This window comes from Mesorhizobium sp. CA4 (assembly GCF_020165075.1).
GTDB lineage: Bacteria > Pseudomonadota > Alphaproteobacteria > Rhizobiales > Rhizobiaceae > Mesorhizobium.
On the sequence record NZ_JAIUHK010000012.1, the window covers coordinates 1 to 55,057 of the forward strand.

The 55,057-nt window shown below is 64.9% G+C and carries 58 protein-coding genes and 1 pseudogene (1 of these 59 cut by a window edge); 42 read left to right on the forward strand and 17 right to left on the reverse strand.

The window, feature by feature from the left end:
* Nucleotides 1-113 precede the first annotated feature (113 nt).
* Nucleotides 114-578, reverse strand: coding sequence for a GNAT family N-acetyltransferase (locus tag LB528_RS12080; RefSeq protein WP_224715043.1), 465 nt, complete (start codon nt 576-578; stop codon nt 114-116).
* A 211-nt stretch (nt 579-789) separates the two neighbouring features.
* Here LB528_RS12080 and mdh point away from each other — a divergent pair, with 211 nt between their 5' ends.
* The 10 genes and pseudogenes from mdh (at nt 790) to lpdA (ending at nt 11,989) form a co-directional block, all read left to right on the forward strand.
* Nucleotides 790-1,758, forward strand: a complete 969-nt coding sequence (gene mdh / locus LB528_RS12085) for a malate dehydrogenase (protein WP_224584888.1) — start codon at nt 790-792, stop codon at nt 1,756-1,758.
* 36 nt (nt 1,759-1,794) lie between these two features.
* A complete protein-coding gene (gene sucC, locus LB528_RS12090; protein WP_224715044.1) occupies nt 1,795-2,988 on the forward strand; it encodes an ADP-forming succinate--CoA ligase subunit beta in 1,194 nt (397 codons plus the stop codon).
* Between the two features lie 5 nt (nt 2,989-2,993).
* The gene (locus LB528_RS12095; protein ID WP_224715045.1) at nt 2,994-3,365 is read left to right on the forward strand and encodes a cupin domain-containing protein; all 372 of its coding nucleotides are present in this window, start codon (nt 2,994-2,996) and stop codon (nt 3,363-3,365) included.
* A 3-nt stretch (nt 3,366-3,368) separates the two neighbouring features.
* Nucleotides 3,369-3,866, forward strand: coding sequence for a DUF1579 family protein (locus LB528_RS12100; RefSeq protein ID WP_224715046.1), 498 nt, complete (start codon nt 3,369-3,371; stop codon nt 3,864-3,866).
* A 12-nt stretch (nt 3,867-3,878) separates the two neighbouring features.
* Nucleotides 3,879-4,781, forward strand: a complete 903-nt coding sequence (gene sucD, locus LB528_RS12105; protein WP_224715047.1) for a succinate--CoA ligase subunit alpha — start codon at nt 3,879-3,881, stop codon at nt 4,779-4,781.
* Nucleotides 4,782-4,924: 143 nt separating this feature from the next.
* Nucleotides 4,925-7,912: a 2-oxoglutarate dehydrogenase E1 component gene (locus LB528_RS12110; protein ID WP_224715048.1), complete on the forward strand. Its 2,988-nt coding sequence runs from the start codon at nt 4,925-4,927 to the stop codon at nt 7,910-7,912.
* 62 nt (nt 7,913-7,974) lie between these two features.
* Nucleotides 7,975-9,261 carry a 2-oxoglutarate dehydrogenase complex dihydrolipoyllysine-residue succinyltransferase gene (odhB, locus tag LB528_RS12115; RefSeq protein WP_224715049.1) on the forward strand — a complete coding sequence of 429 codons (1,287 nt, stop codon included), beginning with the start codon at nt 7,975-7,977 and terminating at the stop codon, nt 9,259-9,261.
* Nucleotides 9,262-9,295: 34 nt separating this feature from the next.
* Complete coding sequence (locus LB528_RS12120; protein ID WP_224715050.1) at nt 9,296-9,808, forward strand: hypothetical protein; 513 nt, start codon at nt 9,296-9,298, stop codon at nt 9,806-9,808.
* Nucleotides 9,805-10,559, forward strand: a pseudogene (locus LB528_RS12125) (SDR family oxidoreductase). The gene LB528_RS12120 and the pseudogene LB528_RS12125 overlap by 4 nt, the downstream one beginning before the upstream one ends.
* Nucleotides 10,560-10,582: 23 nt before the next feature.
* Nucleotides 10,583-11,989, forward strand: coding sequence for a dihydrolipoyl dehydrogenase (gene lpdA / locus LB528_RS12130; protein WP_224715051.1), 1,407 nt, complete (start codon nt 10,583-10,585; stop codon nt 11,987-11,989).
* A gap of 713 nt (nt 11,990-12,702) precedes the next feature.
* On the opposite strand, the gene LB528_RS12135 is transcribed toward lpdA, so the two are convergent.
* A complete protein-coding gene (locus LB528_RS12135) occupies nt 12,703-13,767 on the reverse strand; it encodes a TraB/GumN family protein (protein WP_224715052.1) in 1,065 nt (354 codons plus the stop codon).
* Between the two features lie 101 nt (nt 13,768-13,868).
* The gene (locus tag LB528_RS12140; RefSeq protein ID WP_224715053.1) at nt 13,869-14,807 is read right to left on the reverse strand and encodes a tyrosine recombinase XerC; all 939 of its coding nucleotides are present in this window, start codon (nt 14,805-14,807) and stop codon (nt 13,869-13,871) included.
* 112 nt (nt 14,808-14,919) lie between these two features.
* On the opposite strand from LB528_RS12140, the gene rimM reads away from it, so the two are divergent.
* Nucleotides 14,920-15,519: a ribosome maturation factor RimM gene (gene rimM / locus LB528_RS12145; protein WP_224715054.1), complete on the forward strand. Its 600-nt coding sequence runs from the start codon at nt 14,920-14,922 to the stop codon at nt 15,517-15,519.
* A complete protein-coding gene (trmD, locus tag LB528_RS12150) occupies nt 15,516-16,214 on the forward strand; it encodes a tRNA (guanosine(37)-N1)-methyltransferase TrmD (protein ID WP_224715055.1) in 699 nt (232 codons plus the stop codon). Before rimM ends, trmD begins: the two co-directional genes overlap by 4 nt.
* Here trmD and LB528_RS12155 read toward each other — a convergent pair.
* Entirely contained in the window at nt 16,196-16,948 is a 753-nt protein-coding gene (locus LB528_RS12155) for a sulfite exporter TauE/SafE family protein (protein WP_224715056.1), read from the reverse strand. The genes trmD and LB528_RS12155 overlap by 19 nt on opposite strands.
* 343 nt (nt 16,949-17,291) lie before the next feature.
* Here LB528_RS12155 and rplS point away from each other — a divergent pair, with 343 nt between their 5' ends.
* The 7 genes from rplS to leuC all read left to right on the forward strand — a co-directional run bounded on the left by rplS (nt 17,292) and on the right by leuC (nt 23,575).
* Nucleotides 17,292-17,813 (forward strand): 50S ribosomal protein L19, encoded by a 522-nt coding sequence (rplS, locus tag LB528_RS12160; RefSeq protein WP_095769549.1) that lies wholly within the window; start codon nt 17,292-17,294, stop codon nt 17,811-17,813.
* 156 nt (nt 17,814-17,969) lie between these two features.
* Nucleotides 17,970-18,389 carry an organic hydroperoxide resistance protein gene (locus LB528_RS12165; RefSeq protein ID WP_224715057.1) on the forward strand — a complete coding sequence of 140 codons (420 nt, stop codon included), beginning with the start codon at nt 17,970-17,972 and terminating at the stop codon, nt 18,387-18,389.
* A complete protein-coding gene (locus LB528_RS12170) occupies nt 18,386-18,886 on the forward strand; it encodes a MarR family winged helix-turn-helix transcriptional regulator (RefSeq protein WP_224715058.1) in 501 nt (166 codons plus the stop codon). The genes LB528_RS12165 and LB528_RS12170 overlap by 4 nt, the downstream gene beginning before the upstream one ends.
* Before the next feature lie 171 nt (nt 18,887-19,057).
* Nucleotides 19,058-19,855, forward strand: a complete 798-nt coding sequence (locus LB528_RS12175; protein WP_224715059.1) for a transporter substrate-binding domain-containing protein — start codon at nt 19,058-19,060, stop codon at nt 19,853-19,855.
* 266 nt (nt 19,856-20,121) lie between these two features.
* Complete coding sequence (locus LB528_RS12180; protein WP_224715060.1) at nt 20,122-20,931, forward strand: amino acid ABC transporter permease; 810 nt, start codon at nt 20,122-20,124, stop codon at nt 20,929-20,931.
* Nucleotides 20,932-21,052: 121 nt separating this feature from the next.
* Nucleotides 21,053-21,703: a class I SAM-dependent DNA methyltransferase gene (locus LB528_RS12185; protein ID WP_224715061.1), complete on the forward strand. Its 651-nt coding sequence runs from the start codon at nt 21,053-21,055 to the stop codon at nt 21,701-21,703.
* 462 nt (nt 21,704-22,165) lie between these two features.
* Complete coding sequence (leuC, locus tag LB528_RS12190) at nt 22,166-23,575, forward strand: 3-isopropylmalate dehydratase large subunit (protein WP_224715062.1); 1,410 nt, start codon at nt 22,166-22,168, stop codon at nt 23,573-23,575.
* 63 nt (nt 23,576-23,638) lie between these two features.
* On the opposite strand, the gene LB528_RS12195 is transcribed toward leuC, so the two are convergent.
* Nucleotides 23,639-23,944 carry a hypothetical protein gene (locus LB528_RS12195; RefSeq protein WP_095769553.1) on the reverse strand — a complete coding sequence of 102 codons (306 nt, stop codon included), beginning with the start codon at nt 23,942-23,944 and terminating at the stop codon, nt 23,639-23,641.
* A gap of 160 nt (nt 23,945-24,104) precedes the next feature.
* Here LB528_RS12195 and LB528_RS12200 point away from each other — a divergent pair, with 160 nt between their 5' ends.
* Nucleotides 24,105-25,295: a GGDEF domain-containing protein gene (locus LB528_RS12200; RefSeq protein ID WP_224715063.1), complete on the forward strand. Its 1,191-nt coding sequence runs from the start codon at nt 24,105-24,107 to the stop codon at nt 25,293-25,295.
* 166 nt (nt 25,296-25,461) lie between these two features.
* On the opposite strand, the gene LB528_RS12205 is transcribed toward LB528_RS12200, so the two are convergent.
* Nucleotides 25,462-25,815, reverse strand: a complete 354-nt coding sequence (locus tag LB528_RS12205) for a hypothetical protein (RefSeq protein WP_224715064.1) — start codon at nt 25,813-25,815, stop codon at nt 25,462-25,464.
* 359 nt (nt 25,816-26,174) lie between these two features.
* On the opposite strand from LB528_RS12205, the gene LB528_RS12210 reads away from it, so the two are divergent.
* From LB528_RS12210 to LB528_RS12240, 7 genes are all read left to right on the forward strand, one after another.
* Nucleotides 26,175-26,696, forward strand: a complete 522-nt coding sequence (locus LB528_RS12210) for a hypothetical protein (protein ID WP_224715065.1) — start codon at nt 26,175-26,177, stop codon at nt 26,694-26,696.
* Nucleotides 26,697-27,063: 367 nt separating this feature from the next.
* A complete protein-coding gene (gene sdhC / locus LB528_RS12215) occupies nt 27,064-27,486 on the forward strand; it encodes a succinate dehydrogenase, cytochrome b556 subunit (RefSeq protein ID WP_224518043.1) in 423 nt (140 codons plus the stop codon).
* Nucleotides 27,486-27,881 carry a succinate dehydrogenase, hydrophobic membrane anchor protein gene (gene sdhD, locus LB528_RS12220; RefSeq protein WP_224518041.1) on the forward strand — a complete coding sequence of 132 codons (396 nt, stop codon included), beginning with the start codon at nt 27,486-27,488 and terminating at the stop codon, nt 27,879-27,881. The genes sdhC and sdhD overlap by 1 nt, the downstream gene beginning before the upstream one ends.
* Before the next feature lie 4 nt (nt 27,882-27,885).
* On the forward strand, nt 27,886-29,721 hold the full coding sequence (gene sdhA, locus LB528_RS12225) for a succinate dehydrogenase flavoprotein subunit (protein WP_224715066.1): 1,836 nt from the start codon (nt 27,886-27,888) through the stop codon (nt 29,719-29,721).
* A gap of 2 nt (nt 29,722-29,723) precedes the next feature.
* Nucleotides 29,724-30,158, forward strand: coding sequence for a DUF3052 domain-containing protein (locus LB528_RS12230; RefSeq protein ID WP_224715067.1), 435 nt, complete (start codon nt 29,724-29,726; stop codon nt 30,156-30,158).
* A complete protein-coding gene (locus LB528_RS12235; protein ID WP_224715068.1) occupies nt 30,158-30,937 on the forward strand; it encodes a succinate dehydrogenase iron-sulfur subunit in 780 nt (259 codons plus the stop codon). Before LB528_RS12230 ends, LB528_RS12235 begins: the two co-directional genes overlap by 1 nt.
* A gap of 113 nt (nt 30,938-31,050) precedes the next feature.
* Nucleotides 31,051-31,683 carry a YceH family protein gene (locus LB528_RS12240; protein WP_224715069.1) on the forward strand — a complete coding sequence of 211 codons (633 nt, stop codon included), beginning with the start codon at nt 31,051-31,053 and terminating at the stop codon, nt 31,681-31,683.
* 214 nt (nt 31,684-31,897) lie between these two features.
* Here the strand turns inward: LB528_RS12240 and LB528_RS12245 are convergent, their stop codons facing one another.
* Nucleotides 31,898-32,323, reverse strand: a complete 426-nt coding sequence (locus LB528_RS12245) for an OsmC family protein (protein WP_224715070.1) — start codon at nt 32,321-32,323, stop codon at nt 31,898-31,900.
* Nucleotides 32,324-32,757: 434 nt separating this feature from the next.
* Between LB528_RS12245 and LB528_RS12250 the strand changes: the two genes are divergently transcribed.
* Together LB528_RS12250 and LB528_RS12255 are read left to right on the forward strand one after the other, a co-directional pair.
* Nucleotides 32,758-33,114: a YciI family protein gene (locus tag LB528_RS12250; RefSeq protein ID WP_224715071.1), complete on the forward strand. Its 357-nt coding sequence runs from the start codon at nt 32,758-32,760 to the stop codon at nt 33,112-33,114.
* A gap of 138 nt (nt 33,115-33,252) precedes the next feature.
* Entirely contained in the window at nt 33,253-33,783 is a 531-nt protein-coding gene (locus tag LB528_RS12255; protein ID WP_224715072.1) for a hypothetical protein, read from the forward strand.
* Between the two features lie 165 nt (nt 33,784-33,948).
* On the opposite strand, the gene LB528_RS12260 is transcribed toward LB528_RS12255, so the two are convergent.
* Nucleotides 33,949-35,226: a ubiquinone biosynthesis hydroxylase gene (locus LB528_RS12260; protein ID WP_224715073.1), complete on the reverse strand. Its 1,278-nt coding sequence runs from the start codon at nt 35,224-35,226 to the stop codon at nt 33,949-33,951.
* A 103-nt stretch (nt 35,227-35,329) separates the two neighbouring features.
* Here LB528_RS12260 and tesB point away from each other — a divergent pair, with 103 nt between their 5' ends.
* The 7 genes from tesB (at nt 35,330) to xth (ending at nt 43,673) form a co-directional block, all read left to right on the forward strand.
* Nucleotides 35,330-36,193 carry an acyl-CoA thioesterase II gene (gene tesB / locus LB528_RS12265; RefSeq protein ID WP_224715074.1) on the forward strand — a complete coding sequence of 288 codons (864 nt, stop codon included), beginning with the start codon at nt 35,330-35,332 and terminating at the stop codon, nt 36,191-36,193.
* A 247-nt stretch (nt 36,194-36,440) separates the two neighbouring features.
* Entirely contained in the window at nt 36,441-36,779 is a 339-nt protein-coding gene (locus LB528_RS12270; RefSeq protein ID WP_127280023.1) for a P-II family nitrogen regulator, read from the forward strand.
* 49 nt (nt 36,780-36,828) lie between these two features.
* A complete protein-coding gene (locus tag LB528_RS12275) occupies nt 36,829-38,157 on the forward strand; it encodes an ammonium transporter (RefSeq protein ID WP_411962154.1) in 1,329 nt (442 codons plus the stop codon).
* 313 nt (nt 38,158-38,470) lie between these two features.
* Nucleotides 38,471-38,746 (forward strand): hypothetical protein, encoded by a 276-nt coding sequence (locus tag LB528_RS12280; RefSeq protein ID WP_224518019.1) that lies wholly within the window; start codon nt 38,471-38,473, stop codon nt 38,744-38,746.
* 208 nt (nt 38,747-38,954) lie between these two features.
* Nucleotides 38,955-41,630 (forward strand): DNA translocase FtsK, encoded by a 2,676-nt coding sequence (locus LB528_RS12285; protein WP_224715075.1) that lies wholly within the window; start codon nt 38,955-38,957, stop codon nt 41,628-41,630.
* 285 nt (nt 41,631-41,915) lie between these two features.
* On the forward strand, nt 41,916-42,584 hold the full coding sequence (locus LB528_RS12290) for an outer membrane lipoprotein carrier protein LolA (protein ID WP_224518017.1): 669 nt from the start codon (nt 41,916-41,918) through the stop codon (nt 42,582-42,584).
* A 282-nt stretch (nt 42,585-42,866) separates the two neighbouring features.
* The gene (gene xth / locus LB528_RS12295; RefSeq protein ID WP_224518016.1) at nt 42,867-43,673 is read left to right on the forward strand and encodes an exodeoxyribonuclease III; all 807 of its coding nucleotides are present in this window, start codon (nt 42,867-42,869) and stop codon (nt 43,671-43,673) included.
* Between the two features lie 34 nt (nt 43,674-43,707).
* On the opposite strand, the gene LB528_RS12300 is transcribed toward xth, so the two are convergent.
* The gene (locus tag LB528_RS12300) at nt 43,708-44,163 is read right to left on the reverse strand and encodes a Crp/Fnr family transcriptional regulator (protein ID WP_224518015.1); all 456 of its coding nucleotides are present in this window, start codon (nt 44,161-44,163) and stop codon (nt 43,708-43,710) included.
* 263 nt (nt 44,164-44,426) lie between these two features.
* Nucleotides 44,427-45,110: a response regulator transcription factor gene (locus LB528_RS12305; RefSeq protein WP_112128661.1), complete on the reverse strand. Its 684-nt coding sequence runs from the start codon at nt 45,108-45,110 to the stop codon at nt 44,427-44,429.
* An 84-nt stretch (nt 45,111-45,194) separates the two neighbouring features.
* On the opposite strand from LB528_RS12305, the gene LB528_RS12310 reads away from it, so the two are divergent.
* On the forward strand, nt 45,195-45,791 hold the full coding sequence (locus LB528_RS12310) for a L,D-transpeptidase (RefSeq protein WP_224715158.1): 597 nt from the start codon (nt 45,195-45,197) through the stop codon (nt 45,789-45,791).
* Between the two features lie 123 nt (nt 45,792-45,914).
* Here LB528_RS12310 and LB528_RS12320 read toward each other — a convergent pair whose 3' ends face one another.
* Nucleotides 45,915-46,175, reverse strand: a complete 261-nt coding sequence (locus tag LB528_RS12320; protein WP_224715076.1) for a hypothetical protein — start codon at nt 46,173-46,175, stop codon at nt 45,915-45,917.
* 130 nt (nt 46,176-46,305) lie between these two features.
* Here LB528_RS12320 and gcvA point away from each other — a divergent pair, with 130 nt between their 5' ends.
* The gene (gene gcvA / locus LB528_RS12325) at nt 46,306-47,226 is read left to right on the forward strand and encodes a transcriptional regulator GcvA (protein WP_224715077.1); all 921 of its coding nucleotides are present in this window, start codon (nt 46,306-46,308) and stop codon (nt 47,224-47,226) included.
* 6 nt (nt 47,227-47,232) lie between these two features.
* Here the strand turns inward: gcvA and LB528_RS12330 are convergent, their stop codons facing one another.
* From LB528_RS12330 to tsaD, 6 genes are all read right to left on the reverse strand, one after another.
* The gene (locus LB528_RS12330; protein ID WP_224715078.1) at nt 47,233-47,658 is read right to left on the reverse strand and encodes a DUF1761 domain-containing protein; all 426 of its coding nucleotides are present in this window, start codon (nt 47,656-47,658) and stop codon (nt 47,233-47,235) included.
* A gap of 49 nt (nt 47,659-47,707) precedes the next feature.
* Complete coding sequence (locus LB528_RS12335; protein ID WP_224518436.1) at nt 47,708-48,406, reverse strand: class I SAM-dependent methyltransferase; 699 nt, start codon at nt 48,404-48,406, stop codon at nt 47,708-47,710.
* Nucleotides 48,361-48,786, reverse strand: coding sequence for an EVE domain-containing protein (locus LB528_RS12340; RefSeq protein ID WP_224715079.1), 426 nt, complete (start codon nt 48,784-48,786; stop codon nt 48,361-48,363). Before LB528_RS12340 ends, LB528_RS12335 begins: the two co-directional genes overlap by 46 nt.
* 89 nt (nt 48,787-48,875) lie before the next feature.
* Entirely contained in the window at nt 48,876-49,172 is a 297-nt protein-coding gene (locus LB528_RS12345) for a YciI-like protein (RefSeq protein ID WP_040996441.1), read from the reverse strand.
* 16 nt (nt 49,173-49,188) lie between these two features.
* Nucleotides 49,189-50,190, reverse strand: coding sequence for an NAD(P)H-dependent glycerol-3-phosphate dehydrogenase (locus LB528_RS12350; RefSeq protein WP_224715080.1), 1,002 nt, complete (start codon nt 50,188-50,190; stop codon nt 49,189-49,191).
* On the reverse strand, nt 50,187-51,272 hold the full coding sequence (gene tsaD, locus LB528_RS12355) for a tRNA (adenosine(37)-N6)-threonylcarbamoyltransferase complex transferase subunit TsaD (protein WP_224715160.1): 1,086 nt from the start codon (nt 51,270-51,272) through the stop codon (nt 50,187-50,189). Before tsaD ends, LB528_RS12350 begins: the two co-directional genes overlap by 4 nt.
* A gap of 227 nt (nt 51,273-51,499) precedes the next feature.
* Between tsaD and hemC the strand changes: the two genes are divergently transcribed.
* The 4 genes from hemC to LB528_RS12375 all read left to right on the forward strand — a co-directional run.
* Nucleotides 51,500-52,423 (forward strand): hydroxymethylbilane synthase, encoded by a 924-nt coding sequence (gene hemC, locus LB528_RS12360; protein WP_224715081.1) that lies wholly within the window; start codon nt 51,500-51,502, stop codon nt 52,421-52,423.
* Nucleotide 52,424: 1 nt separating this feature from the next.
* Complete coding sequence (locus tag LB528_RS12365) at nt 52,425-53,138, forward strand: uroporphyrinogen-III synthase (RefSeq protein ID WP_224715082.1); 714 nt, start codon at nt 52,425-52,427, stop codon at nt 53,136-53,138.
* A gap of 106 nt (nt 53,139-53,244) precedes the next feature.
* Entirely contained in the window at nt 53,245-54,714 is a 1,470-nt protein-coding gene (locus tag LB528_RS12370) for a COG4223 family protein (protein WP_224715083.1), read from the forward strand.
* Between the two features lie 9 nt (nt 54,715-54,723).
* Nucleotides 54,724-55,057, forward strand: the 5' end (the start) of a protein-coding gene (locus LB528_RS12375) for a heme biosynthesis protein HemY (RefSeq protein WP_224715084.1). Its footprint extends 1,244 nt past the window's final position; the window shows 334 of its 1,578 coding nt (coding positions 1-334); its start codon is at nt 54,724-54,726; its stop codon lies beyond the right edge, outside the window.

Consider the following 55,057-nt stretch of genomic DNA (forward strand, 5'->3'; position numbering starts at 1 on the left):
TGTCCGAAAGGACGACCAGGATCCACTCGGCCTCCTTCCCACTTCAACCATACACCAGAACCAACACACAGGATCCTAGGGTCTGCGCGCGTCGCTTCGCTCTTTGCTTCGCCCTAGGATGACGGGGGCGGGGGCGTTTCGGCCAACTTCGAAAGCCGATACACATACATTACAAAATCCTCCGCCTTCCCGTGCGGCTCCTTTCGCGTCTCATAAAGCGCCCGCGCCGGCTCGTTATCGGGCTCGGTGCCGACCCAGGCTTCCTCGCAGCCGTGCTCCCGCCCGACCTCGAACATGGCATCGAGCATCCTTCGGGCGATGCCTTGCCGCTGGAAAGGCGGCGCCACGCCGACCTCGTCGAGGTAAAGCTCGCTCACCTTGTCGGGATGGCGATGAATGACAGCGGCGCATTGGCCTACGACAATGCCGTCGACCATGGCCACGATCATGAAATGGCCTGGCGAGTTGAGATAGGCAGCGAGACGGTCCGGTTGCACCGTCTCGTCGAACACCTCTTCGGCAACGCGCATCACAACCGCGTCATCGCCGGGATGAAGCCTTCGGATTTCGACGTTCATTGTGTAAATTCTCCCCAGTCGGCCCATCAATTTTGACGTTTACGTAATTCCCAAAGTATCTAACCGATTGAAAACACTGAGGTCGAAATAATCGTTTGAATTTTTCTTTGGCCGGCGCTATTCGGTGCGGCCAAATCTCGCGGTTTCCCGCATCCTTTCGGCCTCCCCGGCCCGTCACGACTTCGTCACAGACAAAGGAAAACATCCTCACATGGCACGCAACAAGATAGCGCTCATCGGCTCGGGCATGATCGGCGGCACGCTCGCCCATATGATCGGCCTCAAGGATCTCGGCGACGTGGTGCTGTTCGACATCGCCGAGGGTATTCCGCAGGGCAAGGGTCTCGACATCGCGCAGTCTTCGCCGGTCGACGGCTTCGATTCCCGGCTGACCGGCGTCAACGACTATGCCGGCATCGAGGGCGCGGATGTGTGCATCGTCACCGCCGGCGTGCCGCGCAAGCCCGGCATGAGCCGCGACGACCTTCTCGGCATCAACCTCAAGGTGATGGAACAGGTCGGCGCCGGGCTGAAGAAATATGCGCCGAAGGCCTTCGTCATCTGCATCACCAACCCGCTCGACGCGATGGTGTGGGCGCTGCAGAAGTTCTCCGGCCTGCCGACCAGCCATGTCGTCGGCATGGCCGGCGTGCTCGACAGCGCCCGCTTCCGCTATTTCCTGGCCGACGAGTTCAAGGTCTCGGTCGAGGACGTCACCGCCTTCGTGCTCGGCGGCCACGGCGATTCGATGGTGCCGATGATCCGCTATTCGACTGTGGCCGGCATCCCGCTGCCCGACCTCGTCAAGATGGGCTGGACCTCGAAGGAGAAGCTCGACCAGATCGTGCAGCGCACCCGCGACGGCGGCGCCGAGATCGTCGGCCTGTTGAAGACCGGTTCGGCCTATTACGCGCCGGCGGCTTCCGCGATCGCGATGGCCGAATCCTACCTCAAGGACAAGAAGCGCGTGCTTCCGTGTGCTGCGCATCTCTCGGGCCAGTATGGCGTGAAGAACACCTATGTCGGCGTTCCGGTGGTGATCGGCGCCGGTGGCGTCGAGCGCGTCATTGAGATCGATCTTTCCAAGGCCGAGCAGAAGATGTTCGACAATTCGGTCGCTGCGGTCCAGGGCCTGACCGAGGCCTGCACCAAGATCGCCCCGCATCTCGCCGGCAAGTAATCTCGCGGCAAGCAACCCTCCCCGGAGACCAAGCGCATGAACATCCATGAGTATCAGGCCAAGGCGCTGCTGAAGACGTTCGGCGCGCCGGTCGCAAGCGGCGTTCCGGTGTTCAAGGCCAGCGAGGCGGAAGCCGCCGCCAAGGCGCTGCCTGGCCCGCTCTATGTCGTGAAGAGCCAGATCCATGCCGGCGGCCGCGGCAAGGGCAAGTTCAAGGAACTCGGCCCCGACGCCAAGGGCGGCGTGCGGCTGGCGAAGTCGGCGGCGGAAGTCGTCGCCAATGCCAACGAGATGCTCGGCCACACGCTGGTCACCAAGCAGACCGGTCCGGCCGGCAAGCAGGTCAACCGCCTCTATATCGAGGACGGCGCCGACATTGCCCGCGAGCTCTATCTGTCGATCCTGGTCGACCGCTCGGTCGGCCGTATCGCCTTCGTTGTCTCCACCGAGGGCGGCATGGACATCGAGACGGTCGCGCATGACACGCCCGAAAAGATCGTCACCGTCGCCATCGACCCGGAAAAAGGCGTGACGGCGGATGACGTCAAGAAGCTCAACGCCGCGCTGAAGCTCGACGGCGATGCGGCCGAGGACGGCGCTTCGCTGTTCCCGATCCTCTATAAGGCCTTCGTCGAGAAGGACATGAGCCTGCTCGAGGTCAATCCGCTCATCGTCATGAAGGACGGGCATCTGCGCGTGCTCGATGCAAAGGTGTCGTTTGACAACAATGCGCTGTTCCGCCACCCGGACGTGATGGAATTGCGCGACACGACCGAGGAGGACGAGAAGGAGATCGAGGCGTCGAAATACGACCTCGCCTATGTCACGCTCGACGGCAATATCGGCTGCATGGTCAACGGCGCCGGCCTTGCCATGGCGACGATGGACATCATCAAGCTCTACGGTGCTGAGCCGGCTAACTTCCTCGACGTCGGCGGCGGCGCCTCCAAGGAAAAAGTCACGGCGGCGTTCAAGATCATCACCAAGGATCCGGCGGTCGAAGGCATCCTGATCAACATCTTCGGCGGCATCATGAAATGCGATGTCATCGCCGAAGGCGTGATCGCGGCGGTCAAGGAAGTGGGCCTGAAAGTGCCGCTGGTCGTGCGGCTGGAAGGCACCAATGCCGAGCTCGGCAAGAAGATCATCAACGACAGCGGCCTCAACGTCGTCTCGGCCGACGATCTCGACGATGCGGCCAAGAAGATCGTCAAGGCGGTGAAGGGCTAAAGCGGATGCCTCCGCGCAAGATAAACCTGGTCGAGGCGGCGGATCGAACGATCACCAAGGTCTTCGATCCGCATGTCGCCGGCGACGTCAACGATGCCCAAGCCAAGGTCGCCAAGTTCGGCGAGGTCTTTGACTGGCATGCGCATGACAATGAGGACGAGGCCTTCCTGGTGTTGCGCGGCCGGATCGCCATCGATTTCCGCGACGGGCCGGTCGAGCTCGGCGAGGGCGACTTCATCGTCGTGCCGTGCGGCGTCGAGCACCGGCCGCGCTCGCTAACCCCGGAACCGGTGGTGTTGATGTTCGAGCCGGCGACGACCTTGAACACCGGCAATGCCCGGAGCGATCTCACCGTCACCGACCTGAAGCGGCTGTGAGCCATGAACGCGTCGCCCTTCTCTTCCCTCTCGGACGGTCACCAACGCTTGCAGGGGCTGGTCGGCGCGTGGCGCGGCGAGGAAGAGGTTGCGGCAACGCAATGGACCGATGCCGGCGCGGCGACTTCGGAAGTGCAGGCGGAGGCCGAGTTCGGCGGCCTGTTCGTGGTGCAGCGCTATCGCCAGCGCCGGGACGGCACAGTTTCGTTCGGAGCGCATAATGTGTTCGGTTTCGACCAGCAGACCAGACTCGTCACCATGCATCAGTTCGACTCGATGGGATTCGTGCCGATGTCGCCGGCTACCGGCACGTGGAACGGCAGCGAGCTGATGCTGGAACGGTCGTCGCCGCGCGGCGCCGCGCGCGCGGTGTACAGCTTTGACGGCGCTGACGCCTACCGCATGAAACTTCAGTTCAAGCCCGCCGGCAGCGATGCATGGCAAGACATGGTGAGCGGCCTTTACCGGCGCGTTCCGCCTTCCTCGATCAACGGTTTTTAGAAAAGGGCCACGATGTCCATTCTCGTCGACAAGAATACCAAGGTGCTGGTCCAGGGTCTGACCGGCAAGACCGGCACGTTCCACACCGAGCAGGCGCTGGCCTATCACGACACCAAGATGGTGGGCGGCATAAACCCGAAGAAGGGGGGCGAGACCTGGACCGGTTCCAAGGGCGAAAGCCTGCCGATCTTCGCCACCGTGGCCGAGGGCAAGGCAAAGACCGGCGCCAACGCCTCCGTCATCTATGTGCCGCCGGCGGGCGCGGGCGAGGCCATCATCGAGGCGATCGAGGCCGAGATCCCGCTGATCGTCTGCATCACCGAAGGCATCCCGGTGATGGACATGGTCAAGGTCAAGGCGCGGCTCGACCGCTCCACCTCGCGGCTGATCGGCCCGAACTGCCCGGGCGTGCTGACGCCCGACGAATGCAAGATCGGCATCATGCCCGGCAACATCTTCCGCAAAGGCTCGGTGGGCGTTGTTTCGCGCTCGGGAACGCTTACCTATGAGGCAGTCTTCCAGACCACCAATGTTGGCCTCGGCCAGACCACGGCGGTCGGTATCGGCGGCGACCCGGTCAAGGGCACCGAATTCATCGACGTGCTGGAGATGTTCCTCGCCGACGACGAGACCAAGTCGATCATCATGATCGGCGAGATCGGCGGCTCGGCCGAGGAAGACGCCGCGCAGTTCCTCAAGGATGAAGCCAAGCGCGGCCGCAAGAAACCGATGGCGGGTTTCATCGCCGGGCGCACGGCGCCGGCCGGCCGCACCATGGGCCATGCGGGCGCGGTAATCTCGGGCGGCAAGGGCGGCGCGGAAGACAAGATCGCGGCGATGGAATCGGCCGGCATCAAGGTTTCGCCGTCGCCGGCGCGGCTCGGCACGACGCTGGTCGAGGCGATCAAGGGTTAAGGCAGTAGTGAGTAGGCAGTAGTCAGTAGTGAAAAAGGGACGAACGGGCGAGCAGCAGCTGAGCGGGGATTTTCATCTTTCTACTCACTACTGCCTACTCACTACTCCCTAAAAAGGAGACGGAGCCAGGCTCCGCAGACAAAATGGCAAGACAAGATCAGGCCAACGACCAATTCTCGCTCACCTCATTCCTCTATGGCGGCAATGCCGGCTATATCGACGCGCTCTATGCCGCCTATGAGGACGATCCGGCCTCCGTCAACCCGGAGTGGCAGGATTTCTTCGCCGCGCTGAAGGACGACGCGGGCGACGTGCGCAAGAACGCCAAGGGTGCCTCCTGGGCGAAGCCTTCCTGGCCGCTCACGGCCAATGGCGAGCTGGTCTCGGCGCTCGACGGCAATTGGGGCCTGGTCGAAAAGGCGGTCGAAAAGAAGGTCAAGGAAAAGGCGGTCGTCAACGGCGCCGTGCTTTCCGACGCCGACGTGCACCAGGCGACGCGCGATTCCGTGCGCGCCATCATGATGATCCGCGCCTACCGCATGCGCGGCCACCTGCACGCCAATCTCGACCCGCTCGGCATCGCCAAGCCGCTCGAGGATTATAACGAGCTGTCGCCGGAGAATTACGGCTTCACCGAAGCCGATTACGACCGGCCGATCTTCCTCGACAATGTGCTGGGGCTCGAATTCGGCACCATCCGGCAGATGCTGGACATCCTGACCCGCACCTATTGCTCGACGCTCGGCGTCGAGTTCATGCACATCTCCGATCCGGAAGAGAAGGCCTGGATCCAGGCGCGCATCGAAGGCGCCGACAAGGAGATCACCTTCACCGCCACCGGCAAGAAGGCGATCCTGTCGAAGCTGATCGAGGCCGAGGGCTTCGAGCAATATATCGACGTCAAGTACAAGGGCACCAAGCGTTTCGGCCTCGACGGCGGCGAGTCGCTGATCCCGGCGCTTGAGCAGATCGTCAAGCGCGGCGGCCAGCTCGGCCTCAAGGAAATCGTGCTCGGCATGGCGCATCGCGGCCGCCTCAACGTGCTTTCCCAAGTGATGGCCAAGCCGCACCGCGCCATCTTCCACGAATTCAAGGGCGGCTCGGCGGCTCCCGACGAGGTCGAGGGCTCGGGCGACGTGAAGTACCATCTCGGCGCCTCGTCGGACCGCGAGTTCGACGGCAACAAGGTGCATCTGTCGCTGACGGCCAATCCCTCGCATCTGGAAATCGTCGACCCCGTCGTAATGGGCAAGGCGCGCGCCAAGCAGGATCAGTTGTCCGGCCGCGAGCGCGGCGAGATCGTGCCGCTGTCGGAACGCGCCAAGGTCATGCCGCTCTTGCTGCATGGCGACGCCGCCTTCGCCGGCCAGGGCGTGATCGCCGAGATCCTCGGCCTGTCGGGGCTGCGCGGCCATCGCGTCGCAGGCACGCTGCATTTCATCATCAACAACCAGATCGGCTTCACCACCAATCCGCGCTTCTCGCGCTCTTCGCCCTATCCGTCGGATGTGGCCAAGATGATCGAGGCGCCGATCTTCCATGTCAATGGTGACGACCCGGAAGCGGTGGTGCATGCCGCGAAGGTCGCGACCGAGTTCCGCATGAAGTTCCACAAGCCGGTGGTGGTGGACATGTTCTGCTACCGCCGCTTCGGCCACAATGAGGGCGACGAGCCGTCCTTCACCCAGCCGATCATGTACCGCAATATCCGCAACCATAAGACGGTGGTGCAGATCTATGCCGACCGGCTGATCGCCGAAGGCCACGTCACCCAGGCCGAGGTCGACAAGATGCGGGCCGACTGGCGGGCGCACCTCGAGGCCGAATGGGAAGTCGGCCAGCAGTATAAGCCCAACAAGGCCGACTGGCTGGACGGCGCCTGGTCGGGCCTGCGGACCGCCGACAACCAGGACGAACAGCGGCGCGGCAAGACCGCCGTGCCGGTGCGCACGCTGAAGGAGATCGGCAAGAAGCTGACCGAGGTGCCGAAGGATTTCGAGGCGCACAAGACCATCCTGCGCTTCCTCGAAAACCGCCGCCAGGCGATCGAGTCGGGCGAAGGCATCGACTGGTCGACGGCCGAGGCGCTGGCCTTCGGCGCCATCCTGCTCGATGGCAATCCGGTCCGGCTTTCCGGCCAAGATTCGGAACGCGGCACCTTCTCGCAGCGCCATTCGGTGCTTTACGACCAGCGCGACGAGACCCGCTATATCCCGCTGAACAATCTCTCGGCGGCGCAGGCCGGCTATGAGGTCATCAACTCGATGCTCTCGGAAGAGGCGGTGCTCGGCTTCGAATACGGCTACAGCCTGGCCGAGCCCAAGGCGCTGACGCTGTGGGAAGCGCAGTTCGGCGACTTCGCCAATGGCGCCCAGGTGGTGTTTGACCAGTTCATCTCATCGGGCGAGCGCAAGTGGCTCCGCATGTCGGGTCTCGTCTGCCTGCTGCCGCATGGCTATGAGGGCCAGGGGCCGGAGCACTCGTCGGCGCGGCTGGAGCGCTTTCTGCAGCTCTGCGCGGAAGACAACATGCAGGTCGCCAACGTCACCACGCCGGCCAATTATTTCCATATCCTGCGCCGACAGCTGAAGCGCGACTTCCGCAAGCCGCTGATCCTGATGACGCCGAAGTCGCTGCTGCGCCACAAGCGCGCGGTGTCGACGCTGTCGGAGATGTCGGGCGAAAGCTCGTTCCACCGACTGCTTTGGGACGATGCGCAGCTCTTGGCCGACCAGCCGATCAAGCTGGTGAAGGACTCCAAGATCCGCCGCGTCGTGCTGTGCTCGGGCAAGGTCTATTACGACCTCTATGAGGAGCGCGAGAAGCGCGGCATCAACGACATCTACCTGCTGCGCGTCGAACAGCTCTATCCGTTCCCTGCCAAGGCGCTGATCACCGAGCTGTCGCGTTTCCGCAATGCCGAGATGGTGTGGTGCCAGGAGGAGCCCAAGAACATGGGCGCCTGGTCGTTCATCGATCCGTATCTCGAATGGGTGCTGGCGCATATCGACGCCAAGCATCAGCGGGTGCGCTACACCGGACGGCCGGCCTCGGCCTCGCCGGCGACTGGGTTGATGTCGAAGCATCTCAGCCAGCTGGCCGCGCTGCTCGACGACGCGCTCGGCGAATAAGGGCGCTGGGCGGGTAAGCAGACCGGACGAAACAGACCTCAAGAAGACAACGGACAGGCACAATGGCTACCGAAATCCGCGTCCCCACTCTCGGCGAATCCGTCACCGAGGCGACTGTCGGCAAGTGGTTCAAGAAGGTCGGCGACGCGATCGCCGCCGACGAGCCCCTGGTCGAGCTCGAAACCGACAAGGTGACGGTGGAAGTGCCCGCCGCGGGCGCCGGAACGCTGGCCGAGATCGCGGTCAAGGAAGGCGAGACCGTCAATGTCGGCGCGCTGCTCGGCTCGATTGCGGCGGGCGGCGCAGCTGCCGCTCCGGCCCCCAAGCCGCAGGCGGTGGCGCAGGCTTCCAGCCCGGACGCCGCGTCCACCACCAAGCAGGCCGCGGCCGAAACCGCCAAGATGGCCGGCGACGCTGGTCCGGTCGAGCCGCGCACCATGCCGCCAGCGCCGGCCGCGGCCAAACTGATCGCGGAACACAATCTCTCGGTCGACCAGCTGTCCGGTTCCGGCAAGCGCGGCCAGGTGCTGAAGGGCGATGTGCTCGACGCCATCGCCAAGGGCGCTCCTTCCCAGCCGGCCGAGACGCCGAAGGCTGCTCCGGCTCCGGCACCCGTCGCGGCCCGCGCGCCGTCCACGGCCGAGGATGCGCCGCGCGAGGAGCGCGTGCGCATGACCAAGCTGCGCCAGACCATCGCGCGCCGCCTGAAGGAAGCGCAATCGACCGCCGCCATGCTCACCACCTTCAACGAGGTGGATATGAGCGCGGTGATGGCGCTGAGGGCCAAATACAAGGACGTGTTCGAGAAGAAGCATGGCGTGAAGCTCGGCTTCATGGGCTTTTTCACCAAGGCGGTGACGCATGCGCTGAAGGAGATCCCGGCGGTCAATGCCGAGATCGACGGCACCGACATCATCTACAAGAATTTTGCCCATGTCGGCGTCGCCGTTGGCACCGACAAGGGCCTGGTGGTGCCGGTGGTGCGCGATGCCGACCAGATGTCCATCGCCGAGATCGAGAAGGAGATCGGCCGGCTGGGCCTCGCCGCGCGCGACGGCAAGCTGTCGGTGGCGGATATGCAAGGCGGGACGTTCACGATTTCCAACGGTGGTGTTTACGGGTCGCTGATGTCGACGCCGATCCTGAACGCGCCGCAGTCGGGCATCCTCGGCATGCACAAGATCCAGGAGCGGCCGGTGGTCGTCGGCGGCCAGATCGTCATCCGGCCGATGATGTATCTGGCGCTCAGCTACGACCACCGCATCGTCGACGGCAAGGAAGCCGTGACCTTCCTGGTGCGTGTCAAGGAAAGCTTGGAGGATCCCGAGCGGCTGGTGCTCGATCTGTAAGGTGACCCATGGCGGCTCGCGGCTGGAACGGCGAATGAAGGCCCGTCTGCTTGCTGCCGCGAAACCCGTCGCACTTGCGGCCGGAGTGGCTCTCGTGGCAGCCAACGCCAACGCCGCCTGCCCGATCCAGCTTGCCGTCTATGGCGAGGCGAAAAGCGGCGCCGAGATCGACTTCACGCCGGCCGGCAGCTCGGCGACGATCACCAATAATTTCCGCATGATCCTCGACAGCAACGTCGTGCTCGACGGCATCGCTATGTGGACCGAGGGATCGTCCGCGCGGCCGCATGGCTCGCTGATGTACAAATGCCCGACCGGCGACGTCACCGGCGAGGAACTCGCCGCCTGCACGGTCTGGGAAGGCGTGATCTACAGCGCCGACGAGAAAGGGATTGTCGGCCTGTTGCCGGCCGAGGGCGCCGACGCGCCGAAAAGCCTGATCTTTCCCGATCTCGGGCCGTCGCTCGAAATGTCGGCGGCCTATGGTCCCGCCGGCTTCTCCAAAGTGCCGTGGGACATCTTCGTGCTGAAAGGCTGCCAGGAATGAGCGCCGAGAAAAAGACGCTGCTGGTCACCGGCGGCAGCCGCGGCATCGGCGCGGCTATCTGCCGGCAGGCGAACCGCGCAGGCTACCGCGTGGCGGTCAATTACGTCTCCAATCAGTCGGCGGCGGACGCGCTGGTGGCCGAGCTCAAGGCGGCAGGCGGCGATGCCTTCGCGGTCAAGGGCGATGTCGGCAGCGAGGCCGATATCATGGCGATGTTCGAAGTCGTCGACCGCGCCTTCGGCCGGCTGGACGCCTTCGTCAACAATGCCGGCATCGTCGACGTCAAGGCGCGGGTCGACGAGATGAGCATGGCGCGGCTGGAGCGCATGATGCGCATCAATGTTGTCGGCTCGTTCCTGTGCGCGCGTGAGGCGGTGAAGCGCATGTCGATGCGGCATGGCGGCAGGGGCGGCGCCATCGTCAACCTGTCCTCGGCGGCGGCCAGGCTGGGATCGCCCGGCGAATATGTCGATTATGCCGCCTCCAAGGGCGCGATCGACACCATGACCATCGGCTCGCGCGCGAAGTCGTGCTGGAGGGCATCCGCGTCAACGCGGTCAGCCCCGGCATCACCGAGACCGAAATCCACGCCTCGGGCGGCCAGCCCGACCGGGTGGCGCGGATGCAGGATTTGCTGCCGATGAAGCGCGCGGGAACGGCCGACGAAGTCGCCAGCGCGGTTCTCTATCTAATGTCGGATGCGGCCTCCTATATAACGGGCGCGATCCTGAATGTGAGCGGCGGCCGCTAAGGGCCAGACCAGAAGGAACCATCATGGCTTATGACGTCGTAATCATCGGATCGGGACCTGGCGGCTACGTCTGCGCCATCAAGGCTGCGCAGCTCGGGCTGAAGACGGCGGTGGTCGAGAAGAACGCCACCTTCGGCGGCACCTGCCTCAACATCGGCTGCATTCCCTCGAAGGCATTGCTCCACGCTTCCGAGATGTTCGCCGAGGCCGGCCATGCTTTCGATACGCTGGGTATCGAGCTGCCGGCGCCGAAGCTCAATCTGAAGAAGATGCTGGCGCATAAGGACGCGACGGTTGCGTCCAACGTCAACGGCGTTGCCTTCCTGTTCAAGAAGAACAAGATCGATTCCTTTCGTGGCACCGGCAAGGTGATTTCCGCCGGCAAGGTTTCGGTAACCGGCGAGGACGGCAAGGTCGAGGAGATCGAGACCAAGAACATCGTCATCGCCACCGGTTCCGATGTCGCCGGCATTCCCGGCGTCAAGGTCGATTTCGACGAGAAGGTGATCGTCTCCTCCACCGGCGCGCTGTCGCTGGCCAAGGTGCCGGCCACCCTCGTGGTGGTCGGTGGCGGCGTCATCGGGCTGGAGCTCGGCTCGGTGTGGGCCCGGCTCGGCGCCAAGGTGACGGTGGTCGAGTTCCTCGACAACATCCTCGGCGGCATGGACGGCGAGGTGTCTAAGCAGTTTCAGCGGCTCCTGTCCAAGCAGGGTTTCGAGTTCAAGCTCGGCGCCAAGGTCACCGGCGTCGCCAAGGCCAAGAAGGGCGCTGCCGTCACCTTCGAACCGGTCAAGGGCGGCGCGGCGGAAACCATCGAGGCTGATGTGGTGCTGGTTGCCACCGGGCGGCGGCCCTATGCCGACAGCCTGGGGCTGAAGGAAGCGGGCGTCGAGACGGACGAGCGCGGCCGCGTCAAGACCGACGGGCATCTCAGGACCAATGTTCCCGGCATCTATGCCATCGGCGACGTCATCGCGGGGCCGATGCTGGCGCACAAGGCCGAGGACGAAGGCGTGGCGGTGGCCGAGACGATCGCCGGCCAGGCCGGCCATGTGAACTACGACGTCATCCCGAGCGTCGTCTACACCAGCCCGGAGATCGCTTCGGTCGGCAAGACCGAGGAAGAGCTGAAGAAGGCCGGCATCGACTACAAGGCCGGGAAATTCCCGTTCAGCGCCAATGGCCGCGCGCGCGCCATGCTGCACACCGACGGCTTCGTGAAGATCCTGGCCGACAAGGCGAGCGACCGCGTGCTCGGCGTCCATATCGTCGGCTTCGGCGCCGGCGAGATGATCCACGAGGCGGCGGTGCTGATGGAATTCGGCGGTTCGTCCGAAGACCTGGCGCGGACCTGCCACGCGCATCCGACGATGTCGGAAGCGGTGAAGGAAGCGGCGCTGGCGACGTTCTTCAAGCCGATTCATATCTGACGTAGGTCAGGCGCCGAACGCATACGAGTTCGTCACCCTATGGCTAAGAGCGGAGCGACGCAGCGCAGACCATAGGATCCTGCCGTCACGCCAAGGCGTTGCGGCGGCTCATAATTCTGCTCCGGTTGCACTCGATGGCAACGGTCACGGCATGGATACCCGGGTCAAGCCCGGGTATGACGAAGGCGTAGTTGCTCCAACCAAAACGGCCCGCCTTTCGGCGGGCCGTTTGTCGTGAAGCTGTAGCCGATTACTGGGCCGGCGCAGGTGCCGGAGCCGGGGTCGGCGTAGGCGCCGGAGCTGGCGTGGGAGCTGGGGCTGGCGCCGGAGTGGGCGTAGGCGCAGGAGCCGGAGTTGCCGGCGCTGGTTCAGGCGTTGCAGGCGCCGGAGCGGGCGTGCTGGCTGCAGGCGGCTCGGAAGTCGCCGGGGCGTGCTCGCCGCCGCTTCTGCCGAAGACATAATACGCAACAATGGCCAGGATAATGACAACAAGGGCGATCAGCCACCCGCTGCCGCCACCACCGCCACGCGATGGGGGAGGCGTGCTCGAAGGGGTGTAGGGATCGTTAGGGTTCGCCATGAAACGTGTCCTCCTTGGATGAAAGTCATCAAAATAACAGCCATCAACGCGCTGAGCCCGCATCGGGTTTCACGCGAACGGACGGAAAGCGCTGAAAAACCGGCGTTTTCAGGTCCGCCAGCCGCCAGACGACTCAGTTGACGGCGGTAACACTATACCCTGCCTTGCGAAAATCCTCGACCAGTCCTTCCGGGCCGGGCAGATGCATGGCGCCGACGGCCATGAAGACGTTGCCCTTGGCCAAAATCGGCCCGGCATGCGCGGCCATCACCTTGTTGCGGCTGGTGACCATGGTCTGCTCGAAGGCGGCATAGCCGGCCTTGTCGTCCGCCGTCTCCGGGAATATGGCGCGGAACAGCGGCCAGAACATGCCGACCTCGCCGCGCTGGTAGAGCACGATCATCGTTTCGTTGACGTCGTTCACCTTGTCGCCGAGCTTCATCGTCTCGACCAGGCTCTTCATGTGGAATTCGAGCGGCAGCGAGGCCATGGCGCGCAGCTGATCGACGGCGGTTTCGAGCCCTTCGACATTCTTTCCCGAAGCCTTGGCGTCCGAGGCAAGCTTGACGTCCAGCACGGGTTCGCCGGCGCTCTGGCGCGCCACCTCGCAGGCCGGCAACGCCATCATCGCCGAGAGGATCCACGGCTTCATCTTGGCGACTGTCGCCGGCGGAATGCCGCGCGCGTCGAGCCCCTTGTTCAGCGCCGCCGCATCGTCCGGCGACAAGAGCGACGACAGGGTGGTGTTGTCGGTGAACATCATCAGGCCAGGTTCGCTCGCCATCGCGGCCATCATCTTGGCCTTGTCCATCGCGTCGGTCGTCTCGATGACGACGGTGCCGGCGCCGTCATAGGCCTCTTGCGCGGCGGCCGGCAACGTGGTGACGCGGGTATCGGTCATGTGCATGGTGCCGAACAGGTAAGACGGCTTTTCGCCCGGCTTCTCCAGTTTCCACAGCAGCCCTTTGCCGTTGGGTATGGCCGCGGCCTCGGTCTCGACCTTTTTGAAGGCGGCGGGATCGTTCTTTTCCAGCGTGGTCAAAAGATCGGTGCCGGCGCAAGTAGGCGCCTCGGCATGGGCCCCGCCAGCGAGCAGCAAAACGACAAGGAAAGACAGGAAAAACAGCAGGTTGAGCGCTGCAAGCAGCTTCAACGAGATAAGGGCCGCGCGGTCGGCAATGGCGATGACGCGTTTCATGAAGAAGCGTCTTAGCACTGAAAAGCGGCAAAACGGTTAACCGGGAGGATGAAATTGTTTCTGGTCCGGTGAGCCGCGGGCTTCGCGCCACCCCAGTGGTTTCACGCCCTTGGATGCGCCTTTTCATAGATATCGAGCAGCCTTGCGGTGTCGACGCCGGTGTAGATTTGGGTGGTCGAAAGGCTGGCGTGGCCGAGCAGTTCCTGGATGGTGCGGAGGTCGCCGCCGCGGCCGAGCAGATGGGTGGCGAAGGAATGCCGCAGGGCGTGCGGCGTCGCGGTGTCGGGCAGGTTGAGTGCCGAGCGGAGCTTCGCCATCTCGCGCTGGACGATGGCCGGATTGAGCGGGCCGCCACGGGCGCCCCGGAACAGCAGGCCCTCGGGACCGATATGGAAGGGGCATAGCCGGCGGTATTCGGCGACCGCCCTGCGGGCCACCGGCAGCACCGGCACCAGCCGCGTCTTGCCACCCTTGCCGGTGACGCGCAATACGGTGTCGGCTTCCGTTGCCAGATCGGCGCCGGTCAGGCCGAGCGCTTCGGAGATGCGCAGGCCAGAGCCATAGAGCAGCGTCAGCACGGCGGCATTGCGGGCGGCAATCCATGGCTCTTCCGCGAGCTGGCCCTCCACGGCCACGACCTGCTTGGCGTCGGTTGCCGTCAGCGGCTTGGGCAATGACTTCGGCTGACGCGGCGCGCGCAGTGCCGCCGCGCCCGCCGCGTTGACCATCCCGCGTTTTTCGAGAAAGCGCAGCAGCGAGCGGATGCCGGCGAGGCCGCGTCCCAGCGTGCGGGCGCCGGCGCCTTCATTGCGCCGCGCGGCGAGGAAGCCGCGCAAATCGGCCGGCCGCAGGTCGGCGATGTCGGAAATGCCAGGCGCGCCGCCGCAATGGCCGGTCAGGAAATGCAGGAACTGGCGGGTGTCGCGCTCATAGGCCTCGACCGTCTCCGGCGACAGCCGGCGCTCATGCGCCAGCGTCTTCAGCCAGGTCTCGCGCGCCGCCTGAAGGTCGGGTTTGGCCGGGATGAGGAATTCCTGCATGGGCTTTTTCCGTTTTTGGCAGTTTCGGACGTGCGGGTTAGGAAGCGGTGAAGAGGCCGTCATTGAAATGATGGCTTGAGGGGATTAGAGCAGGGCAAAGGAAGCGCCGCCGATGTCGAAGCTCGAAAACCCCGTACAGATGGCTGTGATCGGTGCCGCGCACGGCATCAAGGGCGAATTGCGGGTGAAGACCTTCACCGGCGATCCGCTGGCGCTGGCCGATTACGGTCCGCTTTATGCCAGGGACGGCCGCGCCTTCCAGATCACCGACATCAGGCCAGCTGGCACCGTCGTGGTGGTGCGCTTCAAGGGCGTCGGTGACCGCAACGCCGCCGAGGCTTTGGCCGGCACCGAGCTTTTCGTCGACCGCTCGGTGCTGCCCGATGAAGGCGAGGAAGACGAGTTCTATCACGCCGATCTCATCGGCCTCGACGTCAGGGACGATACTGGTGTCATCGGCAAGGTCGTCGCCGTGCACAATTTCGGCGGCGGCGACATACTCGATGTCACCCTTGCCGGCCGCAAAGGCGTGCTGATCCCGTTCACGCAGGCCGCGGTGCCGCATGTCTCGATCGCCGACGGATTTGTGGAGGTCAATCCGCTGGCGGCTGGCCTTGTTGAGGATGAGGAAGATGGGGCGGCACCTGGCCATTCCGGCTTCGACCCGAAGGGCAGGCCGCGCGGACCGAAGGATGCCGGGGGCAACCGTTGAGCTTTGCCGCTTCGGTGTTGACGCTCTATCCGGAGATGTTTCCGGGCCCGCTTGGGCTGTCGCTCGCCGGCCGGGCGCTGGAGGCCGGCACGTGGTCGCTCGAAGCGATCCAGATCCGCGATTTCGCCACTGACAGGCATCGCACCGTCGACGACACGCCGGCCGGCGGCGGCGCCGGCATGGTGATGCGCGCCGACGTGCTGGCCAAAGCCATCGACCACGCCGCGCCGCCAGGTGATCCGCGCCCGCGCCTGTTGATGAGCCCGCGCGGCAAACCGCTGACGCAGGTGCGCGTGCGCGAATTGGCCGCCGGCCCGGGCGCGGTCATCCTGTGCGGCCGCTTCGAGGGTGTCGACCAGCGGCTGATCGAGGCGCGAGAACTGGAGGAGGTCTCGGTCGGCGATTTCATCCTGTCGGGCGGCGAGCCGGCAGCACTTGTGCTGCTCGATGCCGTGGTGCGGCTATTGCCCGGCGTCATGGGCAATGCCGTCTCGGGCGAGGAAGAAAGTTTCGAGAACGGCCTGCTCGAACATCCGCACTACACGCGGCCGCAGGAGTTCGAAGGCAGGCCGATCCCGGACGTGCTGATTTCCGGCAACCACAAGAAGATTGCCGAATGGCGGCGCGCCGAGGCCGAGAAACTGACACGGGAGCGGCGGCCGGATTTGCTGCGCGCTCAGCCCTTGGTGAAATAGTAAAAGGCCAAGAGCAGGCCGACGGCGACGACGAAGCCGCGCACAAGGCCTTGCGGCACGCGCTTGGCCATCCAGACGCCGGCATAGCCGCCGAGCGCCCCGCCCGGGATCATGACGATCGCCTGCGGCCAGGCGACGACGCCGCCCGAAACGAAAACCAGGATGGCGATGGCGGCGATGACCACGGCCAGCATGTTTTTCAGCGCGTTGAGCCGGTGGTAGTCGCCGGCCTGCGTCAGGCCGAGAGTGGCGAGCATCATCACGCCCATGCCGGCGCCGAAGAAGCCGCCGTAGACGGACGTCGCGAACTGGGCGAGCGATCCGGCGAATGACCCGACCTTGGCCTCCGCGCCAGGTTTGGGCGCCGGTTTCAGCCATGGCCCGGCCGCAAAGAGCGCGGTCGCGGCGATCAGCAGCCAGGGCACCAGGGCGCGGAAAGACGGATTGGAGAGCGCAAGCAGGATGAGTGAGCCGGCCAGCGCGCCGAAGGCGGAGATGACGCAGAGCAGCAACGCCTGGCGCCAGAAATGCCTGATGTCGTCGAGATAAGCGAGCGTCGAGGTGATGTAGCCGGGAAACTGCGTCACCGAGGAGGTGGCATTGGCGACGATCGGCGGCACGCCGACCAAGCTCATGGCGCCGAAGGTGACGAAGGTGCCGCCGCCGGCGACGGCATTGACCGCGCCGGAGACAAAACCCGAGAGAAAGAGCAAGGCGGCATCGAAAAAAGTCATTTTCCCCGCTTAAGAAGCTTGCAAGCCGCGCGCAACCCGGCACGGCCGCAGTAAACGTGGGGCCATGGACGCAAATGTGCCGCAACGCCCTTGTTTCGGTGCATGTCGTCGTCACGGAACCGCGCACGGTTCCGGGCGACATGCATTAGGGCGTGACAAAGCGGCAAAATGGCTGTATGTGCCCGCCCGAACCGGAAGAACGATCTTCTGGACCCGTCAACAAGTGCGGTGTAGCCGTCCCTGCCCGATGTTTCGACAAAGGGCATAGCCGAGCGGTCATTGGAACTGCAAGGCGAGCTGAGGACGCTCTGACTGTCGGAAGAACAAGAAGTGGATATTTGAGATGGATCTCATCCGTCAGCTCGAGGCCGAACAGGCCGCCAAGATCGAAGCCAAGCGCAAGCTGCCCGAATTCCAGCCGGGCGACACCGTGCGCGTCCAGGTGCGCGTCACCGAAGGCACCCGCACCCGCGTCCAGGCCTATGAGGGCGTCGTCATCGCCCGCGCCGGCTCGGGCTTCCAGGAGAATTTCACCGTACGCAAGATTTCCTACGGCGAAGGCGTGGAGCGGGTTTTCCCGGTCTACTCGCCGATGGTCGAGGGCGTCGAGATCGTGCGCCGCGGCAAGGTTCGCCGCGCCAAGCTCTATTACCTGCGCGACCGTCGCGGCAAGTCGGCCCGTATTTCGGAAAACACCGGCGTGCGCGCCCGCAAGCTGAACGATGAAGAGCGCGATGCGCTGAACGCCGAACGCGCCCGCATCGAGGCCGAAAAGGTCGCCGCCGCCCAGGCGCTGGCCGCCGAGACGGCCGCCAAGGAAGCCGCCGAGAAAAAGGCTGCCGCCGAGGCCGCTTCGGCCGAATAAGGTCTTTGCGAGACAGGTTTCGGAAAGGCGGCTTCGGCCGCCTTTTTTCGTTTTCACCGAGCTGTGATCGCGCGCCTCCAGAAAACCGATCCGGCGGGTTGACGGACAATTATCTTGTACACTATATAATCGCGTACGATATAATGGAGATTGAAAATGTCTGCACTCTACACCGCCCAGGCTCATGTCACCGGCGGCCGCAACGGTCACGGCGAAACCAGCGACGGCCTGCTCAAGGTCGATCTGGCGATGCCGAAAGAACTTGGCGGCAAGGGCGGCGCCACCAATCCCGAGCAGCTTTTCGCCGTCGGCTATGCGGCCTGCTTCGAGAGCGCGGTGCGTTTTGTCGCCCGCCAGCAGAAGCTGGCGCTGCAGGACGCTTCCGTCACCTCCACCGTCAGCCTCTATCCGAACGACCAGGGCGGCTTCAGGCTCGGCGTTTCGCTGGCGGCGGAGATCAAGGGGCTTGATCAGGCGGCCGCCGAGGCGCTTGTATCGGAAGCGCACAAGATCTGCCCCTATTCCAACGCCATCCGGGGCAATATCGACGTAGCGCTCTCGGCAAAGGCTGCATGACAACGAAAACCGAAACAAGGACCAGGCAAGCCCCGGCGCAAGACGCCGGGGCGATCGAAGTGCCGCGTCTCGACCAGCAGCTTTGCTTCGCGCTCTATTCGGCAAGCGGCCTGATGACCAAGCTTTACAGGCCGCTGCTCGATCCGCTCGGCCTCACCTATCCGCAATATCTGGCGATGCTGGCGCTGTGGCAGCATTCGCCGAGCACGATCGGCGAGCTCGGCGCGGCACTGGGGCTCGATTCGGCGACGTTGACGCCGCTCATCAAGCGGATGGAAGCCGGCGGCCTGGTGACGCGCCGCCGCGATAGCGCCGACGAGCGCCGCGTGCTGGTCGAGCCGACTGCGAAGGGCGAGGCGCTGCGGGCGAAGATGAAGGACGTGCAGGAGGGACTCAGCTGCGGCATGCCGCTGGAACGGGCCGAGCTGAAAGCCCTGCACGGCACGCTGACACGACTGGTCGCGGGGTTGCGCGAGGCCACGGCCGATCGGGACTGATCGCGACAAAGGCCGTCCTCGAAACCATCCTTGAAGAGCACAGGATTGCGCATTCACGCGCCGCGGCAGTGCGGAGCGGCTTGCAAGGCGCATGCGGCAAGCTAAAGTCGGCGCCGGATTTTCTCTTGGCGCGTGAACATCGCGCGGCCAATCATCTTGGGGGAGTTTGTCATGACCAAGTCGAAACTGCTGCTGGCCGCCATGGTGGCCTGGCTTCTCGCGCCTGTGGCGGCGCTCGCCGGCAACCTGCCCGATCTCGGCGGCAAAAAGGTCGTGGTGGTGACGGAGAACGCCTATCCGCCGCTGCAGTTCATCGACAAGAAAACCGGCAAGCAGATCGGCTGGGAATATGACGCGATGGACGAGATCGCCAAGCGGCTGAACTTCAAGGTTGAGTACCAGAACACCTCCTGGGACGCGATGATCCAGGCGGTTTCCGACAACCAGTACAACATCGGCATGACCGGCATCACCATCAAGGACGACCGCAAGGAGAAGGTCGACTTTTCCGATCCCTATATGCGCTCGGAGCAGTTCATGCTGGTGCGCGGCGACGAAAGCCGCTTCACCGACGCGAAGAGCTTCGCCGCCTTCAAGGACGGGCTGATCGGCGCCCAGGCCGGCACCACGCCCTTCTACACTGCCGTCTACAGCGTGCTCGACGGCAATGAGCAGAACCCGCGCATCAAACTCTTCGAAACGTTCGGCGCGACCGTGCAGGCGCTTAAATCGGGCGACGTCGACGTGGTGCTCACCGACGGCACCGCCGGCCAGGGTTATGTCGAGGCTTCCGAAGGCAAGCTGAAGCTGATCGGCGGACCGCTCGGCACCGAGGATTTCGGCTTCATTTTCCCGAAGGGCTCGGACCTGGTGAAGCCGGTCAATGCCGCCATCGCTTCGCTGAAGGCCGACGGCACGTTCGACAAGCTCAACAAGAAGTGGTTCCTCGATTACAAGATGGGGCAGTAGGCGCTGTTGCTGCCAATGATGCGCGACAGTGGCGGGCCGGAACTTGCAAAGGCCTCATTCCTTCACACCCCCCTCTGTCCTGCCGGACATCTCCCCCGCAAGGGGGGAGATTGGCAGCTTGGCCGGTGGCACTCGTCCTTCGGCGTTGGAGATTGGCGAAAGCCTACGCGACATCTGATCTCCCCCCTTGCGGGGGAGATGCCCGGCAGGGCAGAGGGAGGTGTGCCGGAACGCGACCTTCGCAACTATCTTGCCCGCATCGCCTGATGCCATCCACATCCACCTCCAAACCCGAATTCCCCTGGTGGCTGGCCGCTGCCCTCGTGCTGGCATTGGCCGCCGCTGTCGCCATCGCTTCCAGCGACCTCTATGCGCAAGTCTTCGCCACCGTCACCAAGGGTATCGGCATCACCATCTTCGTCACGGCAGTCGCGTTCGCGCTTGCCTCCGCGCTTGGGCTTGGCATCGCGCTGATGGCGCTGTCGGGCTCGCAGTGGCTGCGCCAGATCGCGCGTTTCTACGTCGAGATCATTCGCGGCGTGCCGATCCTGGTGCTGTTGTTCTGGATCGCCTTTGCCGGCGCGCCGGCCTTCGTCGCCGCCTGGAATGCGCTGACCACGCCGCTGCAGGGCGCCGGCCTGATGGGCGAACTCCTGGTGCGCGACGTCTCGCTGCTTTGGCGCGCCGTCATGGCTTTGACCATCGGCTACTCGGCCTTCATCTCGGAAGTGTTCCGCGCCGGCATCCAATCGGTCGAGAAGGGCCAGATCGAGGCGGCCAAGGCGCTCGGGCTCAGCCGGGTCCAGCGCTTCCGGCTGATCGTCTTCCCGCAGGCGATCCGCACCATCCTGCCGCCGCTCGGCAACGACTTCGTCGCCATGGTCAAGGATTCTTCGCTGGTCTCGGTGCTCGGCGTCGCCGACATCACCCAGATGGGCAAGGTTTATGCCGCGGGCTCCTTCCGCTTCTTCGAGACCTATTCGATTGTCGCCTATATTTACCTGATCCTCACCGTCGGCCTGTCGCTGGCGCTGCGGGCGCTGGAACAGCGGCTGCGCCGCCAGCATCAGGAATAGCCGGCAGCAAAAGTCCGCGCTGCCTCTTTGTTTTTGACGCAATTCCGGACGGAAAACCGGTTCCCACTTTTCCTGGAATTGCTCTAGCTTGGGTCATGTGCATCCGGCGGAGGAGACGCCCATGAATTTCGACAAGGCCAATGCGGCGCTGGATTCCGTCTATTCGGCCGACTCGCCGGAAGGGCTCGCAAAGGCCTATGCCGACTGGGCCGCGGCTTACGACAGCGAGACCGCCTCGCTGGGCTACCTTCTGCCTTTCCTCATCACCGCCTGGGTGGCGCGGCACGTGCCGGCGGGCGAAGGTCCGTTGCTCGACGCGGGCTGCGGCACGGGCCTGTCGGGCCCGTCGCTGAAGGCTCTGGGCTACGGCGACATCGCCGGGCTCGACCTCTCCGACGACATGCTGAAGATCGCCGGCAGCCGCCAGGCCAATGGGAAGCCGGCCTATAACGAGCTGAAGAAGGCGATGCTCGGCGGCCCGCTGCCCTGGCCCGACCGGCATTTCCGCGCCTTCTTCTCGACCGGCGTCTTCACCATCGGCCACGCGCCGGCTTCCGGCCTGCATGAGCTGGTGCGCATCACCAAAAGCGGCGGTCACGCCATCTTCACCGTGCGCGACCAGGTTTTCGAGAGCGGCGGTTTTCAGGCGGTGTTCGATGGGCTGACAGAGGCTGGGAAATGGCGCCTGGTCCAGGAGAGCCCGTGGTTCCGCTGCTACGCCATCGGCGACCCGGAAGCGCTGGTGAAGACGTTTGTGTTCGAGGTGGCTTGAATAAGCTTGGTGCCGGTTCCTCGCCCCCGCGGAAGCGGGGGAGAGGTGGCCCGGCGAAGCCGGGACGGAGAGGGGGACGACCTTCGCGACGTCAAAACCGTTATGAGATTTAAACTCGGGAGAGGGTCCTCGGACAGGGACTCCTTCCAGGCGCCGCGCAGGCCCCTCTCCGTCCCGGCTTCGCCGGGCCACCTCTCCCCACTTTGTGGGGCGAGGAACCAGGTTCCGGCCGCTAATTGCCGAAAAGCCAAAACATTGCTATCTACCCGGCCATGGAAAAGCTTTTCAGCGATCCGACCTATAAGGGTTTCGTGCTGCAGGACAGAAAGCGCCTGCCGTCGCGCTTTTCCGCGCGGGTCTGCGGCGCGCTCACCAGCCGACTTCGCTGAACCGACCGATCGCAGTTGTCGCGCCGGATTGCCGGCGTCCTTTTCCCATTCTCATATCGACGGATTTACGCACATGAGCGCACCGCGCACCCTCTACGACAAGATCTTCGACGACCACACGGTCGACCGCCAGGACGACGGCACCTGCCTGCTCTATATCGACCGCCACCTCGTGCACGAGGTCACCAGCCCGCAAGCCTTCGAGGGCCTGCGCATGAGCAACCGCAAGGTCCGCCATCCGGAAAAGACGCTGGCCGTGGTCGACCACAACGTGCCGACCTCGCCCGAGCGCAAGTTCGGCATCAAGAATGAGGAGAGCCGCATCCAGGTCGAGGCGCTGGCCAAGAATGCCAAGGATTTCGGCATCGAATATTATTCCGAGAACGATATCCGCCAGGGCATTGTCCACATCATCGGGCCGGAGCAAGGCTTCACGCTGCCGGGCATGACCATCGTCTGCGGCGACAGCCACACCTCCACGCACGGCGCGTTCGGCGCATTGGCGCATGGCATCGGCACGTCTGAGGTTGAGCATGTGCTGGCCACACAGACGCTGATCCAGCGCAAGGCCAAGAACATGCTGGTGCGCGTCGACGGCCAGCTGCCGGAAGGCGTCACCGCCAAGGATATCATCCTCGCCATCATCGGCGAGATCGGCACGGCGGGCGGCACCGGCTATGTCATCGAATATGCGGGCGAGGCGATCCGCTCGCTGTCGATGGAAGGCCGCATGACGATCTGCAACATGTCGATCGAAGGCGGCGCCCGCGCCGGCCTGATCGCGCCGGACGAGACGACCTTTGCCTATGTCAAGAACAAGCCGCGCGCCCCGAAGGGCGCCGCCTGGGATGCCGCGCTCGCCCATTGGAAAACGCTGCAGTCCGACGAAGGCGCGCATTTCGACAAGGTCGTGGTGCTCGACGCGCAAAAACTGCCGCCGATCGTCTCCTGGGGCTCCTCGCCCGAGGACGTCGTCTCGGTTCAGGGCACCGTGCCCGATCCGCAAGAGATCGCGGACGAGAACAAGCGCACCTCGAAGATCCGCGCGCTCGACTATATGGGGCTGACGCCTGGAACCAAGATCACCGACATCGCGCTCGACCGCGTCTTCATCGGCTCCTGCACCAATGGCCGCATCGAGGATCTGCGCGCCGCCGCCAAGGTGGTCGAGGGCAAGAAGGTCAATCCGCGCGTCAACGCCATGATCGTGCCGGGCTCCGGCCTGGTCAAGGAACAGGCGGAGGCCGAAGGCCTCGACAAGATCTTCGTCGCCGCCGGCTTCGACTGGCGCGAACCGGGCTGCTCGATGTGCCTGGCCATGAACGACGACCGGCTGAAGCCGCATGAACGCTGCGCCTCGACCTCGAACCGCAATTTCGAGGGCCGGCAAGGCTTCAAGGGCCGCACCCATCTGGTGTCGCCGGCCATGGCGGCGGCCGCCGCGATCGCCGGCCATTTCGTCGACATCCGCGACTGGAAGTAACAGCCGGCTGCGTCTCTCAACAAAGGCCCGGACATGACGTCCGGGCCTTTTGCTTTCAGCGCTCTATCTGCGAATGATCTCGTGAAACTCCTCGCGCCGGCCGGGCTCGTCGGCGGCGACGACCAAGGCCAACTGCCGCTCGTCGAAAATTCTGAACCATTCGTCCCACTCCACGAGCTCGTAGCCGCCGCTGTTGATCGGACGCTCCGGGCGGTCGGTGTCTTCATAAGCCTGCTGCCCGAAAACCAGCCGCAGCATGGGCTGCGTTCCCGCCTCGGGCGAGACGTCGACGATGGCCGGGAAGCCGGCGCGCGCCGCCGCCCAGGAGCGGATTTCATCGTGGTTCGTCAAAGTGATCGTGCCCGCCATCTCGATCGTCTCCCGTCTGGCGTCTCCTGTCTGGCCGGACAACGCCGCTCCGGCAGGCCGGTTCCGCGTGGCATGCGATGTATCTATCGAGACTTAACCGCTTGTTTGGGCTTGCGTCCTAGTGTCTCCCCCTGGGTAAGTTGGGAAAAGTCGCAGTCCTTTGGACACCGGTCTGCTCATAGCGCTGCTCAATCCGACGATAGCGCTGGCGCTCGGCGCTGCGTTCCTCGTGCTGTGGTCCTATCAGCGCCATCGACCCTATCTGGCTGTGCTTGGCGCGAGCTACTGCCTCTCGGCGCCGGGTTTCCTGCTGCAATATTTCACGCTTCCGATCGGCGTGGCGCTGACCAAGCTCGTTTCCAACATCTGCTTCACGATCGCGGCCTGCTGCCTCTCCAGCGCGATCATCGCGCGCTACGGGCGGCGCGTGCCCTATGTCGCTATCGCAATCATGACCGGGGGCGGGCTCGCCGCCTTCATCTGGTTCATGTTCGTCCAGCCGGACCTCACCTGGCGCGTGCTTGTCATGAATTTCGGTTTCGGCGCGCTCAGCCTGCTGGTCGCCGCGGAACTGAGAACGGTGCGCCGCAACGGTCCGACCGAAAAGATCCTGCTCGCGCTGTCGCTGCTTTCCGGGCTGAACTTCATTGCCCGCACGCTGATCGTCGCGCACGGGCCGTTCCCCGGCTATGACGGCTTCTACGGCTCGTCCTACTGGACGACGGCGCTGCTTTCGCACGCGCTTTTGTCGCTGCTGATCGCGCTTAGCCTGTTCACGGCGGCGGCGCTCGACGTGATGAAGACCTTGAAGGCCGAGAGCCATACCGACCCGCTCTCCGGCATCCTCAACCGCCGCGGCTTCGAGGAGAGGGCGATCCTCTTGCTCGACCAGTGCGGCAAGGCCGGCTTTCCCGTCGCGCTGGTGCTTGCCGATCTCGATCACTTCAAGGCGCTGAACGACCAGCATGGGCATGAGGCCGGCGACCGGGTGATCGCCGACTTCGCCGCCAAGCTGCGCTCCGCCACCGGCGCGCGCGGGGCCGCCGGCCGCATCGGCGGCGAAGAGTTCGCCGTGCTTCTGCCGCTCAGCGACCTGGGGGCGGCAAGGCTCTTTGCCGAAGGGATCCGCGCTTTCTATTCGGCCGGCGCAATCGAGGGCCTGCCACCCGGGATCAGGGTGACCGCGAGCTTCGGCGTCGCCGCCCGCTCCGGCAGGGAAGGGCTGATGCCGCTGATGCGGCGCGCCGACGAGGCGCTCTACAAGGCCAAGAAGAACGGCCGCGACAGCGTGCGGCTTTCCTATGAGAGACCTGAAACCGCCTTCGCTGCCGAGCCGCTCGCCGTCGGCTGATCGCAGGCTGACGCGCAACGTCCGACGAAGGAGGATGTGGGCAGCGCCGACTTCAGCCTGATGATCAACCTTGTTGTCGCGAGGCTGCTGGGGCGCCGCGCGGTTGCCGTCCATGACACGAGGCGCGTGTCAGGGGCGCTGCGGCGGCGCCAAACGCCGACGGTCTTCAACGGCAAGGGTTGAGATTGGGCATCTCGCCGTCGGAAAGCCCGTACATATAGGAGCGCCCCTTGACCAGTACAGGCGGCTGGTAGCAGCCCGGCGCGCTGGCCTCGTCCGAATCGTCATAGATCACACCCGGCTGGCCGCCGGTGTATTCGGAAAATTCCTTCGCGAGCTTGCCCTCGCCGACGATGATCCGCTTGTAGCCGGCGGCGCTGTCGATGACGAGATTGCCGAAGGAATCGGCATAGACACGGTCATGGTGGCGCAAGCCGGCTTCCGCCGGCGCGGCGATTGCCGTCACCAGCGCCGCGAACGCCGCGGCGGCAACGCCTGCCCGCACTGAATTCGAACGCATGTCGCTCTCCCTTGATCGGCGCGACGGATCGCGCCTGATTCCGATTCGAATCGGAAATTAACCCTTTCTTAACCTTTGTTAAGAGGCGGGAGGTTTTCGGCGTCGCTTCTTAAGGAACATGGTTAATTTCGAGGGCGGGCTTTCCCGGCGGCGGGCGGCCTGGCGCAGGGCTGACTCCGGGTCAACTTGATCTTGCGGCGCCGCGTGGCTACAGCGGTCCACCGTTTCACGGAAAGGCAACCGCCTCTCTCTTTGTTTCGACGCAATTCCTGACGGAAGGCTAAGGCGAAAGCGCCCAACCCAACCGTTCACACTTTTCCTGGAATTGCTGTAGCGTGCCGCACACGAAAGGGCAGCGCATGAGCTTTGGCCACATGGTTCGGGTGTCGATCACCATCCCGCTGCTTCTTGCGGCTGCGGCCTGCGTGCCGCAGGACGGCGCGCCGAAGGCGGCGAATGCCGCTCCGCCGACCGCCGCTTCGCCTGCTTCGGCCTCGCCCTCCGCCGCACCCGTGGCGCGAACGGCAGCTGCAACGCCCCCGATACCTGCACCGGCCCCGACAGCGACAACCGCGCCGGCACCTGCGACGGCCAAGACGCCTGCGCCCGCAACCAAGATCGTCACCGACCTTACCGTGCCGCGATCCGGCGTAGGCACGGCCAGCTACAGATGCGGCAATAGCGGCATGATCACCATCCAGAATCTCGGCTCGTCGTTGCGCGTGGTCCGCCCCGATGGCTCGACCGAGGAATTCGCGGCCTCGCCCGCCAACCAGAGCAGCCGTTACCAGGAAGCGGCGACGCATGACGCAATCGTGATCGACGGACGCGAAGCGCTGGTGATGAAGAGAGGGTCCACCCCGCAGACTTGTCGGAGATAGCGGGTGGGCTGATCTTCAGGTGAGGCCGGCCTGCAAACGGCAGCTTCCTGTGCTTTTGGTGCTCACGTACCCGCTCCGCTCCGGTTCTCGGAACCTGTCGTTTTCGGCTCGGCCTGACCTGAATCTCAACCCACCCGGCGCGCGATCTTGTTGCACTGCAACGAATGCTGCGCCGGCGTCGAAACAGCCGCTAATCGATTGAAGCGCGCCAAGGCCAATTTGTCAGACTAAATGATGTTTCCAAAACGATTTTCCGGCTTTGACGCGGTGCAAAAAGCGCATTAGAAACCGGCTGTCCGGAGCCATATATGAGGGCGGCAAAGGCCGCATTCCCATCGCGGCTCCAGGATGCCGATCTGGGGGAGCCATGAGCAAATCACCAGCCACCCACACAGTTGCCAGACGTGAACGGCCGCTCTCGCCGCATCTGACGATCTACCGGCCGCCGATCACGATGACGATGTCGATCATCCATCGCATCACCGGCGGCGCGCTTTATTTCGGAACGCTGCTGGTGGCAGCGTGGCTGATCGCCGCTGCGAGCTCGCAGCCCGCCTTCGACTGGGTCAACTGGGCCTTCGGCTCCTGGCTCGGCAGGCTGGTTCTGTTCGGCTACACCTGGGCGCTGATGCACCACATGCTGGGCGGGCTGCGCCATCTTATCTGGGACACCGGCGCAGGACTGGAAAAACACACCGCGTCCAGGATCGCCTGGGCGACGCTCGCCGGTTCGATCGTGCTCACGCTTCTGATCTGGATCGCCGGCTATATGGCGCGGGGAGCATTCTGATGGCCGCCAACAATTCGGACATGCGCACGCCGCTGGCGAGAGTCCGCGGCCTCGGTTCGGCGCGCGAGGGCACCGGGCATTTCTGGCGGCAGCGGCTGACCGCCATCGCCAATATTCCTTTGATCCTGTTCTTCGTCGGCTTCCTGATCGCGGTCAACGGCCATGACTACGCGGATGTGCGGGCGGCGCTTGCGAACCCGTTCGTGGTGGTCATGCTCGGGCTGGTGCTGATCTCGCCTCTCTACCACATGCGCATCGGCATGCAGGTGATCATCGAGGATTACGTGCATGGCGAGGGCATGAAGCTGGCGCTGATCGCGCTCAACACGTTCTTCTGCGTGGCAGTCGGCGTCGCTTCGCTATTTGCCCTGCTCAAACTCGCATTCGGAGGCTGACGTCTTGGCCAACGCAAATACAGCCAGCACGGCTTCCGCGTACACTTTCGTCGACCACAAATTCGACGTCGTGATCGTCGGCGCCGGCGGCGCCGGCCTGCGCGCCACGCTCGGCATGGCCGAGCAGGGGCTGCGCACGGCCTGCATCACCAAGGTTTTCCCGACGCGCTCGCACACCGTCGCGGCGCAAGGCGGCATCGCCGCCTCGCTGTCGAACATGGGGCCGGACTCCTGGCAATGGCACATGTACGACACCGTCAAGGGCTCGGACTGGCTGGGCGATGTCGACGCCATGGAATACATGGTGCGCGAGGCGCCGGCCGCCGTCTACGAGCTCGAGCATTATGGCGTGCCGTTCTCGCGCACCGAGGAAGGCAAGATCTATCAGCGGCCGTTCGGCGGCCATATGATGAATTATGGCGACGGTCCGCCGGTGCAGCGCACCTGCGCGGCGGCCGACCGCACCGGCCACGCCATCCTGCACACGCTCTACGGCCAGTCGCTGAAGAACAATGCGCAGTTCTTCATCGAGTATTTCGCGCTCGACCTGATCATGGAGCCGGACGGCACCTGCACCGGCGTCGTGGCCTGGAACCTCGACGACGGCACCATCCACCGCTTCTCGGCCAAGATGGTGGTGCTGGCGACCGGCGGCTACGGCCGCGCCTATTTCTCCGCCACCTCGGCGCATACCTGCACCGGCGACGGCGGCGGCATGGCGGCCAGGGCCGGGCTGCCGCTGCAGGACATGGAGTTCGTGCAGTTCCATCCGACCGGCATTTACGGCGCCGGCTGCCTGATCACCGAAGGCGCGCGCGGCGAAGGCGGCTATCTCGTCAACTCCGAGGGTGAGCGCTTCATGGAGCGCTACGCGCCGTCGGCCAAGGACCTTGCCTCGCGCGACGTGGTCTCGCGCTGCATGACGCTGGAGATCCGCGAAGGCCGCGGCGTCGGCAAGAACAAGGACCACATCTTCCTGCATCTCGACCACCTCGATCCGGCCGTGCTGCACGAGCGGCTGCCGGGCATATCGGAGTCGGCCAAGATCTTCGCCGGCGTCGACCTCACCAAGGAGCCGATCCCTGTGCTGCCGACGGTCCACTACAATATGGGCGGCGTGCCGACCAATTACTGGGGCGAGGTGCTCAATCCGACCTTCGACAATCCGGACCGCGTGTCGCCCGGCCTGATGGCGGTCGGCGAGGCCGGCTGCGCATCGGTGCATGGCGCCAACCGGCTTGGCTCGAACTCGCTGATCGACCTCGTCGTGTTCGGCCGCGCGGCGGCCATCCGCGCCGGCCAGGTCATCGACCGCAAGTCGGCGATCCCGTCGCCCAGCGAAGCGTCGGTCGAGAAGATTATGGACCGCTTCGACCGGCTGCGTCACGCCAACGGCTCGACGCCGACGGCTGTGCTCCGGGAGAAGATGCAGCGCGCCATGCAGGAAGACGCCGCGGTGTTCCGCACGCAGGAATCGCTCGAGAACGGCTGCAAGCGCGTTTCGGAACTCTGGGGCGAGCTCAAGGACATCAAGGTCACCGACCGCTCGATGATTTGGAATTCCGACCTCGTCGAGACGCTGGAGCTGGAAAACCTGATGGCCAACGCCATCACCACGGTCTACGGCGCCGAGGCGCGCAAGGAGAGCCGCGGCGCACATGCGCGTGAGGATTTCGACAAGCGCGACGACGCCAACTGGCGCAAGCATACGCTTGCCCATTTGAGCGAGGACGGCCAGGTGACGCTGACCTACCGGCCGGTGCACACCGAGCCGCTGCTGGCGGAGAAGGATGGCGGCATCAGCCTGGCCAAGATCGCGCCGAAGGCGCGGGTATACTGATTATGGCGCTCGCGGCTACCGGGTATTCCGGCACGTCTCTTCCGGCCAAGCTCGGCCTGAAGGACGGCATGGTTGCCGTTTTCATCGCGCTGCCGCCGGAGCTGGACGATTTGCCCGAAGCGGTGTCCTTCGCCAAGGTCGATCGGCTGCCGAAGTGGTCGGCGATCTCGGGCAGCCGCAAATACGATGCCGTGCACGCCTTCGTCCGGCAGCGCGCCGAGATCGAGGACGGCCTGGCCGGCATCGAGACCGCGATCAAGCGCGACGGCATGGTCTGGGTCTCCTGGCCGAAGAAGGCATCGAAAGCGCCGACCGACGTCACCGAGGGCGTGATCCGCGCCGAGGCGCTGAAGCGCGACCTGGTCGACGTCAAGGTCGCCGCCGTCAACGAAATCTGGTCCGGGCTGAAGCTCGTCATCCGAAAGGACCGCAGGTAATGGTCGAACTCACGCTTCCCAGGAATTCCAAGGTCCAGCAGGGCAAGACCTGGCCAAAGCCGGAAGGCGCGACGAACCTGCGCGAATACCGCGTCTACCGCTGGTCGCCGGACGATGACGCGAACCCGCGCATGGACACCTATTTCGTCGACATGGACGATTGCGGGCCGATGGTGCTCGACGCGCTCTTGTGGATAAAGAACAAGATCGACCCGACGCTGACGCTGCGCCGCTCCTGCCGCGAAGGCATTTGCGGCTCCTGCGCCATGAACATCGACGGCTCCAACACGCTGGCCTGCACCAAGGGCGCCGAGGACATTTCGGGCGCGGTGAAGATCTACCCGCTGCCGCATTTGCCGGTGATCAAGGACCTGGTGCCCGACCTCACCAATTTCTACGCCCAGCATGCCTCGATCGAGCCCTGGCTGAAGACGGTTTCGCCGACGCCCGCCAAGGAATGGCTGCAAAGCCATGAGGACCGCGAGAAGCTCGACGGGCTCTACGAATGCATCCTATGCGCCTGCTGCTCGACCTCCTGCCCGAGCTACTGGTGGAACGGAGATCGCTATCTCGGCCCGGCCACGTTGCTGCAGGCCTATCGCTGGCTGATCGACAGCCGCGACGAAGCGACGGGCGAACGGCTCGACAATCTCGAAGACCCGTTCCGGCTCTATCGCTGCCACACCATCATGAATTGCGCGCAGACCTGCCCGAAGGGGCTTAACCCCGCCAAGGCGATCGCCGAGATCAAGAAGATGATGGTGGAGCGGCGCGTTTAGAGTTGGAGGGTTCGCTCGCAACCACGTCGATCGCAGCGTTCCTTCACACCCCCCTCTGGCCTGCCCGACAGAGGGGTGCGCTGTCCCCCCAGCGTCGAAAAGGATAGCCAACGATGAGTGAAGATCTCCCCATCCTGTCCCCCGTCGAAGCGCGTGTGCTGGGTTCCCTGATCGAGAAGAAGGAGCTGACGCCGGACGTCTATCCGCTGACGCTCAACAGCGCGCATCAGGCCGCCAACCAGAAGACGGCGCGTGAGCCGGTGATGGCACTGGAGCTGACGGAGGTCCGGCGGGCCTTGAGCACGCTCGAGCAGAAAGGCCTCGTGCGCCAGGCCTTCGCTTCGCGCGTCGAGCGTTACGAACATCTGATGGCGCAGCGCTTTTCGCTGACCACGCCGCAGATCGCGGTGATCGGGCTGCTGCTGTTGCGCGGCGCGCAGACGGCGCATGAATTGCTCGCCCGTTCGGAACGCATGGCGCGCTTTGCTTCGATCGAGGAGCTGCGCGACAATCTCGACCTCATGATCGGCCGCCGGCCGCCGCTGATCCAGCTGCTCGAACGCGCGCCCGGCCAGCGCGAGGAGCGCTATGTGCATCTCTTGAGCGGCCCGGTGGAGGCGGCTGCGACGGCGGCGCTCTGGCAGCCGGTGGCGACATCTTCGGATTCCGGGCTTGAGGCTCGCGTTAAGGCGCTCGAGGAAGAGGTTGCGGCGCTGCGGGCGAAGATCGAGGCGCTGGGCGGCTAGCTCGCTGGAAAGATTGGCGCGAGGCACCCCCCTCTGTCCTGCCGGACGTCTCCCCCTCGAGGGGGGAGATTAGCAGGTCCGGCGCCCGCGCCCTTCTTTCACCGTCGGCGATTGGCGAAAGCCGACGCGACATCTGATCTCCCCCCTTGAGGGGGAGATGCCCAGTAGGGCAGAGGGGGGCGCGAAGGATCACCAGCCTCCGCGGAGAAGCTTCTCACCCCAGCCTTGCATCCAGCGACACTTTGATCGCTCCCAGCGCCTTCGATACCGGGCATTCGGCCTTGGCCTTCTCGGCGAGTTCCTTGAACTTCGCCGCGTCGATGCCCGGCACCTTGCCGACCAGGGTGATGGCGCTGCCGGTGATGCCGGTGCCGGGGACCAGCGTCACCACTGCCTTGGCCTCGAGCTCGGCGGCCGGCGTGCCGTTTTCGGCGAGGAAGTGCGACAGCTGCATGGCGTAGCAGCCCGCATGCGCCGCGGCGATAAGCTCTTCCGGATTGGTGCCGGATTTGCCGCTCTCGTCCTCGAAGCGCGCCTTGAACGAATAGGGCGTGCCCTTCAAGGTGCCGCTCTGGGTGTCCAGCGTGCCGTTGCCTTCCTTCAGATTGCCTTTCCAGACGGCGTTTGCGGTGCGGTCCATGGAGTCCTCCTGCCTTGTCGGGGTTTGCGCCGGCAGGCGCCGGCGTTCCCGAAGACTATAGCGCGGGCCGGCCGGAAGACCATCCATGTCCCGGTATGATTGTGCTCGCCCAAGGCGCTTCGAAAATTCTCCAAAAAAAGCGCGTGCGAGAATGTCGACTTACCGTCTGCCCGGCCGTCCTGCGAGCGGCCACTCCCGGCCGATGGAGGTCAAGATGGACAATCTGTTTCTTGCGATCTGGGGAAAGCCCGAGCGAAATGGGAGGCGACTTGAAGAATTCTGGCTGAATCCGCCGGCGCTCGGCTTCGGCCGGCTGGCGGCGGCCATCGCCTCATCGGCGTCGCGACATGCCTGCTCGACCATGCGGCGACGGCAGGCAAAGCCGACACCGTCGCCTTCGCCTCCTATAACGCCTCAACGGAAGGAAGCTCGAAATGAAATATGTCCTGCTGGTCTATGGCGGGGAAAAGGGCCTCTACGCGCTGACCCCCGAGCGCATGGCCGAGCTCGATGCCGACTCGCTCGGCTATGACCGGGAGCTCGACCGGCAAGGCAAGCTGGTCATCGCGCAGGCGCTGCAGCCGGTGAAGACGTCGAAATCGCTCCGGCGGCGCAATGGCAAGGTGCTGGTGACCGACGGCCCCTTCGCCGAGACCAAGGAGCAGTTGCTCGGCTTCGTCATGATCGAGGCCGTCGATCTCGACGAAGCGCTCGACATTGCGGCCAAGATCCCGCTTGCGGAGCTCGGTACGGTAGAGATCAGGGCGATCTACGACGTGCCGGGGTCATAGCCGCCGGTCAGCATGGGCGCCGGTTGAAGCTGTCTCTTGCGGGAAACATCTTCAGGGTTTCTTCACGGACGCAACCGTTGCTTGTTGAAGCGACGCCGCGCTTCTCTTATCGTCGCCGCGATTTCGGGGGAATTCGGCATGCCTTTCCTGATCGCTTTGCTTGGCGTGCTCGGCGCGGCCGCCATTTGGTGGTACCGGCTGAAATATATGAGCGACGCCGCGCGCGAGGTCGCCGATGTCGTCGGGCGCGTCCAGGGCAACATCCGTCGCAAGAAATTGCGCAATCAGGCCGCGCTCTCACCGCTGACGGCGATCGACGATCCGGTGGTGGCGGCGGCGACGCTGATCACCGCGATCGTCGCGGAGCACGGTCCGGTCTTGCCGCAGCGCGAGGCGCTCATTCGCGAGGTGATCGCGCAGATCGCGGACAGCCAGAAGAAGACCGACGAGGCGGTCGTCTACGCCAAATGGGCCGCCGCGCAGATCGACGACACGACGATCGTCATCGACAAGCTGGCGCCGTTCCTGCGCGAGCGCCTCGATCCGCATGAGCGGGACGACCTGCTCAGGATGCTGAACCGCGTCGCGCAAGGCGGCGAGCAGAGCCTCAGAATAGCCGACCAGCGGATGCTGAGGTTGCGGCAGAAGCTGGGGTTCGAGGTGAATTAAGGGTTTGCCGATGTTCAGGTGAGGCCGGCCTGCAAATGCCGGCTTCCTGCGCTTCCGGTGCTCACGTACGTTAAGTACGCTCCGCTCCGGTTCTCGGAACCCACCATTTTCGACTCGGCCTGACCTGAATCTCGACAAACCCTACCGCGTCGCGAACCAAGATCGCTAGATCGCCTCGCCCTTCAGCAGCCTTGGCGTGTCGCCGGACAGGCCCGAGGCCTGGCGGATGAAGAACTCTTTCAGCCTTGGCATGCGCTCGACGAGGCCAAGGCCGAGATCGCGCGCGGCGCGCAGCGGGCCGATGTCGTTGGAGAAGAGACGGTTCAAGACGTCGGTGGTGACGCCCATCTGCAGCGTGTCGAAGCGACGCCATTGCTGATAGCGCTCGAGCACATCGAGGGCGCCGATATCCTGGCCGAGCCGGTCGGCCTCGACCACCACTTCGGCGAGCGCCGCCACGTCCTTGAAGCCGAGATTGAGGCCTTGGCCGGCGATCGGGTGGATGCCGTGCGCGGCATCGCCGGCGAGCGCGATGCGCGGCGCGACAAAGGCGCGGGCGAGCGTCAGGCCGAGCGGCCAGGCGCGCGGCTTGTCGGCAACGCGGATCTCGCCCAGCTTCAGGCCGAAGCGCTGCTCCAGATCGTGCTCGAAGACGAACTCGTCGCCCTCGACCAGCGCCTTGGCATCTTCCGTTCGCTCCACCCAGACGATCGACGAGCGGTTGGTGCCGTCCTTGTCCGGCTTCAGCGGCAGCGTGGCGAAGGGACCCGCGGGGAGGAAATGCTCCTCGGCGCGGCCGTTGTGCGGGCGCTCATGCGCCACCGTGCAGACGATGCCGGACTGGCCGTATTCCCACTTCACCGTCTTAATGCCGGCCATGTCGCGCAATTTCGAATTGACGCCGTCGGCGGCGACCAGCAGCCGCGTCTTCAGCGTCGCGCCGTCGGCCAGATGCACGGTGATGCCGGCGCCATTCGCGTCGAAGGCGTTGACCGCCATGCCTTCGATGATGTCGATGCCAAGCTTTTCGGCGCGCCGGCGCAGCGCGCCGTTGAGGTCGCGGTTAGCGACCATGTGGGCGAAAGGTTCGCCGGGCGCCACCTCGCCGTCGAAGGTCAAAAACACGGGACGCACCGGGTCGGCGGCGCGCGAATCGGTGATGATCATTTCGGTGATCGCCTGCGCTTCCGGCGCAATCTCTTCCCAGACGCCGAGCAGTTGCAGCATGCGGCTGGCGGCGGCGGCAATGGCCGAGGCGCGGCCGTCTTTCTGCCAGACGCCGGCGGGGGCGGCATCGACGATGGCGATGGCGAGCCCCGGCCGCGCCTGCTTCAGCGACACGGCCGCCGTGAGGCCGACATAGCCTGCACCGGCAATGAGCACGTCGAGCGGCGCCTCGCGGCTCCCGTTCGCCCCTGCTCCATTCGGCTTGCTGTCGACCATGGCATCATCCCTTTCGCGGCTTCAGCCGGCTGCCGTTGCGGCCTTGACTGCCTGCGCGTCCTGTCCGAAACCGGCCATGGCACATCCTTGAAGGATTTCAAACATGACCGCGGCCATGGACGAGCTTCTCGACATTCTCGACCTCGAGCAGCTCGAACACAATCTGTATCGTGGTCGCAGCCCCAAGGTCGACTGGCAGCGCGTATTCGGCGGCCAGACCATCGCCCAGGCGCTGGTCGCCGCGCAGCGCACTGTCGAGCCGGAACGCCACGTGCATTCGCTGCACGGCTATTTCATGCGGCCGGGCGACACCAAGCTGCCGATCGTCTACGAGGTCGACCGCATCCGCGACGGCGGCTCCTTCACCACGCGCCGGGTGGTGGCGATCCAGCATGGTCAGGCGATCTTTTCGCTGGAGGCGTCCTTCCAGCAGGACGAGGTCGGGCTCGAGCATCAGCTGCCGATGCCGCGCGACGTGCCGGCGCCCGACACGCTGCTCACCCAGCGCGAGCTGCTCGGCAAGTTCGGTGAGGCGGTGCCGGAAGGCATCAGGCGCTACTGGGAGCGCGACCGGCCGATCGAGATGAAGCCGGTGATGCTGAAGCACTATACGAGCCGCGAGAAGCTGGAGCCGCAGCAGAACATCTGGATCCGCACCACCGGCCCGGTGCCGGATGACCGCGCGACACAGGCGGCGGTGCTTGCCTATCTCTCCGACATGACGCTGCTCGATACCTCGACCTTCGCGCATGGCCGCGCCATCTTCGACCGCGACATCCAGGCCGCCAGCCTCGACCACGCCATGTGGTTCCACCGCAGCCATTCGCTGGACGACTGGATCCTCTACAATCAGGACAGCCCGTCGACGCAAGGATCGCGCGGCTTCACCCGCGGCTCGCTGTTCGCGCGCGACGGAACGCTGATCGCCTCGGTCGCCCAGGAAGGCCTCATCCGGATGAAGCGCTGAGCCGGCTTCAATGGTCTGCCTGATAAGCGCGCATTTTTGATTTTCTGCCTACTTTTTATGCAGTGACGCCGACCAGCCTGTGCGCGAATGATGTGCAGCGGTCGCCCATTCTCTTTGTTTACAAGAGGTTAACATCCTGCTTCGGCAACTGGCACGGAGCTTGAATCCTGTCGGGCACTCTCCGGCTCCTCGGGATCGGTGAAGGTGTGCAAACGCGGGGGACCGCAACAGCAAAGGGTGAAACCTTATGAAAATCGTGATGGCAATCATCAAGCCGTTCAAGCTCGACGAGGTGCGCGAAGCGCTCACCGCCGTCGGCATCCAGGGCCTGACCGTCACCGAAGTCAAAGGCTACGGGCGTCAGAAGGGGCATACCGAAATCTATCGCGGCGCGGAATACGCGGTCAGCTTCCTGCCCAAGATCAAGATCGAGGTCGCGGTCGCTGCCGACATGGTCGACAAGGCCGTCGAAGCCATCACCGCGGCCGCCAAGACCGGCCAGATCGGCGACGGCAAGATTTTCGTCTTCGGCATCGACCAGGCAGTGCGCATCCGCACCGGCGAAACAGACACCGACGCGCTCTAAGCGGCGACCATCCATTCCAACGGAGAGTTCAATGAATATTCCTTCCACCTTGAAGACGACGGGACGCGCGGCCGCTTCGCTCGCGCTCGTGGCCATGAGCACCGTCGCCGCCATCGCGCAGGAGGCCGCCCCGGCAGCCACCGCCGCGGCGCCCGCCGCGCCGGCGCCCGCGCTCGACACCGGCAACACCGCCTGGATGCTGACCTCGACGGCGCTGGTGTTGATGATGACCATCCCGGGCCTGGCGCTGTTCTACGGCGGCATGGTGCGCAAGAAGAACGTGCTCGCCACCATCATGCAGAGCTTCGCCATCACCTGCCTGGTGACGGTGCTGTGGTTCATGTTCGGCTATTCGCTCGCCTTCTCCGACGGCGGCGCCACGAACGCTTATCTCGGCGGCTTCTCGAAATTCTTCCATCACGGCATCACCGTCTCGACGCTGTGGGCGCCGGGCGTGGCGAACATTCCTGAATTCGTCTTCTCGATGTTCCAGATGACCTTCGCCATCATCACGCCGGCGCTGATCGCCGGCGCCTTCGCCGAGCGCATGAAGTTCTCCGCCCTGTTGATCTTCATGGGCCTGTGGCTGGTCTTCGTCTATGCGCCGATCGCGCATTGGGTGTGGGGCGGCGGCTTCCTCGGCTCGGCCGGCGTGCTCGACTTCGCAGGCGGCACGGTCGTCCACATCAACGCGGGTGTCGCCGGCCTGGTCTGCGCGCTGGTTCTCGGCAAGCGCGAAGGCTACGGCACCACCAACATGGCGCCGCACAACTTGGTCTATTCGGTGATCGGCGCCTCGCTGCTGTGGGTCGGCTGGTTCGGCTTCAACGCCGGTTCGGAACTGGCGGCCGACGGGCTTGCGGGCGCGGCCATGATGAACACGCAGGTCGCCACCGCCGCCGCGGCGCTGGCCTGGATGTTCGCCGAATGGATCGTCGCCAAGAAGCCTTCGGTGCTCGGCATCATCTCGGGCGCCGTCGCCGGCCTCGTCGCGGTGACACCGGCTTCCGGCTTCGTCAACCCGACCGGCGCCTTCATCGTCGGCATCATCGCCGGCGTGGTCTGCTACCTGTCGGCGGTCAAGCTCAAGCATGCGTTCGGCTATGACGACTCGCTCGACGCCTTCGGCGTCCACGGCGTCGGCGGCATCGTCGGCGCGCTGCTCACCGGCGCGCTCGCCGATCCGGCGATCAACGCGCTGGGCAAGGACGCCTCGGTCGCCAAGCAGCTCTACGGCATTGCCTTCACCATCCTGTGGACGGCGATCGCCACCTTCGTGATCCTCTATATCGTCAAGGCGCTGGTCGGCCTGCGTCCGTCGACCCAGGAAGAGGTCGAAGGTCTCGACGTCACCCAGCATGGCGAAGTGGTGCCGTAAGGCCGGCTCCGCTCTTTGCTTTGGCGCAATTTTGGACGGGAAACCGTTTGGGATTGCGCCGAGGGCCGGCGGATCCTCCTCCCGCCGGCCCGGAATTCCTCCCAAGATCCCGTCGTGACGCTCTCGAAAAGGGCTCACGCCTTGAGGTCCGGAACACCCTTCCGGGCCTCCTTTTTTGCCAGGCGGCCATCCAAGCCATTTCGATCACATTCACTTGATCCGTCGGCATGAAACATCGGCCCGGCAGATTCCGTATTGGGATAGCGAGCGTCATCATGGCGTCCGTCAAAACAATAGGGAAGGAAACCACCTGATGAACATCAAGAACATTGTCCTGGGAGCAATGGCTCTTTCGATGATCAGCGGCGTTGCACTCGCCGGTGCTCTCGATGAGCCGTCCAACATGGCCCCGTTCTTCACCGATTCCAGCATGAAGACCATGAAGCCGGAAGCCGGCTTCAAGGCGGCCTGGGCTTCGACGCCGAAGGACAAGCAGGACATGATGATGAAGGAGTGCCAGGACGCGGCGATGAGCAAGCCTCACGCCGAATTCTGCGCAAACCTGAACATGTATGCGGGCCACAAGTGATCACCGGATGGGTCGGGTCCTGACGGGCCCGATCGCTTAGCCGTTCAGGCAAAGGGTGGCGGGCCGCGAGGCCTGCCATCTTTGTCGGCGACCAACCCCGGTAAAGGGCCATGGTTAATGCGGCCTTAACCTTCCCCCCGATAGTCTGACGTTCGAATCTGCCGGAATGCGCCATGCGCCCGGCCAGGCAACGATTACGGGGAAGAGCATGCGTTCAGGCGCCTCAGCACCGCTCGCGCTGACCGATACGGGGCACGGCATCCAGGCTTTCGCGCGGCGGCAGGTCGGGCGGCTGGTCGGCGCCGGGCTGTTCCTGTTCACTGCTTTCGGCATCGCCGCGTTGGCCACATGGAACGTCGCCGATCCGAGCTTCTCGCACGCCACCAGCAACGTCGTCACCAACGCCATGGGCTATGCCGGCGCGGTGTTCTCCGACCTTGCCATGCAGTTCTTCGGCCTCGCCGCCGTCGCAGGGCTGGTGCCGGCGGTGATCTGGGGCTTTCTTCTGTTTTCCGCGCGCGGCGTCGACAAATTGCCGAAGCGCGGCTTCGCCTGGTTCGGTTTCGCATTGCTTGCCGCGGCCATCGCCGGCTGCGTGACGCCGCCCAACACCTGGCCGCTGCCGACCGGCCTCGGCGGCGTCTTCGGCGACATGGTGCTGAAGATCCCGGGCATCGCGGTCGGCGGTTATCCGAAAGGCCTTTTCGCGACGATCATAGCGGTCATCCTCGCCGCGCCCACCTTGTGGCTGTTCGCCTACGGTTCGGCGCTGATCGCACGCAGGAACGGCTTTGCCGTCATGGAGCGCGCCGCCCAACCCGATCCGCGCGAGCAGGACGAGATGCTGTTCGACGAGGATGAGGACGAAGGCGACGAGGGGATACTCGCGCTCGGCGCCGTCACCCATTGGTGGCTGTCGTTCCGCGCCTTCCTGCACCGCCGCGCCGAGCGGCGCAGGCGCGAGCGCGACGAGTTCGAGCCGCCGATGGAGCCCAAGGCCAGCGCCTGGCGGCGCGCTGCAGAGCGGGTGGAATCGGCCGAGTTCGCCGAAAGTAGGATGAGCCCGGGCGGCCGCGCCCGCGTCGAGCCGGAATTCTTCGCCGCCATGGTCAATGACCGCAGCGCGTCGGTCGATCCGGCCGACCAGGATATATTCGACGACGAACAGGGCGAGAACGTCGATCTCGACGATTTCGACGACGAGGCGCCTGTCCAGCGCCGCGGCGCGCCGGCCAAGGTGCGGAACTTCCGCTCGGATGCCGCGACCCGCGTCGAGGCGCCGGCGGCGCGACCGGTGCCGGGCGCCCGCGTCCAGCGCGAGGCGCAGACCTCGCTGATCGGCTCCGACACATTCGAGATGCCGTCGCTGCATTTCCTGTCCGAGCCGAAGAACATCGCCAAGGATCCAAGCCTGTCGAAGGACGCGCTGGAGCAGAACGCACGGCTGCTCGAAGGCGTGCTGGAGGATTTCGGCGTCAAGGGCGAGATCATCCATGTCCGGCCAGGCCCGGTCGTGACGCTCTACGAGCTGGAGCCCGCGCCCGGCATCAAATCCTCGCGCGTCATCGGGCTTTCCGACGATATCGCCCGCTCGATGAGCGCGATCGCCTGCCGCGTCGCCGTCGTGCCGGGACGCAACGCCATCGGCATCGAACTGCCCAACGCCAAGCGCGAGACGGTCTATCTAAGGGAGATCATGGCCAGCCGCGATTTCGAGACGACCAAGGCGAAGCTGGCGCTGGCGCTCGGCAAGACGATCAATGGCGAGGCCGTCATCGTCGACATCGCCAAGATGCCGCACGTGCTGGTCGCCGGCACCACCGGCTCGGGCAAATCGGTCGCCATCAACACCATGATCCTGTCCCTGCTCTACCGGCTGACGCCGCAGGAATGCCGGCTGATCATGATCGATCCGAAGATGCTCGAACTCTCGGTCTATGACGGCATCCCGCATCTTCTGACGCCGGTGGTCACCGATCCCAAGAAGGCGGTCGTCGCGCTGAAATGGACCGTGCGCGAGATGGAAGACCGCTACCGCAAGATGTCCAAGGTCGGCGTGCGCAACATTGACGGCTTCAACGCGCGCGTTCAGCAGGCGGAGAAGAAGGGCGAAAAGATCTCGCGCACGGTGCAGACCGGCTTCGACCGCCAGACCGGCGAGGCGATCTACGAGACCGAGGATCTCGATCTCGAGCCGATGCCCTATATCGTGGTCATCATCGACGAGATGGCCGACCTGATGATGGTGGCCGGCAAGGACATCGAAGGGGCGGTGCAGCGCCTGGCGCAGATGGCGCGCGCCGCCGGCATCCATGTCATCATGGCGACGCAGCGCCCGTCGGTCGACGTCATCACCGGCACCATCAAGGCCAATTTCCCGACCCGCATCTCCTTCCAGGTGACGTCGAAGATCGACAGCCGCACCATCCTTGGCGAGCAGGGCGCCGAGCAGCTGCTCGGCATGGGCGACATGCTCTACATGGCAGGCGGCGGCCGCATCCAGCGCGTGCACGGCCCGTTCGTATCGGACGACGAGGTCGAGAAGGTCGTCGGGCATCTGAAGCTGCAGGGCGTGCCGGAATATCTCGACGCCATCACCGAGGACGACGAGGAAGAGGACGAGGACGGCCCGTCGGGCAAGGGCGGTTCCGGCGGCGGTGGCGGCGGCAATTTCGAGGATTCTGACGATCCCTACGACCAGGCGGTGGCGGTGGTGCTGCGCGACGGCAAGGCCTCGACCAGCTACATCCAGCGCCGGCTCGGCATCGGCTATAACCGCGCCGCCTCGATCATCGAGAAGATGGAGAAGGAAGGCATTGTCGGCCCGGCCAACCACGCCGGCAAACGCGAGATTCTGGTGCCGACGGAAGAGGACAAATTCTAGGGCTTATCGATATTCAGGTGAGGCCGGCCTGCAAATGCCGGCTTCCTGCGCTTCCGGTGCTCACGTACGAAAAGTACGCTCCGCTCCGGTTCTCGGAACCCACCATTTTCGACTCGGCCTGACCTGAATCTCGACAAACCCTACCGCGGCGAGACACCGATCCAGGTCAGCAGGCAACCGGAAATCGTCTGGCGCGTTCAATGCGAGCTCTCGTCTACCCGCCAAACTTAGGCCCTAGTGGGGGTCCAGAAGCAGCAGCGACACGAATCACAGGAAGTGACCGGCATGAAGACCCAGATCGAATTCGCCCTCACCCGCCGCCAGGTCCTTGGCCTCGGCCTGATGCTTGGCGGAGCCGCCGCTCTCAACCTCGTGCCGGGCTATCAGCTCGTGGCCGCCGCGCAGGCCGCCGTGCCGCCGGCGGCACAGAAGATCGCCGACCATTTCTCCTCGGTGAAGTCGATGAGCGGCGAGTTCGTCCAATTCGGGCCGAAAGGCGAGCAGACCGGCGGCAAGTTCTTCCTCGAGCGTCCGGGCAAGATCCGCTTCAACTATGACGGCTCCTCGAACTTCCGCGTCATCTCCGACGGCAAGTCGGTAGTGATCCTGAACAAGAAGCTCAACACCTCCGACCTCTACCCGCTGTCGAAGACGCCACTGAAGCTTTTGCTCGACGACCGGATCGATCTCTCCGGCGGGCGCGTCAAGGCCGTCAAGGAAGAGGACGACCTCACCACCATCAAGCTTTCCGACAAGTCGGTCTTCGGCAATGCGACGATCACCATGATGTTCGATCCGAAGACCTACGAGCTGCGCCAGTGGACGATCACCGACGCTCAAGGGAAAGACACGACGGTGATGATCTTCAATGTCAAGGAAGGCGGCAGCTTCCCGGCCGACACTTTCGCGATCGACTACACGGCGAACAGAGAGCTGAATACGAAGACGCGGTAGGGCGGCGCCGTTGGAGTCTTCCCGTCACGCTGGCGCCGCCTCTCATCTGGCTGCCGCCATCTTCTCCCCTTAAACGGCGTAAAACGGGGAGAAGGGACCCCAGTCGTCGTCACCGCTTTCGCCAATCGCCGACGTTGAAACCGCTTCTTTCTGCCCGTTTTGCGGGGGAGCCTGCCCGGCAGGGCAATGAGAGGCAGCGTTGACCTCGAAGATTGCCGCCGAGCTTGTCTTTACCGCGCGCGGCTGGCACTAGATCGGTGATCTCTTGCCGGACCCGCCTGAATGCCCTTCACAATCGCCACCTGGAACATCAACTCCGTGCGCCTGCGCATGCCGATCGTCGAGCGGCTGTTGAAGGAGCACGCGCCCGACGTGCTGTGCCTGCAGGAAACCAAGGTCCCCGACGAGCTCTTCCCGGAAAAAGCGTTCCGCAAGGCGGGCTACGAGCACATCCTGTTCCACGGCCAGAAGGGCTATCACGGCGTCGCCACCGTCGCGCGCCGCCCGATCGAGCTGGTCGAGAAGCGGCGGTTCTGTGAGATCGACGACAGCCGGCATCTGTCGGTCAGGGTGCAGGCGGGCGGCAAGTCGGTGCTGGTGCATAATTTCTACGTGCCGGCCGGCGGCGACGAGCCGGATCCGGAGATCAACCGCAAATTCCGCCACAAGCTCGATTTCGTCTATGAGATGAACTCGGTACCGGCGACTGGGGACGAATCGTCTGCCTCGATCCTGGTCGGCGACCTCAACATCGCGCCGCAGGAGCACGACGTCTGGTCGCACAAGCAGTTGCTCAACGTCGTCAGCCACACGCCGGTCGAGACGACAAATTTCGAGGCGATGCGCAAGGCCGGCGGCTGGGTCGACCTGATGCGGCTCAACGTGCCGGTCGAGCAGAAACTCTACACCTGGTGGAGCTACCGCGCGAAAGATTGGCAGGCGTCGAACCGCGGCCGCCGCCTCGACCATATCTGGTCGTCCCCCAATCTGGTGCCGAGCTTTGCCGGCTACGAGATCCTGCAGGCGGCGCGCGGCTGGGAGAAGCCGTCGGACCATGTGCCGGTGATTGCGAAATTTGAATTGGATTGAGCGCCCTCAATCGGCAGAGGGTCCTACGGCGCTTCTATTCCGAAAACCGCGGCGCCAGTTCCTCGATGCGGGCGATCATCTGCTGGAATTCCTCTAGGATGCGTTCATGCAACAGCATCGCGATCTCCGGATATTCTTCCAGGATTCGGTGGAACATCTTGCGGCTCAATCGGATCACTTCCGAGTCGACGGCGGCCGAGGCACTGGTCAGCCGGTTGGTATCGGCGATCAGCGCCAATTCGCTCAGCATGGTGCCCGGGCCTGCCGTACCGATCGGCACGCGTTTGCCGCCTAGCTCCCGATAGAGCGTGATCAAACCGCTGACCACGATATAGGCGGAGTCGGCGACGTCGTCCTCGCGGTAGAGCTTATGGTCGGCCTGGAGCACGGTGGTCTCGGCGCCGAAGGCGAGCAGGCGCAACTGTTCCTGCGTGAAGCCCTGGAAAAGCTTCACGCCGGACAGGATGCGGATGTCGTCATCCAGCGCCATCCTAGCTGTGTCCCCGAGCGGTCAGTCCAGTCCCTCCTTTGGAGCGGCGCGCCCTCCTGGGCTCGCGAGAAAACGCTCCACCGTGCATCGTGCGATGCGTGCAACGAGCCGATCCATCACCCTCCAGCACCAGGATCGTACCCGAAGCGGTCCCGCCCGACCGCTCTATCTCTTTGGCTCAATTCCGGACGGAAGGCTACGGCGAAGCCGCCAAGCCCAACCGTTTCACACTTTTTCTGGAATTGCTCTAGATCATGAAATGCTTAAGGAACCAGCTTGTAGCCGCCGCTTTCTGTCACAAGAATTTCGGCATTGGAAGGATCGCGCTCGATCTTCTGGCGCAACCGGTAGACATGGGTCTCCAGCGTGTGCGTGGTGACGCCGGAATTGTAGCCCCAGACCTCTTCCAACAGCACATCGCGCGTCACCACCTTCTGATCGGCGCGGTAGAGGTATTTGATGATCGAGGCTTCCTTCTCTGTCAGCCGCACCTTGGCGCCGCGCGGATCAATCAGCAGCTTCTGGCTGGGCTTGAACGTGTAGGGGCCGACCGAGAAGGTCGCGTCCTCGCTCTGCTCGTGCTGGCGAAGCTGGGCGCGGATGCGCGCGAGCAGCACGGCGAAACGGAAAGGTTTGGTCACATAATCATTGGCGCCTGCCTCGAGACCCAGGATCGTGTCGGAATCGGTGTCGTGGCCGGTCAGCATGATGATCGGCGCCTTGTAGCCGCCCTTGCGCAGGATCTTCACCGCCTCGCGGCCATCCATATCGGGCAGGCCGACATCCATGATGAGCAGGTCGACGACGCCGCTGCGCGCCGCGGCAACGCCTTTTGCGGCGGTCGATTCCTGCTGGACGTCGAATTCTTCGTAGAGCGCCAGCTGCTCAACCAGGGTGGCGCGCAAGTCATCGTCGTCATCGACGATCAGGATGGTGCGTGATGTCATGGATCAATCCGTTGTTTTAAAAAGAATATTCAGTTGACCTCCCCCCATTTATGCGGAAGCTCACCGGCGCAACAGCCGATCACAGTGATTTGTTCCGTGACCCAATCATACAAGAAAAAACGTGCGCGCAATGCGGCGGGCGCATTTTTGCCGAAAGGCTTGAGCGTTTTGGTGGTGCGCGCGCGCCCCGGCAACCCCGCGCAAGGTTTCCTCCAAGCCGGCAAAACGGTGTTTCCCTGCGCCTTGGGGCGCGGCGGCATCTCCGCCAACAAGCATGAAGGGGACGGCGCGACGCCGCTGGCGTCGATGCGCATCCTGTCGGGCTATTTCCGGGGCGATAACTTTGCGGGCGGGCGCAGGACGAGGCTGCCGATGGCGCCGATCGGCCCGGATCTCGGCTGGTGCGAGGTGCCGGACGACCGCAACTACAACCGTCCGGTGAAGATCCCCTATGGCGCGAGCCATGAGCGGATGAAGCGCGACGACCGGCTCTACGATGTCTGCCTGGTGCTCGACTGGAACATCGCGCCGCGCCGGCGCGGGCGCGGGAGCGCTATCTTCTTCCATCTGGCACGGCCGGGCTTCACGCCGACGCAAGGCTGCGTGGCGGTGACGGCGCGGACCATGGCAAGGCTGCTTCCGTTGCTGTCGGATAGGACGGTGGTGAGGGTGGTGCGTTAGGCAGTAGGCAGTAGGGCAGTAGGGCAGTAGGGCAGTAGGGCAGTAGGCAGTAGGCAGTAGGGCAGTAGGCAGTAGGCAGTAGGGCAGTAGGGGTCTCCTTCCCTATTGCCTATCGCCTAATCCCTACTGCCTCTTTCCCGGTTTCTGCCAACCCGTGCCGAGCAGCCCGATCTCGCGGAGCTCCCTGTCCATCGTCTTCGCGACGTCCCGGCGTCCGGCGCCGATGTCGCGCAGCTGGCCGTCGGAAAGGTCTTCGACCGACTCGTGCGGCAGCCAGACGGCGACGCCGGCCTGGCGCAGCCAATCGCGTGCTGAACGCAGCCAAAGCGTGACGCCGGAACGGGATTCCAGGGTGGTGCAGGGCTTCAGGACGATCTCAGACATGGCTCTATCCGTATTCTCCGGATATCAAATCCGGTTTTACAGTGTTTCGATGAAGCCATGATGCCGGATTGAAAAACAAACGGGAAACGAGTAGTTCTTTTCTGATTATCAAGTTTTATTTGGAGATCGCATGTCCAAGCTGCTGCCGGGAACGCGGGCGCTGAGGACGTTCGAGGCTGCTGCCAGGCATCTCAACTTCACCCGCGCCGCGGACGAGCTCGGCCTGACGCCGGCGGCGGTCAGCCACCAGATCAAGGAAATAGAGGATCAGCTCGACCTGGTGCTGTTCACGCGCACCAGCCGCACCATCCGGCTGACGGAGGCAGGCAATGTGCTGCTGGAGGCCTCGGTCGACGCGCTCGACCTGCTGAACCGCGCCGTCAGCCGCGCCCGCAAGATGACCCGCGGCACGGCGCTGCTGAAGGTGACGCTCGACGCGCAGTTCGCGACGAAATGGCTGATGCGCCGCGTCGACGACTTCCGCAAGCAAAAGCCGGGCATCGAGCTGCGCTTCGACATTACCTACGATGTCCGGGATTTCGACCTTGACGATGTCGATGTCGGCATCCGCTTCGGCGCCGGCAAATATCCGGGGCTCTGCGCGCATCGGCTGTTCGAGAACATCATCATCCCGGTGTGCAGCCCGGCGCTGCTGGCGTCAGGTCCGCCGCTGAAGGAGCCGCGCGACCTTTTCAACCACACGCTCGCGCATATCGAATGGTCGCGGCAAGGCGTGACCTGGCCGAATTGGAGCATGTGGATGCACGCGGCCGGCGTCGACGACTTCGACGACAGCCGCACGCTTGTCTTCGGGTCCTCGACCGATGCCACCCAGGCGGCGCTCGACGGCAACGCGGTGGCGCTCGCCGACTTTGCCATGGTGGCCAACGATCTCTCGCAAGGGCGCCTGGTGCGGCCCTTCGAGCTCGGCATCAAGGTTGCGCCGGAATTCGCCTATTTCCTGGTCTACCCCGAGGCGGCGAAGGACGACGCGCGCGTCGTCGCCTTCCGCGAATGGCTGCTGGACGAGGTGGCGAAAACGCCGACCTGAATCAGTCTAGCCCGCTGGCGCCGCGGGCGCGCCGAACCAGCCGACGATGGCGCCGATGATCAGCATCACCCCCAGCCAGTGGCCGGCATCGATCAGGGTGAGGGCCCAGCCGAAGCCTTCATAGCGGTGGTTGACGGTGAGCGTGGTGGCGATGAAGCCCAGCCAAAGCACGAAGCCGAACAGCAATCCCGCGATCGGGTTCGGCTCGCCGCCGGTTATGGCGCCCACCACCAGCGTCAGCACGAGCGCCATGATCAGCTCGGCGATGAAGCTGACGATGAACGGAACGGCCGAGCGCTTCATGGTTGCCGGGTCGAGCTTGGCCGCCTTCAGCCAGGGCTTGCTCAGGCTCATGTACCAGGCGGCGCCGAACAACCATGCGACGACGGCGGCGACAATCACCGCCAGCCAGTTCACGACCGAAAAATCCATGTTTCCCCTCCAGATCGAAATGCGATGGAACGCTTGTTCGCACGTCGCGTCAAGCAAAGCGCCAGACCGTCGTGCGCTTGACCTCGGCATCCTCCAGCACGCGCGTCACCGGAACCTGGTAGACGGCAAGCGATTCGAGCCCGGTCCTTGGGAGGTAGGCGCGGCCGGGATCGCCGACGAGGATCTCGGCGCCGCGCGCCTTCAGAGAGGCGAACCAGGGCAGCAGCCGGTCGGCGAACGCCTTGTCGTAGAAGACGTCACCGGCGAGCACGACGTCCCAGCCGTCGTCGGTGCCGACGCAATCCGTGCCGCGGAATTGCGCTTCAACGCCGTTGGCTTCGAGGTTGATGGCGATTGCCGTTTCGCAGAACGGGTCGACGTCGGCGGCGATCACCTGCTTCGCGCCGGCTTTCATCGCGGCGATTGCGACAAGGCCGGATCCGGAGGCGAAATCCAGCACGCGCCTGCCGCGTATCGTCTCCGGGTGGTCGAGCAGATAGCGGGCGAGGCCCTGGCCGCCGGCCCAGGCAAAGGCCCAGAAAGGCGGCGGCAGGCCGATCTCGGCCAATTCCTCCTCGGTGCGCAGCCACAGGTCATGCGCCTCGTCGGCGAGGTGCAGAAGCACTTCCGGCACATGCGGCGGCGCCATCAGCGCCGTATTGTCGAGGATGAACTTTTTCGCGCTTTTCGGCGTGAGCTTCGTCACGGCGCCGGATTGAGCTCGGCCATGCGGCAGACCTCTTTCCATTCGGCCGGCGTCACCGGCTGCACGGAAAGCCGGCCAAGCCGGACCAGCGCCATATCGGCGAGCTTGGGGTTGGCCTTGACCTGTTCCAGCGTCACCGGCTTCGGCACGTCCTTATAGGCGCGGATGTCGACGCATTCCCAGCGCGGATCGTCGGTCGTGGTGTCGGGATGCGCCAGCGCGCAGACCTCGGCGATGCCGACGATGTCGAGGCCCTCATTGGAATGGTAGAAGAAGCCGAGATCGCCGATCTGCATCGCCTTCATATTGTTGCGGGCGGCGTAGTTGCGCACGCCGTCCCATTGCGTGCCGGCCTGGCCTTTGGCCTTCAGCGCCTCGAAGGAAAAGACCGAGGGTTCGGACTTGAACAGCCAGTAGTTCATATCGTTTGTCCCATCGCTTCGTCGCGCCGCCACGCACGGCGTTCCGTCTATGCTTACTCTCTCGCCGTCGCTGCGGCGAGAGCAGCCAATCATGCGCCGGCGGGCTTCTGGAAGACCCAGTTCCACGGACGGATCTGAACGCTTTCGAACAGGCCGGCCTTGGCGTAGGGATCGGCGGCGGCCAGGGCTTGGGCAGCAGCCATGTCCGGCGCCTCGATCATCACCAGGCTGCCGTCGGGCTTGCCGTCGGCGTCAAGGAAGGGACCCGCAAAGGCAAGCTTGCCTTCGGCGATCAGGCCTTCCAGGAATGCCGCATGCGCCGGCCGCGTATCGACGCGCAGCTGTAGGCTGCCGGGCTTGTCCTTGCAAATCAACGCAAACAGCATTTTCAGCTCCGATGGTTCAGATGTCGGTTTCGGTCTTAAGCGGGCGTGTCATCAGCGCGGTCACGGCCTGGCCGATGGTCACCTTGCCGTCTAGAATGGCGGCGACGGCCGAGATGATCGGCGCCTCGATGCCGCGCTCGGCGGCGATACGGGCGGCGATGCCAGCCGTCGGCACGCCTTCGGCCAGCGGCAGGCCGGCAAGCGGCTTCCCCTGGCCGAGCGCTAGGCCGTACGCGAAGTTGCGCGATTGGGCGGAAGAGCAGGTGAGCAGCAGGTCGCCGAGGCCCGAAAGCCCCATCAGCGTCTCTGGCTTCGCACCGAAGGCGGCACCGATGCGGCGCAATTCGACAAAGCCGCGTGTCACCATGGCGGCCTGGGCGCTGGCCCCCAATCCGGCGCCGGTGACGGCGCCGGCGGCGATGGCAAAGACGTTCTTCAGCGCGCCGCCGATCTCGACGCCGATCAGGTCGTCGCTCGAATAGCAGCGCAGGTTCTCCGCCGAGAAGCGCGCGGCAAGCTCGGCCGCCAATTCCGCATCGCGGGCGGCAACCACCACGGCGGTCGGCAAGCCGCGCGCGACATCGCTGGCGAAGCTTGGGCCGGAAAGTGCCGCGACCGGATTGCCCGGCAGGCTTTCCTCGACGATCGCCGAGAGAAGCGCGCCGGTGTCGCGCTCGATGCCCTTGGCGCAGAGCACCAGCGGCATGCCTGCAGGAACGTGGTTGCGGGCAGCGGCCAGAACGGCGCGCAGCGACTGCGCCGGCGTGACGGTAAGCACGCAGTCGGCGCCGTCGAGCGCCGCGGCAATATCGCTGGTGGCCGCGATGCCTGGCGCGATCGTGATGCCGGGCAGGTAGCGCGGGTTCTCGCCGCGGCCGATGGCGGCGACGGTCTCAGTGTCGCGCGCATAGAGACGGGCATCATGGCCGGCGCGCAACATGGCCAGCGCCAGCGCCGTACCCCAGGCGCCACCGCCCAGCACCGCAACGCGCCAGCCGCTGGTGCTTTTCTTGGTCATGCCTTGGCACCACGCCGGCCCGAGCCGACCAGGGGTGCGGATACACGGTCGAGCGGCCAGCGCGAGCGCGGCACGAAATCGGCGCTGTTTTCGTCGGCAATGCCGGCGCGCAGCCGCTCGATGCCGGCCCAGGCGATCATCGCCGCATTGTCGGTGCAGAGTTTCTGCGGCGGCGCGACGAATGCGAAGCCAACCTCGGAACACAGCGCTTCGAGCGTCGCCTTGATCGTGCGGTTGGCGGCGACGCCGCCGGCAACAACCAGCGCCGGCTTGGACTGGTCCGGGAATTCCTGGCGGAAGCGGGCAAGGGCGCGGCCGACACGATCGCCCAGCGCGTCCGCCACCGCCGCCTGGAAAGAGGCGCAGATGTCGGCGACGTCCTGGTCGCTCAGCGGCGCAATCGCCGTCGCGGCCTGGCGCACCGCCGTCTTCAGGCCCGAGAAGGAGAAGTCGGGCTGCGCCGAGCCCTTCATCGGGCGTGGGAAGGCAAAGCGGCTTGCATCGCCGCTAGCGGCCGCCTTCTCGACATTCGGGCCGCCGGGATAGGGCAGGCCAAGCATCTTGGCGGTCTTGTCGAAGGCTTCGCCCAGCGCGTCGTCGATGGTCGTCGCCCAGCGCTGGTAGTCGCCGACGCCGCGCACCGCGACGATCTGGGTGTGGCCGCCGGAGACGAGCAGAAGCAGATAAGGAAAATCGAGACCGTCGGTCAGCCGCGCGGTCAGCGCGTGGCCTTCGAGGTGGTTGATGGCGATCAACGGCTTGTTGGCGGCGGCTGCGATTGCCTTGGCGGTCATCAGGCCGACGATCAATCCGCCGACCAGGCCGGGACCGGCGGTCGCGGCGATGGCGTCGACCTCGTCGAGCGAGACCGCCGAATCGGCGAGCGCCGCCTCGACGATGCCGTCTAGCGCCTCAACATGGGCGCGCGCGGCAATCTCGGGCACGACGCCGCCGAAGGCCGCATGCTCCTCGATCTGGCTGAGCACCACGTTGGACAGGATTTCGGGCGCGGCGCCGCCGTCCAGCGCCACCACGCTGGCCGCCGTCTCGTCGCAGCTCGTCTCAATGCCCAGAACGCGGATCAATTGGTCGCTGTCCTCGAAGATTGTACAACCGGCCTTTCCCCGATAGGAGGTCTGCCGATATTCAGGTGATGCCGGCCTGCGAGTGGCGGCTTTCTGCGCTTCCGGTGCTCACGTACTTTAAGTACGCTCCGCTCCGGTTCTCGAAAGCTAACCCTTTCGGCTCGGCCTGACCTGCATCTCGACAAACCTCGGCCAAGGACGGGGGTTATCACGGACCGCGCGCCATGCAAACTTTGAAAATCGGAACACGCGGCAGCCCGCTGGCATTGGCCCAGGCGCATGAGACGCGGGCGCGGCTGATGCAGGCGCATGGCCTGCCCGAGCAGGCGTTCGAGGTGGTGCCGATCTCGACCAGCGGCGACCGCATCCAGGACCGGCCGCTGTCGGAAGCCGGCGGCAAGGGCCTGTTCACCAAGGAGATCGAGGAGGCGCTGCTCGACGGCCGCATCGACATCGCCGTGCATTCGTCGAAGGACATGCCGACGGTACTGCCCAATGGTTTGGAGCTTGTCACTTTCCTGCCGCGCGAGGATGCGCGCGACGGCTTCATCGGCAGGAAGGTGAAGCGGATCGCCGACCTGCCGCTTGGCGCCACAGTCGGGTCGTCGTCGCTGCGGCGCCAGGCGCTGATCCGCCGCATGCGGCCGGACCTCGACGTGGTGATGTTCCGCGGCAATGTGCAGACCAGGCTGCGCAAGCTGGAGGAAGGCGTCGCCGAAGGCACCATCCTCGCTTATGCCGGGCTGAAGAGGCTCGGGCTCGAACATGTCGTCACCGACCTGATGCCGCTGGAAGTTTTTCCGCCGGCGCCGGGACAAGGCGCGATCGGCATCGAAACGCGCATCGACGATCGCGACGTCGAGAGAATGCTGGCGGCCATCCATGATGTGCCGACCGGCCAGGCGCTCACCTGCGAGCGCGCCTTCCTCGCCGCGCTCGACGGCTCCTGCCGCACGCCGATCGCCGGCCATGCGACGGTGTCGGGCGAGAAACTGTCCTTTGACGGGCTGATCATCTCGCCCGACGGCACGGAATCGCACGAGGTCCGGCTGGAAGGCGAGGCGGCGGACGCGGCGGAGATCGGCCTGGACGCGGCGCGGACGGTTCGCGCCAGGGCCGGCGCGACATTCTTCGACGGCTGGGCCTGACATGGTCCGCGTCCTGGTGACGAGGCCGGAGCCGGGCGCGTCGCGCACGGCACGACGCCTCGAAGCCCTGGGATTTCAGCCTGTCCTGCTGCCGCTGACCGAGACTAGCGCATTGCCTGTCGAGGCGACCATCGGCACCGATGCCATTGCGATCGCCGTCACCAGCGCCAATGCGGTCCGGCATGCGCCGAAAACTCTGGTCGCGACGCTTGCAAGCCTGCCTTGCCACGCGGTCGGCAAAAGGACGGCCGAAGCCTGCCGCGCGGCGGGATTTTTTGCCGTCACCGAGGGTCCGGGCGATGCCGAGGCGCTGGCAGACGCCATCGCCGGCGGCCTTGCCGGCAAGGCAATCGTCTATCTGTGCGGCCGCGTCCGCTTCCCGGTGTTCGAGCAGCGGCTGGCGACGGCGGGCGTGCATGTCCAGGCGATCGAAACCTACGACACGACAGGTGTCGACTATGGCGATGCCGATTTGGTCGCCCGCCTGTCGGGCCAGCCGATCGACGCCGCGCTGGTCTATTCGGCCAAGGCCAGCCTGGCGCTGGCCAGCCTGATTGCGCGGCCGGCCTTGCGCCATCTCTTTGAAAAAACGGAATTCCTGGCGCTTTCGGCGCGTGTCGCCGAGCCGCTGGACGGGGTTGCCGGTAGCAGGGTCCGCACTGCATCCAAACCCGAGGAAGAGGCGCTGCTGGCGCTTTTGTCGCTGCCCGGCTGAGCCGCGTCATCACACCGCCCCTTTTCACCGCTTGGTGATGTGCTAGAGCATCCTGACGCTCTGGACCCCTTTGATCCATCCTCAAGCCATTTTGCGGAGCCCAAGCATGGTCAAGACGCCGAAGATGCGACATTCGAAGACCCGGCGCGAGCCGGTGACCATCGAACTCGAGCCCGGCGCCGTCTCGCGAATCACCGACGAGGATGCCGCCAAGGCCGAAGCCAAGACAGCGCAAACCGACGAGGCGAAGGCGGAAGAGGCGTCCGCCGCTTCGCAGCCGGAGGCGCCGGAAGAGCTGATCCATGCCGAGCAGGCCGATATCGAGCCTTGGGAGCACAGCGGCGTCGCCCAGGCAGCGGCCGATAAGCCCGATGTCGGCAAGGACGAGCCGGAGGCGCCATATCCCGGCGGTTCCGACGCGAGCCAGCCCAAGGGCTTCGATTATAATTTCGAGGACGCATCCGCGCCGGGCGCCGGCGCCTCGGCATCGAAGCCAAGCGAGACACGAAGCGAGACACGGGACGAGGATCGCGTGCAGCAGCCCCCACGCAGAACCGGCGTCAACGCCATCGCTGCGGGCGTCGTCGGCGGCGTGATCGCGCTTGCCGGCGCCGGCCTACTGCAAGCGGTCGGCTTGGTCGGCTCGTCGGGATCGGGCGGCGGGTCGCTCGATAGCGTCAACGGCGAGATCGCTTCGCTGAAAAGCGAAATCGCGGCGTTGAAGGCAAGCGGCGGCACCGGGGCGTCGGCCAAGGTCGATGGCCTGTCCTCGGCGCTCGACCAGATCAAGGCCGATGTGGCGGCGCTGAAATCCTCGGCCGGCCAGGGCGGCGACGGCGCCGCGCTCAAGGCGCTCGGCGACAAGGTCGGCCAGATCGAGACAACCGTCGCCGAACTGCAGAAGAAGGGCAATGCGGCGCCCGTCGATCTCGGCCCGCTCAACGAGAAGATCGCCGGGCTCGATGCGCTGGTGAAATCGACCGGCGAGGCGGCCAAGGCCGAGGAGGGTCGGGTCGCTGCGCTGGAGCAATCGGTGTCGCAGCTTTCCGGCAAGGTCGAGGCGCAGGCCTCGCAACCCAAGATCGCGCTGGCGATCGCCGCCTCGGCGCTGAAGTCGGCGCTCGATCGCGGCGCGCCCTTCGCGACCGAACTCGACACGTTCGCGGCGATCGCGCCTAATGCGCCCGAGCTTGCGGCGCTGCGCTCCTATGCCGAAAAGGGCGTGCCGACCCGCGCCACCATCGCGGCGGAGGCCGATGCCGCCGCCAACGCCATGATCGAGGCGGCAAAGCCGGTCGACCAGAATGCCGGCTTCTTCCAGAGCCTGGTGTCGAGCGCTGAATCGCTGGTCAAGGTGCGGCCGGTTGGCGCCGTCGAAGGCAAGGGGGTGCCGGAAACCGTGGCTCGCATGGAAGTGGCGGTCAACCAGGGCGACTACGCCAAGGCGCTCAGCGAATATGACACGCTGCCGGACGCGGCAAAGGCAGCCGGCGCCGACTTTGCCGGCAAACTGAAGGCGCGGCTCGAGGTCGAAAAGCAGCTCGAAGCGCTGATTGCCGGCGCGACGAAGGCTTAAGGAGACAAGATGATCCGCCTCCTCGTCTTCCTCGCCGTCGTCTTCGCGCTCGGGCTTGGCTTTGCATGGCTGGCCGACCGTCCGGGCGAGATGATCGTCACCTTCAACGGCTACCAGTACCAAGTCACGCTGATGGTGGCGGCGGTGGCGATCGTCGCCGTGGTTGCCGCGGTGATGATCGGCTGGTGGCTGATCAAGTCGCTGTGGAACAGCCCCTACACGATCTCGCGCTATTTCCGTGTGCGCCGCCGCGACCGCGGCTATCAGGCGCTGTCGACCGGCATGATCGCGGCCGGCGCCGGCGACGGCGCGCTGGCGCGCAAGAAGACCAAAGAGGCCGCCA

Coding starts and splice junctions, on each gene's coding strand:
- LB528_RS12080 (WP_224715043.1), bottom strand. CDS start 578: ATGAACGTCGAAATCCGAAGGCTTCATCCCGGCGATGACGCGGTTGTG.
- mdh (WP_224584888.1), top strand. CDS start 790: ATGGCACGCAACAAGATAGCGCTCATCGGCTCGGGCATGATCGGCGGC.
- sucC (WP_224715044.1), top strand. CDS start 1,795: ATGAACATCCATGAGTATCAGGCCAAGGCGCTGCTGAAGACGTTCGGC.
- LB528_RS12095 (WP_224715045.1), top strand. CDS start 2,994: ATGCCTCCGCGCAAGATAAACCTGGTCGAGGCGGCGGATCGAACGATC.
- LB528_RS12100 (WP_224715046.1), top strand. CDS start 3,369: ATGAACGCGTCGCCCTTCTCTTCCCTCTCGGACGGTCACCAACGCTTG.
- sucD (WP_224715047.1), top strand. CDS start 3,879: ATGTCCATTCTCGTCGACAAGAATACCAAGGTGCTGGTCCAGGGTCTG.
- LB528_RS12110 (WP_224715048.1), top strand. CDS start 4,925: ATGGCAAGACAAGATCAGGCCAACGACCAATTCTCGCTCACCTCATTC.
- odhB (WP_224715049.1), top strand. CDS start 7,975: ATGGCTACCGAAATCCGCGTCCCCACTCTCGGCGAATCCGTCACCGAG.
- LB528_RS12120 (WP_224715050.1), top strand. CDS start 9,296: ATGAAGGCCCGTCTGCTTGCTGCCGCGAAACCCGTCGCACTTGCGGCC.
- lpdA (WP_224715051.1), top strand. CDS start 10,583: ATGGCTTATGACGTCGTAATCATCGGATCGGGACCTGGCGGCTACGTC.
- LB528_RS12135 (WP_224715052.1), bottom strand. CDS start 13,767: ATGAAACGCGTCATCGCCATTGCCGACCGCGCGGCCCTTATCTCGTTG.
- LB528_RS12140 (WP_224715053.1), bottom strand. CDS start 14,807: ATGCAGGAATTCCTCATCCCGGCCAAACCCGACCTTCAGGCGGCGCGC.
- rimM (WP_224715054.1), top strand. CDS start 14,920: ATGTCGAAGCTCGAAAACCCCGTACAGATGGCTGTGATCGGTGCCGCG.
- LB528_RS12155 (WP_224715056.1), bottom strand. CDS start 16,948: ATGACTTTTTTCGATGCCGCCTTGCTCTTTCTCTCGGGTTTTGTCTCC.
- rplS (WP_095769549.1), top strand. CDS start 17,292: ATGGATCTCATCCGTCAGCTCGAGGCCGAACAGGCCGCCAAGATCGAA.
- LB528_RS12165 (WP_224715057.1), top strand. CDS start 17,970: ATGTCTGCACTCTACACCGCCCAGGCTCATGTCACCGGCGGCCGCAAC.
- LB528_RS12170 (WP_224715058.1), top strand. CDS start 18,386: ATGACAACGAAAACCGAAACAAGGACCAGGCAAGCCCCGGCGCAAGAC.
- LB528_RS12175 (WP_224715059.1), top strand. CDS start 19,058: ATGACCAAGTCGAAACTGCTGCTGGCCGCCATGGTGGCCTGGCTTCTC.
- LB528_RS12180 (WP_224715060.1), top strand. CDS start 20,122: ATGCCATCCACATCCACCTCCAAACCCGAATTCCCCTGGTGGCTGGCC.
- LB528_RS12185 (WP_224715061.1), top strand. CDS start 21,053: ATGAATTTCGACAAGGCCAATGCGGCGCTGGATTCCGTCTATTCGGCC.
- leuC (WP_224715062.1), top strand. CDS start 22,166: ATGAGCGCACCGCGCACCCTCTACGACAAGATCTTCGACGACCACACG.
- LB528_RS12195 (WP_095769553.1), bottom strand. CDS start 23,944: ATGGCGGGCACGATCACTTTGACGAACCACGATGAAATCCGCTCCTGG.
- LB528_RS12205 (WP_224715064.1), bottom strand. CDS start 25,815: ATGCGTTCGAATTCAGTGCGGGCAGGCGTTGCCGCCGCGGCGTTCGCG.
- LB528_RS12210 (WP_224715065.1), top strand. CDS start 26,175: ATGAGCTTTGGCCACATGGTTCGGGTGTCGATCACCATCCCGCTGCTT.
- sdhC (WP_224518043.1), top strand. CDS start 27,064: ATGAGCAAATCACCAGCCACCCACACAGTTGCCAGACGTGAACGGCCG.
- sdhD (WP_224518041.1), top strand. CDS start 27,486: ATGGCCGCCAACAATTCGGACATGCGCACGCCGCTGGCGAGAGTCCGC.
- LB528_RS12230 (WP_224715067.1), top strand. CDS start 29,724: ATGGCGCTCGCGGCTACCGGGTATTCCGGCACGTCTCTTCCGGCCAAG.
- LB528_RS12235 (WP_224715068.1), top strand. CDS start 30,158: ATGGTCGAACTCACGCTTCCCAGGAATTCCAAGGTCCAGCAGGGCAAG.
- LB528_RS12240 (WP_224715069.1), top strand. CDS start 31,051: ATGAGTGAAGATCTCCCCATCCTGTCCCCCGTCGAAGCGCGTGTGCTG.
- LB528_RS12245 (WP_224715070.1), bottom strand. CDS start 32,323: ATGGACCGCACCGCAAACGCCGTCTGGAAAGGCAATCTGAAGGAAGGC.
- LB528_RS12250 (WP_224715071.1), top strand. CDS start 32,758: ATGAAATATGTCCTGCTGGTCTATGGCGGGGAAAAGGGCCTCTACGCG.
- LB528_RS12255 (WP_224715072.1), top strand. CDS start 33,253: ATGCCTTTCCTGATCGCTTTGCTTGGCGTGCTCGGCGCGGCCGCCATT.
- LB528_RS12260 (WP_224715073.1), bottom strand. CDS start 35,226: ATGGTCGACAGCAAGCCGAATGGAGCAGGGGCGAACGGGAGCCGCGAG.
- tesB (WP_224715074.1), top strand. CDS start 35,330: ATGACCGCGGCCATGGACGAGCTTCTCGACATTCTCGACCTCGAGCAG.
- LB528_RS12270 (WP_127280023.1), top strand. CDS start 36,441: ATGAAAATCGTGATGGCAATCATCAAGCCGTTCAAGCTCGACGAGGTG.
- LB528_RS12280 (WP_224518019.1), top strand. CDS start 38,471: ATGAACATCAAGAACATTGTCCTGGGAGCAATGGCTCTTTCGATGATC.
- LB528_RS12285 (WP_224715075.1), top strand. CDS start 38,955: ATGCGTTCAGGCGCCTCAGCACCGCTCGCGCTGACCGATACGGGGCAC.
- LB528_RS12290 (WP_224518017.1), top strand. CDS start 41,916: ATGAAGACCCAGATCGAATTCGCCCTCACCCGCCGCCAGGTCCTTGGC.
- xth (WP_224518016.1), top strand. CDS start 42,867: ATGCCCTTCACAATCGCCACCTGGAACATCAACTCCGTGCGCCTGCGC.
- LB528_RS12300 (WP_224518015.1), bottom strand. CDS start 44,163: ATGGCGCTGGATGACGACATCCGCATCCTGTCCGGCGTGAAGCTTTTC.
- LB528_RS12305 (WP_112128661.1), bottom strand. CDS start 45,110: ATGACATCACGCACCATCCTGATCGTCGATGACGACGATGACTTGCGC.
- LB528_RS12320 (WP_224715076.1), bottom strand. CDS start 46,175: ATGTCTGAGATCGTCCTGAAGCCCTGCACCACCCTGGAATCCCGTTCC.
- gcvA (WP_224715077.1), top strand. CDS start 46,306: ATGTCCAAGCTGCTGCCGGGAACGCGGGCGCTGAGGACGTTCGAGGCT.
- LB528_RS12330 (WP_224715078.1), bottom strand. CDS start 47,658: ATGGATTTTTCGGTCGTGAACTGGCTGGCGGTGATTGTCGCCGCCGTC.
- LB528_RS12335 (WP_224518436.1), bottom strand. CDS start 48,406: ATGGAAAGAGGTCTGCCGCATGGCCGAGCTCAATCCGGCGCCGTGACG.
- LB528_RS12340 (WP_224715079.1), bottom strand. CDS start 48,786: ATGAACTACTGGCTGTTCAAGTCCGAACCCTCGGTCTTTTCCTTCGAG.
- LB528_RS12345 (WP_040996441.1), bottom strand. CDS start 49,172: ATGCTGTTTGCGTTGATTTGCAAGGACAAGCCCGGCAGCCTACAGCTG.
- LB528_RS12350 (WP_224715080.1), bottom strand. CDS start 50,190: ATGACCAAGAAAAGCACCAGCGGCTGGCGCGTTGCGGTGCTGGGCGGT.
- hemC (WP_224715081.1), top strand. CDS start 51,500: ATGCAAACTTTGAAAATCGGAACACGCGGCAGCCCGCTGGCATTGGCC.
- LB528_RS12365 (WP_224715082.1), top strand. CDS start 52,425: ATGGTCCGCGTCCTGGTGACGAGGCCGGAGCCGGGCGCGTCGCGCACG.
- LB528_RS12370 (WP_224715083.1), top strand. CDS start 53,245: ATGGTCAAGACGCCGAAGATGCGACATTCGAAGACCCGGCGCGAGCCG.